We start from the raw sequence: 55,886 nt of genomic DNA, 5'->3' as shown, positions 1-55,886 counted from the left end.
ATCGAGCACATAGTCACCATAGCCCAGCGACCTATAAAGCCGTTGCGCTGTTGCATTGCCTTCCAGCACTTCAAGCGTCAGCTTGGCGCAGCCGCGTTCGCGGGCGACGGTTTCGGCCTCGGCCATCAGGGCGCGCGCCAGGCCCTGCCCACGAAACGCCGGGGCGACCACGACATCGTGGATGTTGAGCAGGGGCCGCGCAGCAAAGGTCGAAAACCCGGCAAAGGCATTGAGCAGGCCTGCCGGTTGTCCATTGGCAAAAGCCAGAATCGACACGGCACCCGGCGTGGCCGCCAAACGCTCGATCAGTACCGAAGTCACTTCGAGAGGCAGGGCATCACCACCGCCCATGATATCGCGTGCATAGGTCTGCATCAGAGCGACAATGGCCTTGGCATGGACTGGGTTGAGGTAATCGGCGCGAATGATCTCAGTCATAAACATTCCATAGCAAAAGGCCGAAGCGTGGGCTCCGGCCTTTGAAACTTGCTCCCGGTTTCGGGTGCAGGGCCTGAGGCCCTGCTTACTGACAGGCGAGGCATTCCTCGTAGTCGGTCTTGCCCGCAGCGGCCATCGACACTGCGGCAGCCTTGCCTTCAGAACCGGCGAAGGCGGCGCGCTGTACCGACTTGGAGCGCAGATAATAGAGCGACTTGACGCCCTGTTCCCACGCCGTCCAGTGCAGCATGTGCAGGTCCCACTTATCGACATCACCCGGCAGGAAGATGTTGAGCGATTGCGATTGGCAGATTTCCGGCGCGCGGTCGGCAGCCAGTTCAACCACCCAGCGCTGGTCGATTTCGAAGGCGGTCTTGAAGATGGCCTTTTCGTCTTCGCTGAGGGCGTCGATGTGTTGCACCGAGCCTTCGTGCTCGACGATGGAGTCCCAGGTTTCCGGCGTGTCGAGGCCCTTTTCGGCCAGCAGGGTACGCAGGAAGGGGTTTTTCACCGCAAACGAGCCCGACAGGGTCTTGTGGGTATAGATATTGGCCGGGATCGGCTCGATGCCCGCCGAGGTACCGCCGCAGATGATCGAGATCGAGGCGGTCGGGGCGATAGCCAGCTTGTGCGAGAAGCGTTCCATCACGCCGCGTTCTTCCGCGTCGAGGCAGGGCCCGCGCTCCTGAGCCAGCTTGACCGAGGCCTTGTCGGCTTCGCGGCGCAGGTGCTTGAACAGGCGCATGTTCCACGATTTGGCCATGGCCGACTCGAAGGCCACGCCCTGCGATTGCAGGAAGGAGTGGAAGCCCATCAGGCCGAGGCCGACCGAGCGTTCGCGCTGGGCCGAATAGACGGCGGCGGACATGGCGTCCGGGGCCGACTGGATGAAGTCTTCCAGCACGTTGTCGAGGAAGCGCATGATGTCTTCGATGAAACGTGGTTCGTCTCGCCATTCGAGGAAGGTTTCGGCATTGACCGAAGACAGGCAGCACACGGCGGTGCGCTCATGCCCCAGATGGTCCTTACCCGTGTGCAGCATGATTTCGGCGCACAGGTTCGATTGCTTGACCTTAAGGCCCAGCTCACGCTGGTGCGGCGCCATGGAACGGTTCACCGTGTCGGCGAAGATCAGGTAAGGCTCACCCGTCTGCATACGGATTTCGAGGATCTTCTGCCACAGCGCGCGCGCGTCCACATAGCGGATGATTTCGTTATTCTTGGGCGAACGCAGGCCGAACTGCGCGCCGTCGCGCACGGCTTCCATGAACTCATCGGTGATCGAGATACCGTGGTGCAGGTTGAGCGCCTTACGGTTGAAGTCGCCCGACGGCTTGCGGATTTCGAGGAATTCTTCGATTTCCGGATGGAAGATGTCGATATAGACGGCGGCCGAACCCCGGCGCAGAGAGCCTTGCGAAATGGCCAGCGTCAGGGAGTCCATCACGCGGATAAAGGGGATGATACCAGAGGTTTGGCCCGCGCCCTTCACCTTTTCACCGATGGAGCGCACGCCGCCCCAGTAGGTGCCGATGCCGCCGCCATTTGAGGCCAGCGCCACGTTTTCGTTCCACACGCTGACAATGCCTTCGAGCGAATCGGGCACGGCGTTGAGGAAGCACGAGATGGGCAGTCCGCGCTTGGCCCCGCCGTTCGACAGCACCGGCGTCGCCGGCATGAACCACAGGTTCGAAATGTAGTTATAGATGCGCTGGGCGTGTTCGGAGTCGTCGGCATAGGCCGTGGCGACGCGCGCGAACATGTCCTGATACGATTCGTCGGCCAGCAGATAACGGTCGTCGAGCGTCTTCTTGCCGAAGTCGGTGAGCTTGTCGTCCTTGGACGGATCGGTCACGACCGTCTTGATCAGCTTGAACTCCGGACGCTCCTTGGGACGCACCTTGAGCGTACCCTTAACAGACGCCGCACCCTGAACCTTCGCCGCCGCATCATTTGCCGACATCGTCACACTCACCTGGTATGCCTGAGAAAACCGCTCCGCCCCCGGAGCACCGAAGGTCAGACCCAAGACAACTAGATATAGTGTCGAAGACCGCCATCAGCCCCTATATGGGGCCATAATCGGATCGCATCGTCAACGGCCAAGTCGCCGCACAGGCGAAGTTTTTCGTTAACAAAATCCTAAAAAAAACATTATGCCAAGCGGCTCAAGGGGTTGGGCCCCGAAGACGAAAATACCCCAAAAAAAGAGTCCTGTTAGAGAATCGTCGAGGGGGTTTCGGAGAGGTAGCGGTCAACCCGATTCTGACGATCAACCAGCACGACTCTGGGGATAATCGGCGCGTCGGTCAGCTCGAAACCCATGATGATGATCTGCTCGGATTCGTTGATCAGATGCGCAGCCGCGCCGTTCATGGCGATCTTGCCCGACCCGCGCTCACCGGTAATGACATAGGTTTCCAGTCGGGCCCCGGAGGTGTTGGAAACGACCAGCACGCGCTCGCCTTCCCACAGGCCGACGGCATCCATCAGGTCCTCGTCTATGGTGATCGAACCGATATAGGCCAGATTGGCCTCGGTGACGTAGGCGTTATGGATCTTGGAACGCAGCAACTGGCGCATGGTGAGCTTTCGAAAAGGATGGGCCACGAAAAACACGAAAAGACACGAAAGCTGCGGCGATGATTGGCGCGAGGCGCCTGATAGCGTTGGTGCCGGAAACCGATCAGAAGGCCTTCGGGCACAAACCCTGTGAGCGCTCGACGTTCGTGTCTTGTCGTGTTTTTCGTGGCTAATATCTTTTACGCGCCCGAAAGTCAGCCGTTTTCTGGCTTATCATATCAGACGCCATTCGCGCACACGCACGGCGGCGCAGGCGGGGGTGCCGTCCTTGCCGCGACCGGGCAGCAGGGCTTCGGGCACGCCGCCGGCGCGGGCCGCAGCCTTCAGGGTGTCGGGCATATCGTGAATGTCGATCTTGGCGCGGCGCGTCCATTCGCTGCCGTGGTCCCCCGCCGAGGTGCCGATGGCGATATAGACAAAGCGGCGCTCAGGGCCTTCGCGACGCACGAACGGCCCCAGCCAGCGACCGTCTTCGCTGAGGCGCAGCGGCACATCGAACGACAGCGGCCCGTCTCCCGCCGTTTGCGGATCAACCGGGTGGCTGTCCTTGTCCTGAAGGCTATAGGCTACGCCCGGAACGGGGTCAGCGATGGTCAGACGCAGGGTTACCGACGCGTCGGCCATCTCAGTCGGCCCAGAGGTCCGTCACATCGCCCTTGCGGTTCAGCATATGCACCGCGCGCTTGATGACATTGAGCAGGTTTTCGATGCGTTCGGGCTGATCATACGTCAGGGCGGCCCGGTGCAGACCGTCCAGCGCAAAGCGAGCCAGATCGCGGCTGGCCTGAAACCGCGCATCGACACCGGCGGTGATGAAGCCGGGCGTAGCACGTCCCATCGCACCTCGGTCGAAAGCCTCCTGCGCCGGGCGGATCGCCTTGGCCACGTCCTCGTCCTGACGCGCCGCGCGTTCCAGGGCCAGAAAGGCGGCAAACGGCACCGAACTGAGCAGACGCCAGTAGGCGTCAATCGCACCGTCCAGCGCGTCCTGACCGGGTTTCAGCTTCCCCGCTTCGGCCTCGAAAGCGGCTTCACGGGCGGCGTGGATATGCCAGGCGGCGGCTTCGACCAGCGCTTCACGGGTCGGAAAGTGGTAGAGCATGGCCCCACGCGTCAGACCGCAGGCTTCGGCGATGGCGGCATTGCCGGCACGGTCATAGCCCAGTTCTGCGAACAGCCGCATAGCGGTGTCGAGAATCTGAACCCGCGTGCGGCGGGATTTGGGCGTGTCTTTCGGTCGATCGCTCATACGCTGCCTTCCAGCCTCCGCGCGCTTGCCTCCCGTTGTGTGTTCTGTACGGGCGCGGACACTACTCACATTCGGGTCTTTCGTCGCAATTGACAAGGCGCTGGAGCTTTTGACGCGACGGGGTTCCATACCGGTAATTATACGCGCCTTTTTGTGCATCGCAACATCTGCGGCATGACAAAAGGCGCAGTGAACCGCGAAAATATAGCCCGGCTCGCCTGTGCCGCCCTGCCGGAGGGCCGAAAATCCCCCTGGCGGTGTTTTGCCGGACCGCGCGGGCCCGGCCCAAAAGCCTTTGCGCGTTTCTGCACAGCGCTCACGCGACTGTCGCAGGCGTGAAACAAAATCGTGCTTCACAGACCGCTCTTTGCCCTCTACACAGGGGAGCAGGACAACAGACGGAAACGATTGTGCGTATCTTACTGGCGACCGATGCATGGGACCCTCAGGTCAATGGCGTGGTCACGACGATGAAGCGGGTCATCGCCGAATGCGAAAAGCTCGGCCATGAGTTCAAGATCGTGGACTATAACCAGTTCAAGTCGGTATCGTGGCCCGACTATCCGGAGGTCAAGCTGGCTCTGGGCTGCTACGAAGACGTGCGTGAAATCATCCAGGACTATGAGCCGGATGCCGTGCATATCGCCACCGAAGCCTTTGTGGGTCTGGCGGCGCGTCGGGTGTGCATGGAATGGAAGATGCCCTTCACCACCTCCTACCACACCAAGTTTCCGGAATATGTGTCGGCGCGCCTGCCCATCCCCCTGAGCTGGGGCTATGGCTATATGCGCTGGTTCCACAAGCCGTCGGGCCGGGTAATGGTGGCGACGCCGACCCTGCAAAAAGACCTTGAGGCGCGCGGCTTCAAGAACATTTCGCCGTGGACGCGCGGCGTCGATACCGAGATGTTCCGCCCGGGCCTTGAGCCGATCTTCGGCGACCTGCCCCGCCCAATCATGACCTATATCGGTCGCGTGGCCATTGAGAAAAACCTCGAAGCCTTCCTGTCGCTTGACCTGCCCGGCACCAAGGTGGTGGTCGGCAAGGGACCGCAGCTCGAGGAACTGAGGGAAAAATATCCGGACGCGGTGTTTACGGGCGCGCGTTTCGGCGAGGAACTGGCGCGCTCCTACGCCGATTCCGACGTTTTCGTCTTTCCGTCTCTGACCGACACCTTCGGCCTTGTTATCCTCGAAGCCATGGCCACGGGCACCCCGGTCGCCGCCTTCCCGGCGCACGGGCCCATTGACCTGATCCCCGGCACGGGCGCAGGCGTCATCGACGAAGACCTCAGCGTCGCCATTACCGAGGCGCTGAAGCTGGATCGCGCCCATGTGCGCCGTCATGCCGAAAAGTTTTCGTGGCGGGCCTGTGCGGAGGAATTTATCCGCAACCTCGAACCCTATCCCGAAGCCGAGAAGAAAAAGCTGTGGGCGCGGCTACGCGCCCTGCCGCGTCGCCTGCGCAGGGCGGCGTAAACGGATGGCCCGCAGAACACTCACGGCGATGTTCTGCGCTTCCGTTATCGCTTCATCGGCGGGGGCCGCCCCGGTAAGCGTTCCTCTGTGGCCAAACTCCGCCCATATGGGCAACCCCAGAGCCAGGGGCCCCGAACAGGCGGGCAAGGGCAAGTCGCTGGTCGGTGGACGGCCGTGGACGCAGATCAGCAATGTGTCGCAGCCCAGCCTGACGATCTATCCCGCACAGGGCGAACCGACGGGCGCGACCGTTGTGGTCCTGCCGGGCGGCGGGTATCGTGTGCTGGCTATGGACCTCGAAGGAACCGAGGTGTGCGACTGGCTGACACCCAGGGGCATTACCTGCGTGGTGTTGAAATACCGGGTTCCGGCATCCGGACCGTGGTGGAATCCCGACTGCAATTGCCGTGAAAACCCGAAGGTATGGATGGCGCTTCAGGACGCGCAGCGGGCGCTGCGCCTGTTGCGTCAGGGGGCGGAGACCTATGGTATAGACCCCAACCGTATCGGCGTGCTGGGCTTTTCGGCTGGTGGGCACCTGGCGGCAGCCGTCAGCACGCGCACCGAAGCCGCCTATTCGCCCGTAGATTCCGCGGACACGCAAAGCCTGCGCCCGGATTTCGCGGTGGTTCTATACCCCGGACATCTGTGGCATGAACCCGACCTGACCCTTGAGCCGGACATCAGGGTCACGCCCGGTACACCACCGACCTTTCTTCTGCATGCCGAAGACGATCCCGTGGACGATGTGCGCCATTCCCTCGTTTACGAAGCGGCACTTAAAGAGGCGGGTATACCCGTCGAGATGCACCTCTATGCCAGGGGCGGCCATGCGTTCGGACTTCGCCCCACCGGCCTGCCGATTTCCGAATGGCCGCAACGCCTCGAGATATGGTTGGCGAGGATCGGGGTAATAGGGACGCAGACGCCCAAATAACAACGGCCCTCCCTGGGGGGCAGGCCAGCGCGGAACGCAGGTTGAGCACAAATTTCAGGAAAACCCGACCTGCCCCATCACGGACACCGAAATAACAACGGCCCTCCCTGGGGGGCAGGGAGGGCCGCGCATGCCGCCGGATTCGAGGGGGGGGGGATGATCCCGGCGACGAACTGAGTGACGACGACTCAATTACGTGAGCCGCTATCGTTAAAGCCTAAATAGCCCTTATTTTGAAAAAGGGAAGAGGCTGAGTAAAAAAAATTCGTGATCTATGACGCCGATCTTTGGTTAATGGCATGTTGATACCGCTAAGCAAACGATTAACCAGAGTTATTCTCAAAAATCGGCGTCATTTACTCAGGGTTTACGCAAACAGCTTGGCCCAGTTGCGCTTCTCACGCGACTTCCACGCGCCACGGTGGTAGGCGTCGGAGCCGATGAGCGGCACGACGGTTGTGGCTTCGGCAAAGACCATCTGTTCGTAGGTGGTCGAAACCTTACCCCACGAAGCGGCTTCCTTCAGCGTCGAGGAGGAACAGGCACCGTCACGCACATCGGCGACGGTGATCTGCACCGCGTACTTGTGCATATCAGCTTCGACGCCGAGGATTTCGGCGCAGACAACCGTGTCCTGAGCAAAGTTCTTCGGCACGCCGCCGCCGACCATAAACAGGCCCGTGGTGCCCGCCGCAATCTTGATGTCGGTCAGTTCGCGGAAGTCAGCAATGGCGTCGAGCATCAGATAGGGCTTACCCGCAGCCGCGCGTTCCTTCTGGTGCTTAACGAGGCCGAAACCGGCAGACGAGTCCACGAAGGCCGGGCAGAAGATCGGCACGCCATGCTCATAGGCGGTCTGGATCAGCGAGCCCTCCTTCTTGGCATTGCCTTCCGACAGCCACTTGCCCATTTCCCAGATGAATTCGCGCGAGGAATAGCCGCGCGGCTCGAGGCGATTGGCGATCTCAAGGATGGTGTGATCGCAGGCCTGAAGCTCTTCTTCGTCGATATAGGTGTCGTAGATGCGGTCGATATAATTGTCGCGCAGAACGTTATCGTCCACCGGACCGGCGGCCTGATAGTGCTTAAAGCCGAGCGCTTCGAAGAAGTCCATATCCACAATCGAGGCACCGGTGGCGACCACGGCGTCGATCATGCCGAACTTCACCATGTCGCGATAGACGTGCATACAGCCACCGGCCGAGGTCGAACCGGCGAGGATCAGCCACGGCGAGCAGTCCTTGTCTTCCAGCGCCATGTTGAAGATGTCGGCGGCGCGGGCGGTATCACGGCTTGAGAAGCTCATCTTGCGCATCGAGTCGATGATCGGGCGCGCGTCATAAGACGTGATATCGACGTGCTCCACAGTGTTCTGGAGCAGGGCGGCCTTTTGGTTGGATTGGGGGGTAGTTGCGTTCATCTCTTGGTCCTTTTGGAGATAAGAAGGTGGACGCCCGTCATGCACTCTTTGTCCCCCAGACGGAGCGATGGGGAGAGAAGCTGAAAAAACTCGCGGCCCCTATAGGACATAGGGGGCGCCTTGGCAAATCAAGGTTTGATTAAACGACGCGGTCAACTATCCGTCACTGTCACCGTAAAGACGTCGTCGGGCATGGTTGATTTCTTCCGCCGTCACTTTCGATGGCGAGGGTTCCTGTGCCCAACGTTTATACTTACGACACCTGAGCCAGAGGATCCCCGCGAGAAAGATAAAAGCGAGTAAGAAAATTAAGGCTAACTGCAAATCGCTGGCCGAAAACCCCTGAAACGCCCAGTTGCGAAATGCCATGAGCGAAAGGAAAGCGCAAAAGAGAGCGCCTATTCCGACATGAAGGAAACCAACCCAGAAGAAAAAACGGAAAACGTCCTTCTCAGCCTGTCCCTCTTCCATCCAATTACTTCGACCGCTTCTTGCCGCGCTTGCCGCCCTTGGGGCGGTTGAGGCGCACGACCTTGTTCTCTTCGACGCTGTCGAAAAGGCTGCGCGGCACGTTCAGCGAGCGCGGGCCCAGACCGAACAGCGAGGCCATCGGCGCGTCATCGAGGAAGACGGTTTCGGTCTGACCATAGCCGTTGAACCCGGTCGTCATGGCCACGCCATAGGCCCCCAGCATCCCGATTTCGACGTAATCGCCCTCATCCACATCCGCCGGAAGCCAGAACGGCCCCGGCATGTGGTCGATGGAGTCGCAAGTCGGGCCATAGAAACGAAACGGCTTCAGTTCCGGTTGCTCGTCACCATCCTCGGCGCGGTGCAGGCGCACCGGGAAGGGCCACTTGGCGTGGGTGGCGTCGAACAGGTTGCCATAGGCCCCGTCGTTCAGATAAAGGGCATCGCCCTTGCGCAGCTCGACGCGGGCGAGGATCGAGGTCGATTCCGCCACCAGCGAACGCCCCGGCTCGGCCCACAGTTCCGTCGCCTCATGCACCTTCATTTCATCAAAGGCGCGATGGATCACGTCCATATATTCGGGCAGGGACGGCGGCACCATGCCCGGATAGACCGACGGGAAGCCGCCACCGACATCGACAATATCGGCAAGCACGCCGGCGCGGACCAGCGCGCGCGATGCCGCCGACATGGCTGCCGCATAGGCGGTCGGGCGCATACATTGCGAGCCGACGTGGAAGGAGACACCCATGCGGTCCTGCGTCGCCTGACGCGCCGCCAGCAAGAGTGCTGGCGCCTCATAGGGCTGAGCGCCGAACTTGTTGGTCAGGGGCAGGTTCGAGCCTTCGCCCGACGTCGCCAGACGCACGATCAGATTGAGGTCCTTCGCGCCACCCGTGGCGTCGAGGATCTTCTGCAATTCTTCGTGGGTATCAAGGCTGAAGGTCTTTACACCGAAATCGGAATAGGCTTCGGCGATGTCCCGACGCGACTTGACCGGGTGCATGAAGGCCAGACGCGCTTCAGGCGCAAGGCCGCGCACCAGCTTGACTTCATTGATCGAGGCCACGTCGAACGAACCGATCCCGGCGTCGAGCAGGGTTTCGATGACCCACGAAGAAGGGTTCGCCTTGACCGCGTAGAAGACATCGCCTTTGAAGTGGCGCTGGAACCATTGCGCTGCGACGGAAACAGGCTCACGTCGCACAAGGGCGACGGGCTTTTCCGGTGACTGCTCGCGGACCAGGTCCAGGGCCGATTGGAAGTTTGCCACTGCCAATACCCCGTAAAGTTAAGTTAAACCCAGACCGGCGTTAGCAGCGTTTCAACGACGCCCAGCCCGTCGAGAGTGTTCTCTAGGGGCCCCAGGGCGCCGACCTGTGTGTCGGGGTCCGCCGGAAGCGCGCTATATCGGGCATTTTATCCTGACTGTAAAGGCGTTTTTTGTGACAATGGCCCCCGCTTTTAAATTTGAAAGTCCGTTGGCGGCATTAAGGAAACCGAAACCAAAACGCTGTTCTTTTGGGGGTGGGTCAGCCTGTTCCGGATCGCGTCATGTCTTTCGCCGCCATCAGTATTCGTACCAAACTTTTTGTCATGACCGGCGTGTTCATGGTGCCCATCGTGCTGATGAGCTACCTGTTTGTGCAGCAATCCCTGAAAGACATCCATTTCGGTCAGAAAGAGGTTCAGGGCGTCGAGGCGATGCGCATCGTATGGCCCGTCCTGACCGGCGCAACCGCACAGCTTTCGGGCGAGACGGCCCCGATGGCGACCCTCGATGCGCAACACCCCGCGCTGAAGACGCTTGCGGCGGCTGAGGCTGACGCCCTCTCCAGGGCCCCCGGCGCTGATGCGGCTCTGGCCCTCCTGACGACGCTCAGCGACCGTTCCAATCTGACGCTCGATCCCGATATCGACAGCTATTATGTGATGGACGCCGTAGCCTTCAAAGCCCCGGACGCCCTGAACCGTATTTCCGTCGTGTTGCGCGACATGTCGGCCTATCAGGCCAAGGCCAGTCTGACCACCGAGGAGACGACCGGTCTGGTCGTGGGCCTGGGGCAGTTCAGCGCGGCCTGGCAGGGACAGATCACCTCGCTCGACAAAGCGATTGCCGCCAACAGCGGCCTCTCCCCGGCGCTCAAGGCCAAGCGTGACGCCTATCAGGCGGCAGCGCAGGCCGTAGAAGCCGAGGCGCTCGGCCTTGCGCACCAGATGCAGACTCAGGGCAATGCCGCAGGGGTCGATCTGACGCCACTCCTCAGCGCTAAAACCGCCTATGCCAGGGTGAGCGACGATCTGTGGCAGGCTTCGGCCCAGCAGTTGAACGCGCTGCTTCAGAAACGGATCGGCGGCTTTTCTACGACCCTCTATACCCTTCTGGCCGTAACGGTTGCAGCGGCTCTGGTGGCGGTCTTCATGGCGCTGGGTCTGGCCCATTCCATTCTGAAAGCCATTAACGGGCTGGATCAGAATATCAGGCATTTGGCGGACAAGGATCTCAACGCCAGTCTGCCCGAAGCCACACGCCGGGACGAAATCGGTCAGGTCGGTCGCGCGCTGGAGTTCTTCCGCCGGCGCACTATCGAAAAAATCGCCGATGCCGCCAATGATGTGAAACGTAACGAACTGATTATCAGGGAAAAGGATCGCATCAACACCCTTTCCCAACGCATCCGTAATGCCATTACGGACGTCATGGATGCTGTCCAGACCCTGTCCTCATCGGTCGGGGACTCGACCGGTGAGTTCAGTCTGACGGCCAAGACGACGCGCGAGGAGTTGACGGCGGCGATTGACCGGCTGAGCGCCTCGGCGCGCGATGTGGACAGCGTATCGGCGGGCATGGCCGAGGTCTCGCAAAGCTTCGGAGAGATCGCCCGTCGCACGGATGAGAGCGCCGAGATGACGGACCGCGTCTCCGGCGAACTGGAACGCTCGCGCGAGATGGCGCAGGCCCTGACACAGGCCGTTGAGCGTATCGGCGAGGTCTCACGCCTTATTCAGGGCATTGCCTCCCAGACCAATTTGCTGGCGCTTAACGCCACTATCGAAGCCGCGCGCGCCGGAGAGGCCGGGAAGGGCTTTGCCGTTGTGGCTGGTGAGGTCAAATCTCTGGCCAATCAGACGGGCCGTGCCACCGCCGAAATCGAAGCCCAGATCGAGGACGTGCGTCAGGCGGCCGAAAGCATGGTCGGTTCTGTGTCACAAATTACTGGTATCATCGCTTCCGTAGCGCAGACTTCGCGCACGGTCGCCGACGCGGTTAAGACCCAAAGTCAGGCGGCCGACGCCATCCGTCACAATCTGGAGCGCGCGGCATTGGGCAATCGTGAGGCCGAGCGCATCATCAACCTCTTGCCCGAAGTCACGCGCCGGACCGAACGCACCGCCGACGACATGCAGGCTATTTCTCAGGACATGGCGGGCGCTTCACGCGACATGCAAACGGAACTGGCTGCCCTTCTCGATGAACTAGTGGATAAGCGGGTGGCGGCGCGCTACGCTTCAACAGAGACGGTCGATATTGAAGTGAAGGGACGAACCGTCCGCAACCTGCGTCTTTATGACATCAGCGAAACAGGGGCGCGTATCGGCATCACATCGGGCCTTAAACCCGGTGAAAATCTGGCGATCCGTCTAGTCGATGCCGAGGTGGATGCGACCATTATCTGGGTCGGCGAGGATTCCTTCGGCGTCCATATGCTCAACGACTTCCGCTTCACCCAGCATCAGGTGATGCAACTGGCGGCGTAGAGACTGCGACCTTTCGCGTCACTCTGCGGCCGATGGTTGCCAAAGCCCCCAAATTTCGGCAAGACTCTGACGTTCATCTTTGTTAACGCCAAAACGGTCAGGGACCGACAGCGCAGGGGGGAACGGGGCGCACCCGTGAACGCATATGCCGAGCCTGGTCGAAGTTCAGTCACTGTCGAAAAGCTTTGCGCTTCGGGCGCAGAGCCCTGACGCGGCGCGGACATTCAAGGCGCTTGATGAGGTCTCTTTCACCATGACCCGTCCTGAACGCATTGGCCTGATCGGGCCCTCGGGATCGGGCAAGTCGACCCTGTTGCGTAGCCTGTCTGGCCTTATCCTTGGGGACGCCGGATCGGGCCCTGTCACCGTGCTGGGACGAACGGTTCAGACGGATGGGCGGCTGGGGGCTGATGTACGGGCCGCGCGCGCCGATCTCGGCATGGTGGCGCAGCAATTCAATCTTGTCGGACGGCTCAGCCTGTTCACTAATGCGGCGCTGGGGCTTCTGGGGCGCATCCCCCCCATACGTGGACTGTTCGGTCTGTGGACCCCCGAAGAAAAACAACGCGTAATGCGGGCGCTCGATACGGTGGGCATAGCTGACAAGGCGTCGCAGCGCGCCAAGACCCTGTCCGGCGGACAGCAGCAGCGGGGGGCGATTGCGCGGGCCATCGTGCAGGATGCGCGCCTTATCCTCGCCGACGAACCGGTCGCCTCGCTGGACCCGGTGACGGCGCGCAAGGTGATGGAGCTTCTCGTTCATCTCAACGAAGACCGTGGCGTCGGGGTCATCGTCACCTTACATCAGGTGGACTATGCTATGAAATATTGCGACCGTATTCTGGCCCTCAAGGACGGCAAGATCGTATATGACGGTCCTGCCGATGGCCTGAACCCGGACCGCCTGAGCGAAATCTATGGCCCTGAGATCGAGCAGGCCTATTGGAGAGACCCGTCATGACCCTGTCGCGCAAGGATATGCTGAGAGGTTTGTCGGCTTCGGCGATCGCCCTGCCCTTTCTGACGTCGGGCTGTGGTAAGGTCGATCAGACCAGAGGCCCACGCACGGAAATCAGCTTCTCCATCCTCTCCACCGAAAACGCGCAGAATCAGGAACCCCTGTGGCGGCCGTTTCTGGCCGACATGGAAAAGCAGACCGGGCTGAAGGTAAAACCCTTCTTCGGCTCCAACTACACGGCGCTGATCGAGGCCATGCGCTTCAATCAGGTACAGGTCGGCTGGTTTTCCAATGCCTCCGGCCTTGAGGCCGTGCGGCGAGCCGATGGCGAGGTCTTTGCGCGCTCATCCGACCCGTCGGGCGTCGATGGCTATCAGAGCGTTATCATCGCCCGCGCCGATTCCTCGCTGACCGCCGAAGATTTGCTGAAATGCGATGGCAAGCGTAGCTTTGGCCTTGGGGATGTGAAATCGACCTCCGGAACGCTGGCGCCGATGACCTACTTCTTCCTGCCGCACAAGGTCGATCCGGCCAAGTGCTTCAAGAGCGTGCGTTCAGGCAGTCACGAGGCCAATTTTCAGGCCGTGGCCAACGGCATGGTCGATGCGGCCACCAACAACAATGCCTCGCTCGAGCGAATGGCCGAAGTATCTCCGGAAAAGCTGAAGCAGATCAAGATCATCTGGACCTCTCCAACCCTACCCGAAGACCCCATTATCTATCGCAAGGATCTCGACCCGGCGACCAAGGAAAAGATACGCTCCTTTTTCCTGTCCTACGGCACCGGCACAGACGCCGAAGGCCAGCGTCAGCTCAAGATACTGAACAACCTGATCTTTGGCGTGTTCAAGCCGGCGGACAATTCGCACCTTCTGCCCGTGCGCGAAATGGAGGCGGCCGAAGCGTTGATGAAGGCGCGCAACGGCGGCGATGCCGCCGCTATCCGCAAGGCTGAGTCCGACCTTCAGGCGATTTCTCGCGAAGCCGCCGCTCAGAGAGCCGCCCCGCAGGCCCTGCCGGATGCCCTGACCGATAAACGGCCCGACGCGCAATAATGGCCGAAACCGCTTCGCTCGACGCGCTGCGCCCGCCGCGGACGTCCTTACGGGACAAACTGCTGACCTGGGGGCTGTGGCTGGGGTTCGGCCTTTTACTGGCTCTCAGTTTCAAGGGCGCTCAGATCGGCGATCTGCCGCTTCTGGGTCGTAACTGGGGAAATACAAGCACCTATTTGCGCGACTATCTGCATCCTGATTTTTCAGACCGGACAACCATCGCCTACTATGTTCGCGAAATGTGGGTGACGATACAGGTCGCCATCTGGGGTACGGTGCTGTCGATAGGGCTGGCCATCCCCTTTTCGCTCTTGTGTGCCACCAATATCGCCCCGGCGTGGATCAGCTTCCCCGTCAGGCGCGCGATGGATATGCTGCGCGCCGTCAACGAGTTGGTGCTTGGCACCGCCTTTCTGGTGGCCGTGGGGCCAGGGCCGCTGGCCGGGGTGCTGGCACTGGCCCTGCACAATACGGGGGTGCTGGCCAAGCTGTTTTCGGAGGCGGTCGAAGCCGTCGATCAGCCGCCCATCGAAGGCGTGCGGGCCACAGGCGGTACCCGCCTTCAGGAAATCGTCTGGGGTGTGCTGCCTCAGGTCGGGCCCTTGTGGACCTCCTTCGCGCTTTACCGCTTCGAATCGAGTGCACGTTCGGCCACGGTGCTGGGGCTGATCGGGGCTGGGGGGATCGGGCAGGTGCTGTTCGACAATATCAACAGCTTCAACTATGCCCGCGTCTCGGCCATCGCCCTGATCATCATTGCCGCCGTCATTCTGATCGACATGACGTCCGCCGCCCTGCGTAAGCGACTGGTCTGAGAGCACCCGTCCGCCGTAAAAGGCGCAAACAGGAGTTCGACTATGGCGCGTTATCTGATCATTGCAGCAGGGTCCGGCATCGGACAGAGCCTTGTACAGCATCTGCGGCAAGGCGGGCACGAGGTGATGACCGCCGCCCGCAGCGACCGCACGATCGCCCCGGATTACCTGCTGGATGCCTCGGATTTCGATGCGGTGGACGCCGTGTTTGCCAAGGCTGGCAAGTTAGACGGGGCGGTCAATCTGGCCGGGTCGCTGCTGCTGAAATCCGCAGGCCTGACTAGCCGCAGCCAGTACGACGCCACCATCACGGCCTCGCTCACCACGGCCTTTGCCACGGTGCGCGCCGCCGCCCGGCACATGACCGAAGGCGGCTCCGTAGTGTTGCTGTCGTCAGCCGCCGCGCTCGAAGGGCTGGCCAATCACGAGGCCATTGCCGCCGCCAAGGCGGGGGTCATTGGCCTGACGCGTTCGGCGGCAGCCTCCTATGCGGGGCAAAACCTGCGTATCAACGCCATCGCCCCCGGTCTGGTCGAAACGCCGCTGACGGCGGGGCTGGTCGGATCGGATGCGGGACGTCGCGTGTCTGAGTCGATGCACGCCCTCGGGCGGCTGGGAAAGCCCGAAGACGTCGCGCGCGCCATTGCCTTCCTGCTCGATCCGCAAAACGACTGGATTACCGGGCAGGTGTTGGGGGTGGACGGGGGCTTAAGCCGCGTGCGCCCCAAGCTGAAAGTGTAAAAGGCTTAATCGGCATTAACCATTTAAATACCTGAATCACGGCATAAAGGCGGTATGAGCACTATCCCGCCTTCCCTGTCCCAGATGCTTCTCGGTCGCGCCGCTACACCGGCTGCCCCGCAGAAACCGGCCGCCGACGCCGCCGCGCGTTTCAACGACGCCCTGTCGGCTCAGAAGGCTTTTTTCCGTCAGGCGACGGGTCAGGCTGCGTCCATCGACCAGCCCGCACCGAAACCGGCAGGCGTTACGCCAGCCACCTTCAAGGCCGCCGAGATCGCTCAGGGCACCAAACCCGAAGACATGCAGATGCTGCGTCCAGGCAGCCTGCTGAATATCCGGATTTAGTACGAATTATGAGATCGGGGCTTCTAACACCCCCGCCACCGCATCTCGCCCGCGGTTCGGGCACCCCCCCTCCCCGGCGCGTCGGGGAGGTATGATCAGGCGTCCTGCTTTTCCGAGGCAATGCCTTCGTTCAGCGCGGGAAAAGGCAGCGGCTCCTTGTGCTTTTTACCGGCCTTCTTGCCCTTCTTTTTCTTGTCAGCTTTCTTATCGCCCTTCACCTTGCGCGGCGCCTCTTCGGCATCCTCTTCGCGCACAGCGGCGATACGGCGCAGCAGCTTAAGGAAGCTGTCGCGCTTGGGCGGGGACAGCAGGGACAAGATGCGCTCATCCGCCGCCTCGACCTTGGGCCGAATTTCAGTCAGGGCCGCACGACCTTCGTCTGACAGGCGGACCAGATTGGCGCGGGCATCAGTGGCCGAACGTTCACGCGCAAGAAGCCCCTTGGCAATCAGCCGCGCCACCATGTCGGCCAACGTAGAACGGTCAATACCTGTGGCCTTGACCAGATCGGTCTGGGTCAGGCCCTCAGACGAGTCGGCGGCCAGAAGCAGGGCGTATTGTCGCTGCGTCAGGGCACTATCGCCGGTTTCCTCGGTATAGATATCGAGGGCGATTTGCAGCACCCGATGGAGAAGATGCGACGGCGAATTTTCCAGCAAGTCCGAACCCTCGAAATGATTACGCTTGTGCTTTTTCATGCGCCGTCCCCATGCTGAACGACGCTATTTAAGCACCACTATACTACAAAATTACGACAAATCCATCCGCATACTGACGGAGTGTCCTCAGGAGGCGGACGGCTTCGTTTCCGGCAGCATATTCTTCATCAGGAAAGGGGTCAGTATCAGTGTAAAGACAATGGGTCCGCCAAAGAGTGACGCCATCTTCCACGTCACCCACACACTATCCGACTGCGTGCGCCAGACAATCTCATTGGCCAGCGCCATTACGGCATAAAAGCCGACATAGAGCCAGGTCAGCTTGGGCCAGGCCTCTTCCTTGAGCTTCAGCGTGTCTTTGATCAGGCTCTTGAGCGGATATTTTTTCATCAGCGCCGCAATCGCCAGAATGCCGCCGATCAGCAGGTTGATCACGGTCACCTTGACTTTGATAAAAACGGGATCGTGAAAGAAGATGGTCATGAGACCCATGGGAATCGCGAACAGGGTCGCCACCAGCGGAATCCACGCCACGCGCTTCTCGATAATATAGGCGGCGATCAACGCCAGCACCGAAACGACGATCAGCACACCCGTCGCCCAGATCATCGGCGCGGTGGCGTCCGTCCCACCGACCTTCAGCGCACGGAAGATGAAGAAGCTCAGGCCGAAACCGACCACCGGGCCGAAGTCAATGGCCGTTTTGGTCCAGTTGGTTGCCGCCGGTTCCGGGGCGTCGGGCACGATCGCTTCGGGCAGGGCCTCGGCCTGAGCCTCGGTGATTTCGATGCGCGGTTCAGGCTTGGGGGTAGACATTTTACTCTCCAAGGGGTTCAAGCCCGACCATCGAGCGGGCAAAAGCATTGGCGCGGAACGGTTGCAGGTCGTCGATATCTTCCCCCACGCCGATCAGCTTGATCGGCGCGTCAGAGGCCTTGGCGATCGGGACAAGGATGCCGCCACGCGCCGTGCCGTCCAGCTTGGTCATGACAAGGCCCGACACAAAGGCCTGACGCCCGAATATCTGTTCCTGACTGAGCGCGTTGCGGCCCACCGTGGCATCGAGCACCAGAAGCGTCTCGTGCGGGGCATCCGCATCGACCTTCTTAATGACGCGGACGATCTTCAACAGCTCATCCATCAGTTGCTGCTTGTTCTGAAGGCGACCCGCCGTGTCGATCAGAACGACATCATAGCCCTCTTCCTTGGCGCGCAGCGTGGCGTCGTAGGCCAGACCGGCCGCATCGGCCCCGGTTTTGCGACCCATAAAGTCAGCCTTCGCGCGTTCGGCCCATACCTTGAGCTGCTCGACGGCAGCGGCGCGGAAAGTATCTCCCGCCACGATCAGCACCTTCGCGCCCTTCGCCGTCAGTGAGGCGGCGATCTTGCCAAGAGTCGTCGTCTTGCCCGACCCGTTCACTCCGACAAACAGCACGATGTAGGGCTTGGGGCCCGACAGCGGGTCAAAGCTGTCCTCGCGGCCTTTCAGTTCCTCGGCAATGGCCTCGGCCAACGCCTCCTTAACGGCGTGGTCATCGGTCGAAGCGAATTTTTTGGCGGCCATCTTGCCCGCGATGGAGGCAGCGATATGGGGACCGAAATCGCTTTCGATCAGCATGTCCTCCAGCGCCTCGACGGCGGCAGCGTCCAGCGTTTTGTTGGCGACGAAGACGCTCGTCACCTGCTCGGTCAGTTGCTGAGAGGTCTTCGACAGGCCCTGCGTCAGGCGCGAAAACCAGCCGGGTTTTTTCTCGGTCATCAGTATCTCCCCCTCGCCCGGTGGCGGGAGAGGGTCGGGGTGAGGGGCTATTTCAGCATAGCCCGCGCGCGTTTTCCGTCATGGCCGGTAATACGCAAAGAGGCAATACCCCCGACATTTACTTTCTCTGGCGCGTCAGCGTCAAAAAGCACCTCGGTAAAGTCCGCCGCGCGGGCAAAGCCGGGCTTTTCGACAACTGCCGAGACCTCGCGCCCCACCTGCTTATCGAGATGTCGCGTCAGGGCCTCCGCCGCCTTAGCGCGCAGACGCGCGGCGCGCTCCTTGATCAGGGCGCGTGGCAGTTGCGGAATTTTCGCCGCCGGGGTCTGCGGGCGCGGGCTGTAGGGGAAGACGTGCAGGAAGGCTAGGTCGCACTCATCGACCAGAGCCAGCGAATTGGCGAAGTGCGCTTCGCTTTCGGTCGGAAACCCCGCAATCATATCGGCCCCGAAGGCCACGTCCGGGCGCAATGCGCGCACCTGCTGCACCAGTTTGATGGCGTCATCGCGCAGGTGGCGACGCTTCATGCGCTTGAGGATCAGGTCATCGCCGTGCTGCAAGGACAGGTGCAGATAGGGGGCCAGACGCTCTTCTTCGGCAAACAGGCGCAGCAGGGTGTCGTCGATTTCCGCCGCATCAATAGACGACAGACGCAGACGGTTAAGGTCGGGCACGTGCTTGAGAATACGCGCCACCAAATGCCCCAGTTGCGGCTGACCCGGCAGATCATTGCCCCAGGACGTGAGATCGACCCCCGTCAGAACCACCTCATTATAGCCTTCAGCGACCAGCCGCGAAATCTGCCCCACAACATCACCCGCCGCCGCAGAGCGTGAATTACCACGCCCGTAGGGGATGATGCAGAAGGTGCAGCGGTGATCGCAGCCGTTCTGGACCTCGACATAGGCGCGGGCGCGGTCCTTCAACCCGTCAATCAGATGACCAGCGGTTTCACGCACCGAAAAGATGTCGTTGACCGCAATGCGCGCTGAGTCGGGCGTCAGCGCGTAGGCCCCAGCCTTGGCTTTGTTGCCATTGCCGATAATGAAATCAACTTCTCCCATAGTGGCGAAAGTGTCAGGATCGGTTTGAGCCGCGCAGCCGGTAACGATTAGGCGCGCGTCCGGGTTTTCCTTGCGCGCGCGGCGGATGGCCTGACGTGCCTGACGCACGGCCTCGCCCGTCACGGCGCAGGTGTTGAAAATGATAGCTCCGTCGAGCCCGTCTTCAGCGGCGACCTTGCGAATCTGTTCTGACTCGTAGGAATTGAGACGGCAGCCGAAGGTCACCACCTCGACACCCGATGTCAGGCCCGTGGGTGTGGCAGGCGGTTCTGCAGGAACCTCTTCGTTGAGATGGGCATGACCGTCAGCCATTGAGCTGGCCTTCGAATTCGACCTCGACCGGCCCTGTCATAATGACGTGGTCGTCCGCTTGCCGCCACAGTATATGCAGCGGACCTCCATCCATAATAACCGTGGCGTGGCGGTCGCTCAGGCCGCGTCGCGCGCAGGCGACCAGGGTGGCGCACGCCCCGGTGCCGCAGGCTTTGGTAATACCGGCCCCGCGTTCCCAAACCCGCATACGGATGGTGTTGCGGTCGATAACTTGCGCAAACTCAACATTCACCCCTTCCGGAAATAAGGGATGGTTTTCGATCAAGCTGCCCGTGCGTTCGACATCGACCGCCGCCACGTCTTCAACAAAGAAGACCACGTGCGGATTGCCCATCGAGACGGCGCACGGCGTGTGATAAAGCGGCGCGTCGATTGGCCCGACCTGAAGCTCCAGCCGTTCGGTATTCATTTCTTCCGACAACGGAATCTGCGTCCAGTCGAGGCGCGGCTCGCCCATATCAACGCTCGCCATGCCGGTTGCCGCATCGCGCTCCAGCACCTTCGCTGTCGTCGCGCCCCCCAAGGTGTCGATGTGAAGGTCCGCACCGGGGGTTTCGCGGTCAAGGTACCAGCTCACGCAACGCAAGGCATTGCCACACGTTTCAACCGTGCCGCCGTCGGAATTCCACACGCGCATGAAAGCGTTACCCGATGCCGAGCCCTCGATGGCGATAAGCTGATCGAAGCCGATGCCGGACGCACGATCCCCCCACGCCTTCACCTGAGTGGCTGAGGGGCTAAAAGGGGTCTGGCGGGCATCGACGACCACGAAATCGTTGCCGAGGCCGTTCATCTTGAGAAAAGGGCGCGTCATGTGTCAGACGGCTCGCGGTTGGCCCAAAACCGGACATCCACTTTCGGGCGCGAGCCTTTGGCCGCTATATAGTCCCAAAGCCCGTTAAAATGTAGGCTTTTGTGGAAATTCTTGCTAACCGGGAGGCATCCAACAAAAAAATCGAGGAGCCTCCCCCATGCCCAAAGCCTATATCATCGCACAGGCCAAGGTCACCGACCCGGAATCCTACGCCAGATACGGCGCTGGGACGAAAGCGCCCGCCGAAGCCTTCAACATGACGCCGCTGGCGCGCGGGGGCCGCTCGCAGGTGCTGGAAGGTGAAGGTTTCCCGCGCGTGGTGATCCTTGAGTTCCCGTCTTATGAGGCCGCACTGGGCTATTACAACTCGCCGGAATATCAGGCCGCCCGCGAACACCGCCTGAACGCGGCTGAATTCAACATGGTCGTCGTCGAAGGCGTGGAATAGCCCATCCTGCGACGCTCTGTCGCAAAATGCGACACAAAAAATAAGCCAATAATATCAACATATTTTATCCGAATCGGTGCGCCGCCCCTGCGATAGGGTGACGGCGCACCGTTTCGCGTAACGCCGTGAACCTTTGTTTATAATCTGAGGCACAGGATACGCCCAAAAGCGATCTGATCAGGGAAGTGCCTCATGTTTTTCAGGAAGACGACTGCCGCCACGGTCCGTGCCCCTGAGCCGATTTTCGAAGCGGCCCCGCCACCCCAGTCCATGCCGCCCTCTGAGACCATCCGCATCTTACGCAGCGACAGCCGCCTCGGCCAGATCACCCCCGAACAGTTCCGCTTCGGGGCACGGCCCGCTGCTCTGGTACTGGCCTTTGTGTCGCCGCACATCGCCTTTGAAGAGGTCTGCCGCCGCCTCAAAAGCCTTGCCGGTGACGCACCGCTGATCGTTTCCACCTCCGCCGGTGAACTGTGTGCCCAGAACGGCGAAGCCCCCTACTGTCCCGCAGGCAATGGCTGGGACAATGTGGTCATTCAGGTCTTTTCGCCGGACCTGATTGCCGGGGTCAGCCTCCACAGCGTGCCGCTCTACTGCGATGACATCCGCAAAGGACAGGCCACCCTGTCGCGCGCCGAACGGGTGGACAAGATCGCCGAGGCCCTGAACCGTTTGCCACCCACCACGCCGATCAGCGCGCAGGAGACCTTCGCCCTGACCTTTGTGGACGGCGCCTCGCTTTCCGAAAGTTATTTCATGGAGGCCGTCTATAAGAGCGGGCGCTTCCCCTGCCTGTTTGTCGGGGGGTCGGCCGGCGGCAAGATGGACTTTCAGAAAACATGCCTGTTTGACGGGCAGCGCGTGCTGGAAAACCACGCGGTCTTTGCCCTGGTCCGCATGGCCCCCGGCAAGCGCTACGGCGTGCTGAAAAGTCAGAATTTCCGCAAGATCGGACCGGCCTTCGTCGTGGTCGATGCCGACCCCAACAAGCGCACGGTGAGCGCCATCTACGATTCACAGCGCAATCAGGTGGTGCCCTTTGTTGACGCCCTGTGCCAAGCTCTGCGCATCAAACCGTCAGAATTGGAAAAGACCCTAGAAGGCCGCGCTTTCGGTATCGAAATCGACGGCGAGCTGTTCGTGCGCTCAGTGGCGCGGATCGACTTCGAGAGCGGCAGTGTGACCTTCTATTGCGATGTCGGATCGGGTGACGAGCTGATTCTGCTGGAAACCACGGATTTTGTCGAGCAGACGCGCAAGGATGTAGCTCAGTTCCTGCGTGGCAAACCCAAGCCCGTCGGGGCGCTTCTCAATGACTGCATACTGCGTCGGGTGACCAATGACAACCGCCTCAGCCAGACAGGTGGCATATGGCCCGCCCCCGTGGCCGGGTTTTCGACCTTCGGCGAACTGTTCGGCATCAATATCAACCAGACCCTCAGTGCGATCGTCTTTTTCGACGTGGGACAGGCCGCCTATCAGGATGAGTTTATCGACAACTTCCCGATCCACTACGCGCGCTTTGTCAACTATTTCGCCCGTTGCAAGCTCAACCGCGCCGAAATTCTCAACAGGCTGCGCACCGGGGTTATCGACACCATCGCCCAACACGTCGGGCTGACCGGCAAGATCGAGTCCGCCCTTACCGAGATCGGAGACGTGGGCAAGGTCATGGACGGTATCAAGCACGCGATGGACAGCGACCGTCGCGCCGTCGCCGCTCAGGATAATCACACCGAACAATTGTCGCAGGAGTTCAGTACACTGAACACCGCCCTGTCAAACCTGCGTCAGGTCCTGTCTGTCATCGACTCCATCACCTCGCAGACCAATCTGCTGGCGCTTAACGCCACGATCGAAGCGGCGCGCGCTGGTGAGGCCGGACGCGGCTTTTCGGTGGTGGCAGGGGAGGTCAAGAAGCTGGCCAGCGATACGAAGTCAGCCCTGACCCACACGCAGTCGGCTATCGGCGGCATCGAGGCTTCGCTTCAGCAATTGGGCGGTATCATCGAAGCAACGCGTACGCAGTTCGGCGAGGAAAGCCAGCGCTATCGCGACACGGTCGCCCATATCGAGGACATCTTCGCCCAGAGCGGCCATATCGAACGCACCCTGGGTGGGCTCAACCACGTCGTCGAGGAACATCACGAGGGCATGTCCGAGGTCAGCCGCTCGATCGACTTTCTGCGCAATCTCGATCAGCGCGCGCGAGCCTGAGAAAAAAACCCCGCCGGAGTAATCCGGCGGGGTTTTGTATTCCATTCTCAAAACGGTTTAGTGGACCGTTTCGATATATTCCTCGGCGCGTTCGGCCAGGATGGTTATGCCTTCGGCATTGACATCCGCGAAGCCGCCGATGACCTGAAACATGCGCTTCTGGTCGCCGTTGAGGATGGTCACCGTACCTTCGGTCAGGGTCGTCATCAGCGGCGCGTGGCCCGCGAGAACGCCGAATTCACCTTCAGAACCCGGTGCGATGACCTGATCGACGTCACCGGCAAAGAGTTCCTTTTCCGGGGTCACCAGCGAAACGTGAAGTTTGTCAGCCATATCCGGCGTCCCTTAATCAGTGGGCCGCCGTAGCGGCTCACCCTTTACCCAAATGAGAAAATTTTCGACGGGCCGGCCCTGGAAAATTTTCACCTTGTTGATCCCACTTGAAAGTCGGCGGGCGAGGCCCGTGACTTTCAAGTGAAGTGCTTAGGCTTCCGCCGCCAGACGTTCGGCCTTGGCGATGGCTTCTTCGATGCCGCCGACCATGTAGAAGGCCGCTTCCGGCAGGTGGTCGTAGTCACCGTTGCACAGACCCTTGAAGCCCTTGATGGTGTCTTCGATCTTCATGAGAACCCCAGGAGTACCCGTGAAGATTTCAGCCACGTGGAAGGGCTGCGACAGGAAGCGCTGGATCTTGCGGGCGCGGGCCACGATCAGCTTGTCTTCTTCTGACAGTTCGTCCATGCCGAGGATGGCGATGATGTCCTTCAGAGCCTTGTACTGTTGCAGGATTTCCTGAACGCGCGTGGCAACCTGATAGTGCTCTTCACCGACGATGCGCGGATCGAGGATACGCGAGGTCGAGTCAAGCGGGTCAACGGCCGGATAGATGCCCTGTTCGGCGATCGAACGCGACAGAACGGTCGTAGCGTCGAGGTGGGCGAACGAGGTGGCGGGCGCCGGGTCGGTCAGGTCGTCGGCGGGCACGTACACGGCCTGAACCGAGGTGATCGAGCCCTTCTTGGTCGAGGTAATACGCTCTTGCAGCTTGCCCATTTCGGTGGCGAGCGTCGGCTGATAGCCCACGGCCGACGGAATACGGCCCAGCAGAGCCGACACTTCCGAACCGGCCTGCGTGAAGCGGAAGATGTTGTCCACGAAGAACAGCACGTCCTTGCCTTCCTGATCGCGGAAGTACTCGGCCTGAGCCAGACCGGTCAGGGCGACGCGGGCACGCGCGCCGGGAGGCTCGTTCATCTGACCATAGACGAGGGTGCAGCGCGAGTTACCGCCGCCGCCGTGCTCGTTCACCTTCGACTCGATCATTTCGTGATAGAGGTCGTTGCCTTCGCGGGTACGTTCACCAACGCCGGCGAACACCGAATAACCGCCGTAGGCCTTGGCGATGTTGTTGATCAGTTCCTGAATGGTCACCGTCTTGCCGACGCCAGCACCGCCGAACAGACCGATCTTGCCGCCCTTGGCGTACGGGCAGATCAGGTCGATGACCTTGATGCCGGTGACGAGGATTTCAGCCGCCGTGGCCTGATCTTCGAAGGCCGGGGCGTCGGCGTGGATCGGGTTGAAATAGGTGGTTTCGATCGGACCGGCTTCGTCGATCGGCTCACCGATGACGTTCATGATGCGGCCAAGCGTCGCCGGGCCGACCGGCACGGTGATCGGGGCACCGAGGTCAGTGACTTCCTGACCGCGAACCAAACCTTCGGTGGCGTCCATGGCGATGGTGCGCACGGCGTTTTCGCCGAGGTGCTGGGCGACTTCGAGCACCAGACGCGCGCCCGAGGCGGTGTTGGTGGTTTCAAGCGCGTTCAGGATGGCCGGCAGGTTGCCGTCGAACTCGACATCGACGACGGCGCCGATGACCTGAGAGATGCGGCCCTTACCGGCCGTAATTTGCTGATGAGCGGTCATGGGAGTGTCCTTAGAGAGCTTCGGCACCGGCGATGATCTCGATCAGTTCGGTCGTGATCTGGGCCTGACGTTTACGGTTGTATTGAAGATTGAGCGCGTTGATCATCTCGCCCGCATTGCGCGTCGCATTGTCCATGGCGCTCATCTGGGAGGCATAGAAGCCCGCATTGTTTTCCAGAAGCGATGACAGGATCTGTACCGTCAGATTGCGCGGCAGCAGGGTTTCGAGGATCTCTTCTTCCGACGGCTCGTAGCTATAGACCGCGCCACCGGAGGTGTCTTCGGAAGAGGCTTCGATCTGAGCCGGGATCAGTTGCTTCGCCGCCGGGACCTGAGAGATCACCGACTTGAACTGGCTGTAGAAAAGGGTCACGACATCGGCGCGGCCTTCGTCGAATTCCTTGAAGATGGCTTCGGCGATGGGCTGAACCGTCGTGAGGTCCAAAGCCTTGCCCAACTCGAAGCTTTCGACGAACGACTCGCCGAACAGACGCTTGAGCTGATCACGGCCCTTACGGCCCACGGTAATCACGCGCACCGTCTTGCCTTCGGCCAGCAGCGCGCGGATGTGGTCACGCGCGGCGCGGGCAATGGCCGAGTTGAAGCCACCGGCCAGACCGCGGTCAGCGGTCGCTACGACCACGAGGTGCTTTTGCGTCGAACCCGTACCGGCCAGAAGCAGCGGCGCGGCGTCGCCCGACACACCCTTGGCGAGGTTGGCGATAACCGAGGCCATGCGCTTGGCATACGGGCGCGCGTTTTCCGCCGCATCCTGAGCCCGCTTGAGCTTGGCGGCGGCGACCATTTGCATGGCCTTGGTGATCTTCTGCGTGGCTTTCACGCTTCCGATCTGATTGCGCATGTCCTTAAGACTTGCCATGAAAAGATTCCCTCAAAACAAAATCTTCGATTTTATTTTGGTTCATATCGGCGGATCAAATCTTAGGGCGGCCCTGCGATTTGATCCGACTTTTTAAGTCATGGCCTGAGATAAATTCAGGCCATATTCTCAGGCGAAGTTGGCGGCGTAGTCGGCCACGATGGCCTTCAACTGCTCTTCCAGCTCCGGCGTCAGGGCCTTCTTCTCGCGGATGGCGGTCAGAAGATCGACGTGCTTGCCGCGCAGAAGCGACAGGAACTCACGCTCGAAGCGACCCACATCGCCCACCGCGACCTTGTCGAGGTAACCGCGGGTACCTGCATAGATCACCGCCACCTGCTCTTCGACCTTCAGTGGCGAATATTGCGGCTGCTTCAGAAGCTCGGTCAGGCGCGCACCGCGGGCCAGCAGGCGCTGGGTCGCGGCGTCGAGGTCCGAGCCGAACTTGGCGAAGGCTGCCATTTCGCGATACTGGGCCAGGTCGCCCTTGATCGAGCCGGCGACTTGCTTCATCGCCTTGATCTGAGCGGCCGAGCCGACGCGCGACACCGACAGACCAACGTTCACGGCCGGACGGATGCCCTGATAAAAGAGGTCGGTTTCGAGGAAGATTTGACCGTCGGTGATCGAGATCACGTTGGTCGGGATGTAGGCCGACACGTCGTTGGCCTGGGTCTCGATGATCGGCAGGGCCGTCAGCGAACCGGCGCCGTTTTCGTCGTTCAGCTTCGCGGCGCGTTCCAGCAGGCGCGAGTGCAGATAGAAGACGTCGCCCGGATAGGCTTCGCGGCCCGGCGGACGGCGCAGCAGCAGCGACATCTGGCGATAGGCAACGGCTTGCTTCGACAGATCGTCATAGATGATCAGGCCATGCATACCGTTGTCGCGGAAGAACTCGCCCATGGCGCAACCGGCGAACGGCGCGAGATATTGCAGCGGGGCCGGTTCCGACGCGGTGGCGGCGACGATGATGGTGTAGTCGAGCGCGCCGTTTTCTTCCAGCGACTTGACGATCTGGGCGACGGTCGAGCGCTTCTGGCCGATGACGACGTAGATGCAGTAAAGCTTGGCCGACTCGTCGGTACCGGCGTTGGCAGCCTTCTGGTTCAGGATGGCGTCGATGGCGACGGCAGTCTTACCAGTCTGACGGTCGCCGATGATCAGCTCGCGCTGGCCACGGCCAACGGGGATCAGGGTGTCGATCGCCTTGATGCCGGTCTGCACGGGCTCGTGCACCGACTTGCGGGGGATGATGCCGGGGGCCTTGACGTCCACGCGGCGGAATTCTGTCGCTTCGATCGGACCCTTGCCATCGATCGGCTCACCCAGCGGGTTGACGACGCGGCCCAGAAGGCCCTTGCCGACCGGCACCTGCACGATTTCGCCAAGGCGACGGACTTCATCGCCTTCGCGCACTTCGCGGTCTTCGCCGAAGATAACGACGCCGACATTGTCCTTTTCGAGGTTCAGGGCCATGCCCTTCACGCCCGCCTTGGGGAAGGAGACCATTTCACCGGCCTGAACCTGATCCAGGCCGTGCACGCGGGCGATACCGTCACCGACCGACAGAACCGAACCGACGTCCGAAACGTCGGCTTCTTCGCCGAAACCGGCAATCTGAGCTTTGAGGATGGCCGAAATCTCGGCAGCACGAATGTCCATTGGCATGCTCTTTTTGGCGTCTTACGCCCGCTTGAGGGCAAATTTGAGGGAGTCGAGTTTGGTTTTAAGCGAAGCGTCGAACAGGCGCGAGCCGACGCGAACCTTGAGGCCGCCCAGCAGCGACGGATCGACCGTCTGGCTAAGGACAGGGTCTTGACCGAGCGCGGTACGCAGCGCGGCCTGAAGACCGGTCACCTGCTCATCGGTCAGGGCCGTGGCGGAAGTGACGACCGCCGAGACGATACCCTTCTTGGCATCGTATAGGCGGGTGAAGGCGGTGATGAGGCCGAAGACCTGATCTAAACGGCCATTGTGCGCCATAAGACCCAGCGCCTTGAGCGTCAGGGCGTTCGGCGTGGCCGTGTTGAGAACGGCGGTCAGGCCCTTCAGCTTATCTTCGGATTTGAAGGCATGGGAGGTAACGAGACGGCGCAGATCCTTGCTTTCGATCAGCAGCGCCTTCAGGGTCTTAAGGTCCGCCTGTACCGCATCGAGGTGACCGGCGGTGTCCGCCAGTTCGAATACGGCCTTGGCGTAACGCTCACCGACCTCTGTCTCTCTAAAAATATCGCTCACGATAACTTCCAGCCAAAGAAATAAGTGGAATGGGCTTTTCCGGGAGCCGGCGGGGCGCACTAAAATCACAGGCGCGCAAAAGCGACCGGCCTTTCAAGCCGCGCGCCTCTTAGCATGGGGTCTGACCCACCGCAACTAACCAAAAAGCATTTTTCACTTTTCTGTGACCATGCGCCCTTCACAGGTCGTGTCGCCTTTTTTCAGCCACAAGGCTGTTTAGCGGCAAAAAATGCAGATGGTATCGCGCGCAATCGATTTCGCGGTTATGCGAAACATTGTCGGCTTACGCCATAGCGTCTATTGAGGTCGTCTGTCCCTTCCCTTTCCGAGAAAGCCCTTATGGACCTTATGGCCCTTTTGTCCGACCCCGCCGTCTGGGCGGCCCTTATCACCCTGATCGTGATGGAGGTGGTGCTCGGCATCGACAATCTCGTCTTTATCTCCATCCTCTCCAATAAACTGCCGGAACAGGACCGTCAGAAAACCCGCCGTATCGGTATCGGGCTGGCGCTCATCATGCGTCTGGGCCTGCTTTTGACCATCGGCTGGATCATCGGCCTGAAAGCTGAGGTGTTCAACCTGGGGCTGGTCGGCCCGCTGGGCGAACACGGTGAGCCGATGTTTGAGACGTCTTTCTCGTGGAAGGACATGATCCTGATCGCCGGGGGCCTGTTCCTGGTGTGGAAGGCGACCAAGGAAATCCACCATACGGTCGATCCCGCCCCCACCCACGACGTGATGGACGCAAAGAACGCCACGATCAACAACGCCGGGGCCGCCATCGTGCAGATTATCCTGCTTGATCTGGTCTTCTCGGTCGATTCTATCCTGACGGCGGTCGGCATGACTGAACACGTGCCGGTGATGATGGTCGCCGTAGTGGTGGCGGTTCTGGTCATGCTGCTGGCCTCGGACCCGCTGGCAAACTTTATCGAAAAGAATCCCACCGTGGTCATGCTGGCACTGGGCTTCCTGCTGATGATCGGTACCGTGCTGATCGCCGAAGGCTTCGGCGTCCATGTGCCCAAGGGCTATATCTATGCCGCCATGGCCTTCTCGGCGATGGTCGAAGGCCTCAACATGCTGTCGCGCGGTGCACAGAAGAAAAAGGCCGCGCAATCGCCCGATCCGCATATCTGATAGCGAAGGCAATCGAAAGCAAACGATGCCCCCGGCCCGCCACCGGGGGCGTTTTGCGTCTTCAATACTCGGTTAAGCCTGTTGCGTTAAGCTAACCGCGTTAGCAGAAGGCTCAACAGATGACTATTGGCACCCTTGGCATCAGCGGTCAGAACACCGCGTCCGCCACCCTGAGTGACCTGAACGACCGGCTGAAACTGGCTAGGGCCCAGAAGGCCGAGGCGCAGAAGACAGCCGCCGATACTCTGAACGAGATGCCTAAAAAAACGCGCGACGATGCGCGAGCGCGCGCCAAGGCCAAGGTGATGCAACTGGTCGAGCGGCTGAAGATCATCAAGGAACTGGGCAAGAGCGACCCGAAAATCATGGCCAAGATGCTGGCCAATCTGATGAAGGAGCTGAAGGCCGCGGTGAAGGACTATGCCAAGGCCGGTGGCAATGACATGGATGTGAGCGGTTTCAGCGCGGCCCAAAGCGCGGCCAGCCAGCCCGTCCCCAACTCAGACACAGAAACACAACCGGCGGAGCCTGCCGAAGAGGCCGGTTTCACAGACGACACGGACTCCGTGTCGGAGGATAAAGCGGCAGAGGCTAAGCCCACCGCTGAAACGAATGCCCTAGGCGAAGCAACCGCTCCCTATATCCCGACCGCTGCCGACATAAAGGGTGCCGCCGAAGCCTATGTGAAGACCGAGCGTCAGCGCGCTGAGGGCGAGCTGATGGAGGTCAACGACTTCATGAAGCAGGTGCGCGGTCTGGTGAAGGTGGTGAAGGACCTGTTTGAAACGGCCAAAATCAAACTGGCCTTTCAGAAGGTAGACAAGGACACGGTCGAAGCCTTCAAATCCTCGGGTAAGGATATGGAAGAGATCGACAAGGTTCTTCTGGACCTCAACAAGGGTCTGGATGACGAACGCGCCGTCTATGGTCCCCGCGCCGCTATTTATGCCTGATACCAAGCGTCATTGAAAATGACCCTTGGTATGCGTTTCGAGAGTTTCTCATATCGCTGACACATATAAGAAATTCTCGAGTTTTTAACGGCCGGATGCCGTTAGCATCTTCGGCCGTTGGTATAATTAAAGGAAGCTATACGGCTCGATATCGGTCACTACGCGCACGGCATTAGGGGCTTTCAGGCTTTTCAGCCAGGCGTTCATAAAGCCCTGAAGGTCGCGGTTGCGGTCGGCCCGTACGAGAAAGCGTTTGCGCCACATACCGCGCACAAGGCTCAGCGGCGCATCAGCAGGCCCATAAACGTCGATGCCTTCGGTATTGGGAATAGCCAGCGCCAGTTCGCGCGCATAGCGGTTAAGCAGGCCATTGTCCTTGGCCGACAGGATGACCGCCCCCAGCCGGCCAAAGGGCGGGAACTGCGCAATATCGCGGCTCATCTGCTCGTAGGCGTAGAAGGCCTCGCGGTCCTGCGCCTGTAAAGCCTGCATCACCGGGTGCTCCGGCGTGTAGGTTTGCAGTAGCGCGCGTCCCGGCTTGGTCGCCCGGCCCGCACGCCCCGTGGCCTGCGCCAGAAGCTGAAACGTCCGTTCCGCCGCGCGCAGATCGCCACCCTTCAGGCCCAGATCGGCATCGACAATGCCGACCAGAGTGAGATTGAGGAAGTTGTGACCCTTGGCGGCGGCCTGCGTGGCGATTAGAATGTCGATTTCATGATTTTCCACCAGTTTGATCAGAGCTGCCGACGAGTCGGCATCCGGCGTGGTGTCCGAGGAGAAGATTTCGGCCCGCGCTTGCGGGAAGCGTTCGTGCACCTCCTCAAGGATGCGCTCAACCCCCGGCCCGATGGCAGTCAGGCTGTCGAGCGCGCCACAATGTGGGCAGCGGTCGGGCTTTTTCATCGAAAAGCCGGTCAGGTGACAGACCAGCCGCCCCGTCGATTTGTGTTCGACCAGCCAGGAATCCGTCTTGGGCGAGGTCATGCGCTCCCCGCACGCCCGGCACAGAACCAGAGGCGCGTACCCGCGACGATTGAGGAACAACAGCACCTGTTCGCGCCGTTGTAGGGTGGCCAGTATCTCCCCCACCAACAGGTCGGACAGCCAGAAACCCTTTTCCGGCGGGTGCGTCTTCATGTCAATCAGCGCAATATCCGGCAGTTGCGCGGTGCCGTGGCGGCTTTCCAGCCGCACCCACTGATAGCGGCCCTTCTGCGCATTGGTCAGGGTTTCCAGCGACGGGGTCGCCGAAGCCAGCACCACCATGAAGCCGTCTCGATGAGCACGCATGACCGCCAGATCGCGGGCCTGATAGCGCACACCCTCTTCCTGTTTGTAGGAGCCGTCGTGTTCTTCGTCGATAACGATAAGTTTGAGATTCGTATAGGGCAGGAACAGGGCCGACCGTGCGCCTACGATCAGGCGCGCCTCGCCTGAGGCCACGCCATCCCAGATGCGCCGGCGCTGCGACGCCGACACCGCCGAATGCCACTGCACCGGCGGCACGCCAAAGCGGCTTTGCAAACGCCCCATCACCGCCGTGGTCAGGGCGATTTCCGGCAGAAGAACCAGTACCTGAGCCGTTGGATCATCGCGCAGGGCCCGCGCCACGCTTTCCAGATAAACCTCGGTCTTGCCCGAACCCGTAACGCCATCGAGCAGAACCGGCGCGAAGCCCTGACGCTCCCATTCGTTTTGTAGCAGGCGGTCAGCCGCCCCCTGATCGGCATTGAGGCTGGGCGTCTTATGATCCGGGTCGGGGGCGGCGAAACCTTCGCGGCTCAGTTCGACCTTTTCCAGCCAACCCTTCTTTTCAAGCGTCTGCACCACGCCCGGCGTCACCCCCGCCGCCTGCGCCAGTTCCGCCGCGGTCAGGGGGAGAACGGCCAGTTCCAGCACGCGCGCTTGCTTGGCGGTCGGTTTGAGCGCTTCGACCTCACGCCGCACATAGCCGTGACGCGCTTGCGCCTTTGGGGTTTTGAGCGCCTGCAGGCAGCCTTTGAGGAAGGTGCCCGGTGCCGTCAGGGTCCAGGCGGCCGCCCACAGCCAGAAACGCAGGCTCGCCTCCGGCACGCGCGGGTCGTCGATGCGCGCGGCAACGGGTTTCAGCTTGGCGGCTTCGGCGCTGTGGTACAGTTCGACCACCACGCCGCGCACTTTGGCGTGGCCCAGAGGCACCCACACGTGATCGCCGACACTGAGGTCAAGATCGTCTGGAATGAGGTAGTCGAGCGCCGTGTCCATCGGGGCCAGCACCACGACCTTTGCCCGCCGGGTTGCCACGGCGGGGGCTTCGATCAGGCTGTCGGGGGGACTGTCCATAAGATTTTAAGCGTTAACCATAGAATTGACTCATCCCCACGCCTTTTTTATGCCATCACTTGTGTCAACGCCAAGTTTAACCGGCCGTTTACCACACCCGATAGCCCACATGTCCTCAGATTTTCGCGACCCGACGACGACCGAGCGCCTCGCCGCCCTGATGGATTATCAGACCCTGCGCGGTCTCCTGCCGGACTTTGTGCAGGAACTGAAGCAGGATCGCGAGCTGCTGGACAAGTTGGGGCTTCAGCCCAAGACGCGCAACCTTATTGACTTTGGCCCGGCCGCTCTCTCGCGGCTGGAGGCCAAGGCCATACGCGATTTCGACATGCGCCGCCAGATCGAGGCGACGGCCCGCGCCAATTTCGACGCTCAGGGCCAAGCGCACGCCATGGCCCTGTCACTGATGGAGGCGCGCAACCATTCCGATCTGGCCCGCCGCCTCAACGACGAGGTACGCAATCGTTTCGGTCTTGTCTGCGCCACCATAGCGCTGGAAGACACAGCTCCCATTCCGCTGGGCTGGATGACACTCGATTACGGCGGCGTGGACTATATTATCGGTGAAACCGGTCTGTCGCTGCTGGGGCCGGATGGGGTGTGCCGGGCTCTGTTCGGAGACGAGGTTCGCCGCATCAAATCCGCCGCGGTCATCCGCACCGCCATGTGGCGCGAAGGGCGCCCCGGCGCAGTCGCTTTCGGCTCTGCCGATTGGGAAGGTTTCAGCCCGGACATGGGGGCTGAACTGGTCGCCTTTATCGCCCGTGTGGTTGAGCGCGTCGCCGAACGCTGGCCGGTATTGTCTTAAGCCCTTGGTCAGAGATTAACCTTAAACTTACGGGCATGACTATCGACGATGCCCGTTTGCAATGGCTTCAGTATCTCAAAGCGCAAAAGCGCGTCTCGCCGCGCACGCTTGAGGCCTATGGCCACGCCTTTGCCCTCTATATCGGCCATCTGCGCAAAGCGTTAGGCGCTGACATCGACCTGACCGACCTGGCGCATCTGACTTCTGCCGATATTCGCGGCTGGATGGCCTATCTGCGTGGCAAGGATGAGCCCCTGTCGGCGCGGTCTCTGGCGCAGCATTTGTCGGCCATCAAGTCGTTTCACAGCTATCTTGATCTGCATCTGGGCTATGCCAATGCGCAGGTGGCACTCACTCAGGGGCCGCGTCTGAAGGCCAGCCTGCCCCGACCGCTGAATGAGGATCAGGCACAAGGTCTGCTGACCGAGATCGAGCTGGATGCTGACAGGTCCGAATGGGAGGCGGCGCGCGATCGGGCCGTGCTGCTGCTGCTCTATGGCTGCGGTCTGCGCATCTCCGAAGCCCTGTCGCTGACGGTCAAGGACACACCGCTGGGGGAGACACTACGCATTATCGGTAAAGGCAATAAGACGCGGCTGGTGCCCGTTCTGGAGGCTGTGCGTGAGGCGGTGGAGACCTACACACGCCTTCAGCCCTTTACGCTGACATCAGAAGAGGCGCTGTTTCGCGCTGTGCGCGGCGGGCCGCTCAGTCCGCGCCATGTGCAACTGAGCGTGCAGCATCTGCGCTCACGTCTGGGTCTGTCGGATCGCGCTACTCCGCACGCCCTCAGACATTCGTTCGCCACGCACCTGCTGGGCTCAGGCGCAGACCTGCGCGCGATTCAGGAACTGCTGGGCCATGCGTCTTTATCCACGACGCAAAAATACACGCAGGTCGATGCCGAACGCCTGCTAAGCGCCTACGCGGCGGCGCACCCGAAGGGCTGAAACCTGTTTCGGGGCGTGGGGTCCGTGACCCCACAAGCCTTTATTTAAACAAAAAAGCCCCTTCGGTTTTCCCGAAGAGGCTTTTTTGTTTGAAGGGTAAGGCTTGGGGCCGCAGGCCCCAAACCCCCTGCCAGGTATCAGGCCTGCATCGTCCAGCCCTCGACACCCATAGCCGCCTGACGCACGGCTTCCGAACGGGTCGGGTGCGGGTGACAGATGCGCGCGAGGTCTTCCGAAGCGCCCCCAAAAGCCATAAGTACACAGGCTTCGCCGATCATTTCACCGGCCTGAGGACCCATGATGTGCACGCCATAGACACGGTCGGTCTTGGCATCCGCCAGTAACTTCACAAAGCCATCGGTCTCGTGATTGATCTTGGCGCGGCTGTTGGCCATGAACGGGAACTTGCCGACCTTATACTGAACGCCCGCCGCCTTGAGCTGGTCTTCGGTTTTGCCGACCCAGGCCACTTCCGGGAAGGTATAAACAACCGACGGGACCAGATCATAATCGACGTGACCGGCCTTACCGGCGATCAGCTCGATGGCCGCGACAGCGTCTTCTTCGGCCTTGTGCGCCAGCATCGGGCCGGTGATCACGTCACCAATCGCCCACACGCCCGGTGCCGCGGTCTTGAAGTGGTTGGTCGGGATGAAGCCGCGCTGATCAGTGGTGATCCCAACAGTTTCGAGGCCCAGGCCCTGCGTGAACGGACGGCGACCAATGGCGACCAGCACCACATCGGCTTCGAGGGTTTCGGGGTTGCCCCCCTTGGCCGCTTCCAGCGATAGGGTGACGCCAGTCGCGCCCGTCTTGGCGGCGGTTACCTTGGTGCCCAGCTTGAAGGTGAAGCCCTGCTTGGCCAAAATCTTCTGGAAGCCAGTGGCGACTTCGGTATCCATGCCCGGCGTGATGCGGTCTAGGAATTCCACGACCGTCACCTTGGCACCGAGGCGACGCCACACCGACCCGAGTTCGAGGCCGATAATGCCTGCGCCAACAACGACGAGGTGCTTCGGCACCGTCGGCAGCGACAGGGCGCCGGTGGAGTCCACGATCTGCTTCTGATCGACAGTAACACCCGGCAGCGGCGTCGGCTCTGAGCCCGTGGCAATGACGATGTTTTTGGTGGTCAGGTGCTGGACCGAACCGTCCTGCGCGGTGACCGACACCTTGCCCTGACCTTCGATCTTGCCGAAGCCGACGAAGTAAGTGACCTTGTTCTTCTTCATCAGGAATTCGATGCCCTTGGTCAGAGCGGTCACGCTGTCCTGCTTGGCCTTCATCATCTGGACGAGGTTGAGCGTCGGAGCGGGAACTTCGATGCCGATGGTCTTGAATTCGTGGTGAGCGGCTTCGAACAGTTCCGAAGCGTGCAACAACGCCTTAGACGGCATACAACCGACATTAAGGCACGTCCCGCCCAGAACACCGCGCGATTCAACGATGGCGGTCTTCAGACCCAGTTGACCGGCGCGGATAGCGGCATTGTAGCCGCCGGGGCCGCCCCCGATGATGACGACGTCGAAGCTTTGGTCCTGAGACATGGCGTTGGCCCTTAAGTTTAGCGCATAAGACTTCCTGCCCTGCCGTAAAATTCCACGCGGCAGGGGTCAAGCCCTATGTGGGTATTTTGAGATGAAACGCTAGTTTTCGTAAGCCAGATGGCGCTTCGGCAACGGACGACCGCGCGCCATCAGAATGATGAAGCCCAGCACCATGGCCACCAGAGTGAGGGTATAGCGCGGGTCCCAGCCAGAGAGGATCTCAAGGATACGGTCAAATAGGCCCGACCCGGCCTCTCCTTTGGTCAGGAAGGTCAGCACCACATCGGCCACAAAGGCCGCACCATAGGCCAGTGCTGCGCGCACATTGCCCTTGGCAAACAGAAACGCCGCGATGAGATAAAAGACGATCACCCCGCCCCACAGCCAGATGACCGGCTTGTTGTCGGACTGGATGGCTGCTACGGCGGTTTCGCCCTGAATGGAATCGGCAGGCACCGGCGCAATGTCAGCACCGTAGGAGTCGTCTGCACTCAGAATGCTGGCGCCCCCGACATGGGTGTCATCATCGGCCTGCCGCATGGAGACCTGCGGTTCATAGCTCGGGGTCAGGGCCGACTTGATGACCGGAAAAGCGATCCAGCCGACATAGGCCACAACGATCAGGGCGATAAACCAACGCACGTACTTCATCGACAGGCGCTCCGCATAACAGGGTTAACGCTGTTTTAACCTATGCGGCGTGTCTTGCCTACGGCTTATTCGCGTCTGAGGCGCTGCCGTTATCGCCAATCGCGGCGGCGGCCAGAGTCGGATCGGCTTTCAGCCTTTCCAGAGCGCCCATATTGCGGTCGGCATAGGTCAGAACCTGAGTGTAGAAGTCCCGCGACCCGCAGGCCTGCGGGCCCTGACGATTGGCGTCCTTATAGAGCGCCAGAGCGGTGTCATAGTTTTGCTTGTACGCTGCCGGCGACAGATGCGGCGCTTCCGATGCGGGGATGGCCAGCACACGTTTCATGCGCTGCGCCGTGCGGGCATAGATGACGCAGGATTGCGACGCATAAACCATATAGCGGTTCAGTACCTTATCGCCTTTCAGCGTATAATCTTCCTTACTGAACGGATTGTCCACGCCACCGCCTCCGGTGAAAAAGGCGGCGCCGCCGCTGCCCGACATGCCATCCATGCCCGGTAGGGGAATATCGCGCATCATGGCGACCGTTTGAGGCCGACCCAGTTCGCGCGCCACCATAATCCAGAAGTCGGGTTGACCAAGCAGGGCCTCTTCGCGACCGTCCAGTTTGATATTGTCCGACTTGCGGATGTACATGTTCAGGAAGTCCTGAAACACGGACTGAATGCGAGACTTTTGCAGGCCGCTGAGCCTGACCGGTTCGCGGCCCATTTCGAGTGCCAGTCCATAAGACAACACGTATTCCGGCTTCAGTTCCGTCGCCTTATCGGCCATCTCCGCCATATCACCCGTCATGGCACGCTGAATATGCGGCCAGGCTTTGCGGGAAGCGGCCGAATTGAACGTGCCGGCCTTGCTGCTGGCAGCCTGGGCCGGCAGTGACACAAGAAGGCAAACAGCGGTTATGGCGGTCACTGCCGCGCGAAATGGAACTGACATGGAAGGTCCCCCTGACAGGAATAATTATATTTGTTTTATTAAAGCACGGTTGCCTATCCGGTTCAATTGGGTGGCGTATCGACCGTCCAGAGTTTGTCAGACGCCCCCAACTGATAGCCGTAATAGAAGACGCGGCGCATAGAGTCTTTCTCGAACGCCAAAAGGCCGCCTTCGATAAATTCATCCGGCAGGGCGACTTCGGACACATCCATCTGGCTGCGCTGGGCAAAAGCATAGAGGCTGATCAAGGTCCCGCGCGCCTGCGCCTTGGTCAGGGTGTCGAGCGAGCGGCCCATGATTTCCAGCGCATTGTAAGGGGTGATGGCGGGCTGCGGCGTGATCTTGCCATTGATGATGACATAGATATGCCCGCCACTGATCAACCCTTTGGGCACGGTCCAGTTCATCATGGACTCAGGCAGGATGAAGAAGGGCAGGGTGACGCCACCATCGACGTGCATTTCCTGAAACGGACGCGGACCTGTGGGGACGCTTTGCCCGCCCGGCACCGGTTCGACCGTGATCATCACGGGCGCGAAGGCGGCCGGGACCGAAGACGAGGCAACCAGCACCTGACGGATCAGGTCGATGGCGTCGCGCATCTTGCGCGGTGAGCCGTCGCGGACGGCAATGGCCGAGATTTCCCCCAGATCCCACAGCACGCCCGTCTGGGCATCTAGATTGGTCGTGCCGACCAGCAAGCGCCGCCCTTTAAGGTGTTCGCGGGCGATATCGCGCACCATGGTCTCATCGACATAGGTGCTGACCAGCGCGTAAAGAGCCTTGGAATCGAGCACACCCGGCGTGAATAGCGACAACAGGCCGCGCGATTTGGTCAGGCTGTCGGCCACGCCGCTGGTATAGGCGTCTTTCAGCTTCTCATCATAGGCGGGGCCGAGATAGGCGAAGGGCGCGATCAGAGCCCCCGTTGAAACCCCTGTCACCATGCGAAACTGCGGGCGGTCCCCGCGCTTGCTCCAGCCCGCCAGAACCCCAGCCCCGAAGGCCCCGTCTGCGCCACCCCCGGACAGGGCCAGAACGTCAAAGCGCTGCATCCCGTTCAGTTGCATGTCCTTGCGCGCATCGGCTTCGAGACGAGCTGGAATGTTGGGATCAGTGGCCGAAAAGCGCACATTGGGAAAACCCACTGGCTGATAGTCCGCAGCGCGCGGGTACTCCGTCTCGGTGCGCTGAAGCGTCAGACAGCCGCTCAGACTAAAGGCCATAACGATCAGGACAAGACGTTTCAGCATCAGGCTCCCCTGCGGATAAACTGCGGATCTAGACAAAAGAAAAGCCGCTCCGTTGAACGGAACGGCTTTCCAATAAGTCACGTCACGACGCGAAACTACACATCGAGGACGAAACGTTGCGGGTCTTCGAGGCCTTCCTTAACGCGGACGAGGAAGGTCACGGCTTCCTTGCCATCTACGATGCGGTGGTCGTAGGACAGGGCCAGGTACATCATCGGGCGGGCGACGATCTGACCGTTGACAACCATCGGGCGTTCCTTGATGGCGTGCATCCCCAGAATGCCGACCTGCGGCATGTTGAGGATCGGCGTAGACATCAGCGAGCCATAGATGCCGCCATTGGTGATCGTGAAGGTGCCACCTTGCAGCTGATCCAGCGACAGGGTGCCGTCACGCGCCTGCTTGCCCAGCGCGGCGATCCCCTTTTCGATACCGGCCAGCGACAGGTCATCGACGTCACGCAGGACCGGCACGACCAGACCCTTTTCCGTACCCACTGCGACGCCCAGGTCGTAGTGGTTCTTGTAGATGATGTCCGTGCCTTCGATTTCGGCGTTGAGCGCCGGGATGTCCTTCAGGGCGGCGACGACGGCCTTGGCGAAGAAGGACATGAAGCCCAGTTTCACGCCGTGGCGCTTTTCGAAGACGTCCTTGTAGGCGTTGCGCAGGCCCATCACGGTGGACATGTCCACTTCGTTGAAGGTAGTGAGCTGAGCCGCGGTGTTTTGCGACTCCTTCAGGCGACGGGCAATGGTCTGACGCAGGCGGGTCATCTTGACGCGCTCTTCACGCGGGCCGACTTCGCGCGGGGCGACCGGGGCGGAGGGAGCCGCGGCAACTGGGGCCACAGCGACCGCAGCGGGGGTGGACAGGGCCGCCAGGGCGTCACCCTTGGTGATGCGGCCGTCCTTGCCCGTACCCGCAATACCGGCCGTGTTCAGGCCGGTTTCAGAAACGATGCGCTGAACGGCAGGCGACAGGTGCTCAGAGGCCTTTTGCGGAGCGGCAGCGGGGGCAGCCGCCGGAGCCGGAGCGGCAGCAGGGGCAGCGGCCACAGAACCGGCCGAAGCGCCCGCAGCGATACGGGCAATGACCTGACCCGGCGTGACGGTCGCGCCGTCTGCGGCGACGATTTCAGCGATGACACCGTCGGCCGGAGAGGCCACTTCGACGGCGACCTTATCGGTTTCAATCTCGACGAGGATTTCGTCCTTCTTCACCGCTTCGCCGACCTTCTTAGCCCAGCGCGAGATGGCGCCTTCGGCGACCGACTCGCCCATCACCGGGGTCTTGACGTCGAGCAGGGCCGCGCCCGCCGCCGCAGGGGCAGCCGCCGGAGCCGCAGCGGGGGCCGGAGACGCAGCAGGCGCAGCCGCCGGCGTGGAGGCGACAGCCGCACCGGCAGCGCCGATACGGCCCAGCACGGCACCAGGGGTGACGGTATCGCCTTCACCGGCGAGTATTTCGGTCAGGGTGCCGTCAGAAGGGGCGGCCACTTCGAGCGAAACCTTGTCGGTTTCCAGCTCGACGAGGATTTCGTCCTTCTTCACGGCGTCGCCGGGCTTCTTGGTCCACTTGGCAATGGTGGCCTCGGAAACGGACTCGCCGAGGACGGGGGTAAGGATGTCGGCCATGGGTATAGGCTCCGATTTATCTTTTAAATTCAGGATGAAGGGCGCGCACGCGGATGGGCGCGCCCCATGTAGGGACAGGATCAGGCAAACGCTTCGTTCAGGAAGGTTTCCAGCTCTTTCAGGTGGCGGCTCATGACACCGGCAGCGGTCGAGGCCGAGGCCGGGCGACCGACATAGCGGGCGCGCTTGGCCTTGATCTTCAGCTTGTCGAGCGTCAGTTCAAGCCACGGATCGACGAACGACCAGCCGCCCATATTCTTCGGCTCTTCCTGACACCACACCAGTTCGGCGTTCTTGAAGCGGCCCAGCTCGGTCAGCAGGGACTTCATCGGCCACGGATAGAACTGCTCCAGACGCATCAGATAGACGTCCTTGATGCCCTTCTTTTCGCGCTCATCCAGCAGGTCGTAATAGACCTTACCGGAACAGAGCACGACGCGACGGATCTTGTCGTCGGCCACCAGCTTGACACCCGCCACGTCCGGACGGCGCTCGGCGTCGTCGTGCAGCACGCGGTGGAAGGACGAACCTTCCGAGATGTCGGTCAGGGTCGAAACCGCCTTCTTGTGACGCAGAAGCGACTTCGGCGTCATGATGATCAGCGGCTTGCGGAACGGACGGTGGATCTGACGGCGCAGGATGTGGAAGTAGTTCGCCGGCGTCGTGCAGTTGGCGACCTGCATATTGTCTTCGGCGCACAGTTGCAGGAAGCGCTCCAGGCGCGCCGACGAGTGTTCGGGGCCCTGACCTTCGTAACCGTGCGGCAGCAGCATGACGAGGCCCGACATGCGCAGCCACTTGCGTTCGCCCGACGAGATGAACTGGTCGATGACGACCTGAGCCCCGTTGACGAAATCGCCGAACTGACCTTCCCACATCACAAGCGTGTTGGGATCGGCCAGTGAGTAGCCGTATTCGAAGCCCAGCACCGCCTCTTCCGACAGGGCCGAGTCGATCACTTCGTAAGCGCCCTGACCTTCGCGCAGATGGTTGAGCGGAAAGTAACGCTCTTCGGTGCGCTGGTCAATAAAGGCCGAGTGGCGTTGCGAGAAGGTACCGCGGATCGAGTCCTGACCTGACAGGCGCACGTCGAAGCCTTCGTCGAGCAGCGACCCGAAGGCCAGATGCTCAGCCAGCGCCCAGTCGATATTTTCCCCGCTGTCGATCGCCTGACGGCGGCCTTCGATCACGCGGCGCAGCGTCTTGTGCGCCTCGATCTCGTTGGGAATGGTGGTGATCTTGCGACCGATCTCTTCCAGCTTGGCGCGCGGCACCGAGGTGAAGCCGCGACGCTCATCATCTTCGGGCAGGCCGAGGCCCGACCACTTGCCATCCAGCCAGTCGGCCTTGGTCGCCTTGTATTCCTTACCCGCCTCGAACTCAGCGTTGAGGAAGGCGTCGAATTCGGCGATCCAGCCGTCGATTTCGGCCTGCGTGGCCACGCCTTCGGCGATCAGGCGCTGACCGTACAGTTCGCGCGTGGACGGATGGTCCTTAATCTTGGCGTACATGATCGGCTGCGTGAACGTCGGATCATCGCCTTCGTTGTGACCGAAGCGGCGATAGCAGAACATGTCGATGACCACGTCCTTGGCAAACTTCTGCCGGAACTCGGTGGCGACCTTGGCGCAATAGACCACGGCTTCGGGATCATCGCCGTTACAGTGCAGGATCGGCGCCTGCGCGCCCAGCGCCTGATCCGACGGATAGGGCGAGGAGCGCGAAAAGCGGGGCGCGGTCGTAAAGCCGATCTGGTTGTTGACGATGATGTGCAGCGTGCCGCCGGTCTTGTACCCCTTCAGCCCCATCAGGGCGAAGCACTCGGCCACCACGCCCTGACCCGCAAAGGCGGCATCGCCGTGCAGGATCAGCGGGATGGTCTGGCTGCGGTCGAGCTGACCGTCGCCCTTGGCCTTGATGTGCGCCGCCTGCTTGGCGCGGGCCTTGCCCAGCACCACCGGGTTGACGATTTCAAGGTGCGACGGGTTGGCCGTCAGCGACAGGTGGACATTGTTGCCGTCAAAGGCGCGGTCCGAAGACGCACCCATGTGGTATTTCACGTCGCCGGTCGAGTCGATGTCGAGCGGCACGGTCGAACCGCCCTGGAATTCGTGGAACAGGGCGCGATAGGGCTTACCCATAACGGCCGTCAGCACATTGAGGCGGCCACGGTGCGGCATCCCCAAAATGAGATCCTTCACGCCCAGATTGCCACCGCGCTTGATAATCTGTTCCATGGCCGGGATCAGGGCTTCGCCGCCGTCGAGGCCAAAGCGCTTGGTGCCGGGGAAGCGGCGATGCAGGAAGCGTTCGAGACCTTCGGTCTCGATCAGCTTCTTGAGGATGGCGATCTTGCCTTCCTTGGTGAAGGTGATTTCCTTGTCGCGGCCTTCGATGCGCTCCTGAATCCACGCCTTTTCCGCCGTGTCATAGATATGCATGTACTGCACGCCGACATTGGCGCAGTAGGTGCGGCGCAGGATCTGGATGATTTCTTTCAAAGTCGCCGTTTCCAGACCAAGCACGCCGTCGATGAAGATCGGGCGGTCCATGTCGGCGGCGCTAAAGCCCCAGTGCTCCGGCAGCAGTTCCGGATTCTCGCCCTTCGGCTCCAGACCCAGCGGGTCGAGATTGGCCTGAAGGTGGCCACGGATGCGATAGGCCCGGATCAGCATGAGGGCCCGCACGGAGTCCCGTGCGGCGTTTTGCAGGTCGGCTGCAGAGGCCGGCGCGGCCTTACCGGCGGCGGCATCCTTGGCGTTCTTTTCGGCGATGCCCTTGGCGGCCTTGGCTTCGACGGCGGGCCAGAACCCGTCCAGTGCCGAGGTCAGCTCATCGCGCTTTTCCACAACCGGGCGCGCCCAGCCACCCACCGAGGCGTTTTGCGCCACATTGGTCGGGTTGTCCATGAGCTGATCGAAGAAGGCCCGCCAGGCCGGGGTCACAGAGCTGGGGTCTTTAGCCCACTGCTCCTGAATCTGTTCGATGAACAGGGCGTTGCCGCCATAAAGGAACGAGGTTTCCGCGAAAACCTGGTTCAGCCGACCGGAATCGTCCGCCATTTTATACCTTGCGAGACGGCCAACTACGACACCGTCTCCCTTTCGTACTTTGGGTTGAGGCGGCCAATAACGACACCGCCTGACAGGAAGGTCTATACTCTCTTTGAGAGGTGTTGAGAACCTCTTAAGCCGGAAAAATCGTATACGATTTTTGGGCAAAATGTTAGCGCTCACATTATGCGTCCACAGCGCGGCGGCGGCAACAAAAAAGCGCGTAACCCGCAGGCTACGCGCTTTTCGTGACGAGTATGTGGCGGTCGGCCTCCCTCCTGATTTCAGGAAGAAGCTTAAACGACTACCCCTTCAGCACGCTGAGCAGGGTTTCGCCGAGCGCTGCCGGAGACGGAGACACCTTGATGCCCGCCGCTTCCATGGCCGCGATCTTGTCTTCCGCGCCGCCCTTGCCGCCGGAGATGATGGCACCGGCGTGGCCCATGCGGCGGCCCGGAGGCGCCGTGCGGCCCGCGATGAAGCCCGCCATCGGCTTTTTGCGGCCGCGCTTGGCTTCGTCGATCAGGAACTGAGCGGCGTCTTCTTCGGCCGAGCCGCCGATTTCACCGATCATGATGATCGACTTGGTTTCGTCGTCCGCCAGGAACATTTCCAGCACGTCGATGAACTCGGTGCCTTTGACCGGGTCGCCACCGATGCCGACGGCGGTCGTCTGACCCAGACCGGCATTGGTCGTCTGGAACACGGCTTCATAGGTGAGCGTGCCCGAACGCGAGACGACGCCGACCGAGCCCTTGGAGAAGATGTTGCCCGGCATGATGCCGATCTTGCACTCGTTCGGGGTCAGGACGCCGGGGCAGTTTGGCCCGATCAGGCGCGACTTGGAACCCGACAGGGCGCGCTTCACCTTCACCATGTCCAGCACCGGAATGCCTTCGGTGATGCAGACGATCAGCGGGATTTCGGCTTCGATGGCCTCTAAGATGGCGTCAGCCGCGAAGGGCGGCGGCACGTAGATGGCCGAAGCATCGGCACCCGTGCGTTCCTTGGCTTCGGCGACGGAGTCGAACACCGGCAGGCCGATATGGGTGGTGCCGCCCTTGCCGGGGGTCACGCCGCCAACGACCTTGGTGCCGTAGGCGATGGCCTGTTCGGAGTGGAAGGTGCCTTGCGCGCCGGTGAAGCCCTGCGTGATGACCTTGGTTTGCGAATTGATCAGTACAGACATTGCTCTAACCTTAGCCCTTCACAGCCTTGACGATCTTGGCGGCCGCATCGGCCAGATCGTCGGCGGCGATAACGTTCAGGCCGCTTTCGTTGATGATTTTCTTGCCGAGTTCGACATTGGTGCCTTCGAGGCGCACCACCAGAGGCACCTTCAGGCCGACTTCCTTCACCGCAGCGATAACGCCTTCGGCGATGATGTCACAGCGCATGATGCCACCAAAGATGTTGACCAGAATGCCCTTCACGTTCGGGTCCGAGGTGATGATCTTGAAGGCCGCGGTGACCTTTTCCTTGTTGGCGCCCCCGCCGACATCGAGGAAGTTGGCCGGTTCCGCACCATAGAGCTTGATGATGTCAAGCGTAGCCATGGCCAGACCGGCGCCGTTGACCATGCAGCCGATTTCGCCGTCAAGGGCGATATAGGAGAGGTCGAACTTCGAGGCTTCGATTTCCTTCGAATCTTCTTCGCTCAGGTCGCGCAGGGCCTGAATGTCCGGATGACGGAACAGCGAATTGGAATCGAACGACACCTTGGCGTCCAGAACCAGAAGCTGGTCGTCGCCGGTGATGATCAGCGGGTTGATTTCCAGCATGTCCATGTCCTTGGCGTTGAACGCCGCGTACAGTTGCTGAAGGAGCTTGAAGCCCTGCTTGGCCAGATCGCCCTTCAGACCCAGAGCGTGCGCCAGGGTACGACCGTGGGTCGGGAACACGCCGGTCGCCGGGTCGATGGTGAAGGAGTGGATCTTTTCCGGAGTCGAATGGGCGACTTCTTCGATATCCATGCCGCCTTCGGTCGAGGCGACCACCGACACGCGCGAAGTGACGCGATCGACGAGGAGCGACAGATACAGCTCCTTTTTGATGTCCGCGCCTTCTTCGATGTACAGTCGGTTGACCTGCTTGCCCGCCGGACCCGTCTGATGGGTCACGAGCACGCGGCCCAGCATTTCATCGGCATTGGCTTCGACGTCGGCCGGCGACTTGACGACGCGCACGCCGCCCTTGGCGTCGGGGCCAAGGCCTTCGAAGCGGCCCTTACCGCGGCCACCGGCGTGGATTTGTGACTTAACGACCCACACCTTGGTGGAATCGTCCTTCAGGTTCTTGGCGGCCTCAAGGGCTTCCTTGGGCGAGAAGGCGGGATAGCCGCGCGGAACGGCGACGCCGAACTCCTTGAGTACGGCCTTGGCTTGATGCTCGTGAATGTTCATGGAACCGGTCTTGTCAAATGGATGCCGGCCCGTGTTAGCGGTACCAGCGAGGAAATACAAGCCATGCGGCGCACGGCTCGGCGACCTTTGGGGCACGGACGTCTCGCCCGCACCGACGGGCAGGGGTTATAAAGACCCGTCCGGCGTTGTGCAACCGCAAGATCGCCGATTTTTGCCGCTGCGGAGGGCCGCTCAGTCGGAAATCGGGCTCGTTTTCCAGTCTGACTTAAGGGTAAGCGCTGTCAAAAGAAAGCAGCCCGCCCCAAGGCCGTAGAAGACCAGCCCGCCCGTTGCAGCCATTTTCAACGCATTTGCCGCATAATTATATGATAAATAATCCGAAATTATCCCCATAATCCAGGAGCCGAAGCCGAGGCCGATCAGGTTGGTGACAAACAAAAACACCGCCGAGGCCAGCGCACGATCCGGCGCTTCGACTACATGATGCAGACTTGCCAGCACGGGCCCCATCCACACAAGCCCCAGCGCCTGCGCGAGGATCAGGAGGACGAACCCAGCCCCCGTGTCAAAGGCGAAGCCCGGCATCATGAGCACCACCCCATAGGCCGGGATACACAAAAGATAGGCCGCCGCAGGCACCAGCACAAAAGCGCGCAGCGACTTTGCGCCTAAACGATCCGCGACAAACCCGCCGCTCAGAATACCGATGGCGCCCCCGATCAGGACGATCAGGCCGAAGCTGACAGAGGCCGACACCAACGTCGCCTTGAACGAGCGCATAAAGACCGACGGTAGCCAGAACATCAGGCCATAGCCAATCACGGACGAGAGCGAAGCGCCCAGTGAAATCAGCCAAAGGGAGCGATTGCGCATCAGGCGACGCAGTTGGTCCAGCGCAGGAACTCTATCGGTCTGCGTCTGAACGTCATGACGGCGCGTGCCGAAGAAGAACAGCGGCGCAAACACGACACCCGCCAAACCAATGGTGACGAAGGCGTGCCGCCAGTCAAAGGTCGCCGCCAGAAGCCCGCCGAACATGATGCCGAGACCCGACCCTAATGGCACGCCCAGCGAAAAGACGGCCATGGCTCTGGCGCGGTGGGCGGGCGGATAGAGGTCGCTAATCAGGCTTTGGGACGGGGCGACGCCGCCCGCTTCCCCCACACCTACGCCAAACCGCCCCAGCGCCAGGGTGAACCAGGAGGTGGCCAGACCACAGGCCGCTGTCGCCGCGCTCCACACCAAAAGGGCGGCTGTGATCAGCCGGACCCTTCCCAGCTTCTGCGCCATAAGCGCGGCAGGGATACCGAGAACCGTATAGACGAAGGCAAAGGCAAAACCGCCCAGCCAGCCCAGATGCGCATCGGTGAGATTCAGTTCGGCCTTGATCGGCTGCGCGAGGATAGACAGGATCTGACGGTCCACAAAGTTGAAGACATAGACGACCAGCAACAATACCAGACAGGCGTGAGTCCGCCATCCCAGTCGGATCGGGGCCCGTTTCGTCGGATCGGTCATGCTGCTGGGTCCCGCCAAGATTACGAAACCAAACCTAGCACGTCGTTTTGAAAATCAGAAACGCTTAAGCCGGGTTATGCCGGTTATCCGAAAAAGACGTGCCACAGCAAGCGGCCCGGCATGAAGGCAAAAAGGCCCGCAACGACCAGTCCGCCCATAAACAGGCTCGTCGCCATCGTGCGGTGGCGTTTGATGTTTTTCGTGCGCGCCGCATAGAGGATCATCGGCGCGACCACCACCGTCCAGCCCGACAGGATATGGATAAAACTGAACATACCGTGGTTGAGGCCGCGCAGCCAGAAGCTGGAAATCGCCGCCGTCAGCATCAGGGCCAGCCAAATATAGCCCAGCAGACGGTGCGGTGCGCGCCCTTTTGGCCCCAGCAACTGATAGAGGCCGATGAAAAAGGCCGTTATCGCCGCGCTTAGATGGATTTGCGTAGCCAGTGACGACTCGGCAATGGCGCGAAGGTTCGGGGCGTGCACATGAGCCCGTTCAAGGACGCGGCTCATACCGCTGAGGTCACCGCCCGAGGCAAGGACCGTGATAAGGATAAGGCCGCCGGTCAGGATCAGACCGCTGATAAATTTCCAGACAAACGCGTAGGCGGAACGGGGTTTCGTGGGGGCGTGTGGCGCGGACATGAGGCATTCCATCAAAATTGTCTTGTGCGGGAGGACCGCTTTACGGCAATTAGACAGGGCTTATCTGAGACGGGGAGACGGATGCGCGAACAGAAGGCATCCATGCGTGAAACGAAGACACCTGCGGTTCACGCTTCGCCAATGACACAACCCGCCTGGTCAGAAACGGCCTCTGGCGTCGGGCGCATTCTGGCGGCCGCGCTCGGCATGGCCCTCTTCCTCAGCCTGATTAATGCCTTTGGCACGGATGTCATTCCGTTTGTGATGCGCTTTGTCTATTGGTCAGCCCTGATGCTGGCGGGGTCGCTGGTAGCGGTGGGGGTTGATCGCGTCGGCTTGAAGGTCGTACGTCATCGCCTGCATCTGGAAGGGCGGCCGTGGCTGTACGGCATCGTCCTGACGGCACTTCTGACGCCCTCTATCTCGCTGGTCGTGTGGGCCATCACGCCTTTGTTTGGGCATATGCGCTGGGATATTGCCCTATATGCCCGCTTCCTCGCTCCGGTTGGCATCATCTCCGCCGCCATGACAACGCTCAATGTGCTGATCAACCGCGAACCGCAGCAAAGCCACGCTTTTTCGGCACCACCGACCGCATCGTCCGCAGACGGCACCGACGCGGCGCGCGTCGCCTTTCGTGAGCGCTTACCCTTCAAGCATCAGAAGGCCGACATCTACGCCCTGTCGGCAGAAGACCATTATCTGCGGGTTCACACCAGCGCCGGTAACACGCTGATCCTGATGCGTCTCTATGATGCCATCCGCGAATTGGAAGGGATCGAAGGCTCTCAAACGCACCGTTCGTGGTGGGTGGCACGCGACGCCATCGAAGACATCCGCCGGCAGGACGGGCGCGTCAGCCTCACACTGCGCGGCGATATCGAGGCACCCGTCAGCCGCTCTTATCAGAAGGTGCTGAAGGCCGACGGATGGATATAGAGCGGAATGATTTCCACTGGCTTCATTCCGCTCAAGCCGCCATTGAGGCGGCCGCCAAGACGGCGGAGCCCGCACCCGGCGCGGGAGCGTAAACAAAATCTGGATCATTATGTTTCTACAAGAAATCATAAGACCCAGACTTCTACTGTCTGTTCAGCCACGCTTCCAGCATGTCGAGCAAGGCCTGGGTGCCGGCTTCCCGGCCGGCAATGTGGTCGCAGCCGCCAATGAAGGCCAGTTGTTCGGTCAGGTCCAACCGTGAGCCGGTGGCCGTAGCGGTGAATTCCAGCGTCAGCAGCGAAGCGGTGAGCAGGGTGTCCCCCACGTGCATGGTGAAGCTGGAAATAATGCGCGCCACCCTGCCTTGTGGCCCGTCTTCGGGCGGCAAAATATCGTGAAAGAAGGCCGACATGATGTGGCGCGGCTGCCCCTTGGGGCCGCCGCTGCTGCGCTCATGCCCGCCGACGCGGAAATCAAGCTCATGCGGGTCGCGTTCCCAGTCCGGCGGGCCGGTGAACCACTGGGACTTGGCCACTGGGTCCGACCACGCCCTGAAGACGGTTTCGACCGGAAAGGTAAGGTCGCGCGTCAGGCGCATGGTGTGCGGGGTCATTGAACGGGTCATGAGCGTCCTCTTATTTGGCCTTTAGCGGCGGGCCAGAAAATTCGGCGTTAATGGCAATGCTGACCGTGTCACCGACGCCCATACTGCTGCCTGGTTCCGGTATGCCAAAGGCCATGCCGAAATCCGATCGCTTGATCTCCCCCCTGGCCGAAAAGCCGATACGGGCATGGGGGTCATAGGGTGCAAACCCAGCATAACCGCCGTTAAGCACCGCATCAAGCACCACGGGCTTGGTGACACCGCGCAGGGTCAGCTCGCCGTAAATCTTCGCCGAATAATCGCCGGTCTTTTCAATCTTGGTAGACACAAAGGTCATTTGCGGGTGCGTTGCTGCGTCGAACCACTGCGCCGACATCAGGCTGTCGTGGAAACCCTTGGGCGGGGTGGGCAGGTCAAGCGATTTGACATCGACCGTGGCCTTGAGTTTGGCCGCTTCCGGATGTGCCGGGTCTATTTCCAGCGTCGCCTCGAAGCGGTCAAAACCCGCCATATAGGTCGAAAAGCCGAGATGGCTGACCATGAAGGTCAGGCTGGCGTGGGAGGCATCGAGTGTATAGAGGCCCGCCGGGAAATCTTTGGACACCGGAGTGGCGGGGGCGGGTTTGGGCGCCGAAGCGTCGGGTGTTGTCTCCGCCGGCGGCTGCGAACAGGCCGACAGTCCGGCGCTCATCACCAAAAGACCGAAAGTAAAAGGTAGAAGGCGCATGGGTCACCTATGCGTTTAAGGATTGCGCGAGGGTTTCGAGCTGATCGGTGGCAATACCCCAGCCCTCATGAAAGCCCATCTGTTCATGTTGTTTGCGGGTCTCGACCGACCAGTGCAGGGCCTTGGCGACATAGCGCGTATGGCCTTCGGGCGTGTCTTCCAGCATGATGATGGCGGTCATAAACGGGGCTTCCGACGGCTCCCACGCCTTTACGTAGGCGTCGGTCAGGACCAGCTTTTCGTTTTCGATCACTTCGAGATAGACGCCGCGATTGGGAACGATCTCGCCATTGGGTCCGTGCATGACGAAGGCATTGCTGCCGCCCGTGCGCACGTCCAGTTCGACCTGATCAATATACCACGGCTTGGGGCAGAACCATTCCGCCAAGAGCATTGGGTCGGTCCAGCAGCGCCAGACAAGCGCACGCGGAGCCTTCAGCACGCGTTCCAGCACCAGTTCACGCTCGGATATCGGGGTATCGGGTTGCGGGGTCATTTTCGTTTCCTTTGAGATTCAGACACAGCTCCGCCCTCCCCTTCCGGGTCGCGGAGAGGCGGCGCAGACCATTGTTTTGTGAGTTTTCTTATTGTGGGGTGTTGGCAGCGACGAAGGCTTCGTCAGCGACCGTGTTGATCATCCACGGCTGACCATACTTGTCGATAAACATGCCGAACAGGGGCGACCAGAAGGTGGGCGCAAGCGGCATGTTTACCATTCTGGCATCCTGAGAGAGGCCGTCCCAGATGCGCTTCGTTTCTTGGACGGTATGGGGCTGAATGGACACACAGAAACCAGACGGTTTGGATGGGCCGTATTCCGGCGGGCAGTCCGCGCCTTGAATGATCCCTTCGCCCGTGTTCAGCGTGGCGTGCATAACCCAGTCCTTTAAGGCCGGATCAACGGGCATGTCGGGCGCGGCGGAAAACGGGAAGGTCATCAGTTCGCCGCCAAGCACAGACTGATAAAACGCGAAGGCTTCGGCGCATTGGCCATTGAAACTCAGATAGACATCAATACGCACGGCAGTTTCTCCTCTGTGGGGTTTATCGGTTTTCCGTCAGCGCTTTGAGACGTGACAGACCTTTTTCGAAATCCGCTCCGATCATCTTGTCCATATTGAAGATCAGACCGAACAGACGCGAGACAAAGGGCGATGGGCCATACATGGCCCAGGTCACCACGGTGCCGCTGTCCTGTGCTTGCAGGGTGAATTCTGCGGTATTGGTGGCGCGGATGGGTTTGATGAAGTCGAGCTGGATGACCAGCTTGCTCGGCACACGGGCTTCGGTGATGGTCATGCGGCCTACACCGGCCTTGGCATTATCCGACGCCCATTCATAGACGGAGCCCGTGCCGGCCGCCGGGCCGCTGTAGGTCCGGCGCAGCACCGGGTCGATGTCTTCCCACGGCGACCATGTCTGCCAGCGGCGCAGGTCCTCCAGTTCGGCATAGATAGCCTCCGGCGACGCCGCGATGGTCGCGGTGCGCTGAAGCCGGAAGTGGTTGGGCCGTGAGGCTGCGACCAGCAACACCCCGGCAATGGCAAGGCCGATCAGGCCCAGAATAAATGTCAGCATTTGCTCCCCCTCAAATTTTCCCGGTTTTCAGATAGGTCTCCAGACGCAGAAAGTTCTGTTCATTGGCCTGCGGAATGAAGGTCTTGAGCAGTTCCTCCTGTTCGGAGGGTGCAAAATCCATGCGCCAGATCATGTCAGTATGATCGCCGTCCGAGACATATTCGACCGTCATACGGAACTGATGCGTCGGCTGAAGGTGATCCAAGACGATGCGCTGGTTCTCAACGATCTCGACAAAGCGCTTGTGATTGTCGTGATCGCGCCCATCCGGCCCGTGCATGATAATGCGGAACTCCCCGCCTTCGCGAAACTCAAACACCGGGATGGTGTTGGTAAAGCCGTCCGGTCCCCACCACTGTTTGAGGTGCTGCGGATCGGCAAACCGCGCAAACAGGGCCTCCGGGGACGCGGCATAGCGATGCGACGTGACGATCTCAAACCCGGGGGGTTGCTCCGACATCAAAGTCTCCAAACGTTCAAAGGCATCGGCCCAGCCGACGGCAAAGCCCTGTTCAATTGCCGCCGCCTTGAGCTCCGGCGAAAGGAGGCGCGCGTGCAGGGTGAGCCGGGTCCCCTCCCCCTCTTCCTTGAAGGTTATAGTCACGCGCGATTCAGGCGGCAGACCGGAACCGCACGGATGCACGTGCGGCCTCCCCTCATAGACCAGGCGTTCCGGCGCTACGACTTCAACAAAGATGCCTTCGCAGGGGCAGGGCGTACCGTCCGGAGCGGCCATGCCAAGGCGGAAACGGCCGCCGGGGCGAACATCCATCTCACAGGTGTCGTTGTGGAAACCGTGCGGACCCCACCATTGGCGCACATGCTCCGGCTTGGTCCACATCTCCCAGACCAGAGCACGGGGCGCCTTGAAGGTGCGAAACATCACGATGTCGATGTCACTGGGGAAGCTGACCTCGAAACCTGACTGCATGTCCGACGAGCGGGGGGATAGGGTGATCATGTGCGGTCATCCTTCTGGGTATCGGATTTGTCAGTCACCACCGGCGGCGCAGGCGGATCGGCAGCGGCCTGAAGCTGGGTCAGATAGGCCTCCAGCCGGTCAAGCCGCGCCTCCCACATGGCGCGATATTTGGCAAGCCACATATCGACCTCCTTCAGCGGTTCCGGTTCCAGCCGGCAGGGCCGCCACTGCTTTTCGCGACCCCGGCTGATCAGACCGGCCTTTTCCAGCACTTTCAGATGCTTGGACACCGCCGGCAGGCTCATATCGAACGGTTCCGCCAGATCATTGACCGTCGTTTCGCCCAGCGACAGCCGCGCCAGAATGGCCCGGCGCGTCGGATCGGCCAGAGCATTGAGGGTCACAGACAGGTGGTCGGGAGACGCAGGCATACACTTAACCGAAACGTTAAATAACTTATCGGTTAAGTACGCGCGTTAAAGCGATGAGTCAAGCCCCATAGGCAAAGAGCTGCACGCCCTCGGTCTTCAGCCAGCGACGGGCCGCGCGGTAATCGCCATAGAGCCCTTCGACCTCGGCCCAGAAGCGATCGGAATGGTCGGGATGGCGCAGGTGCGCGGCTTCGTGGGCGCAGACATAGGCAAAGACCGGTTCCGGCGCGAGGATCAGCCGCCAGCTCAGGCGGATGGCCTTGCGCCCCGGCGTGCACGATCCCCAGCGGCCCTTGGCGTCGAACAGCGACACCTTCACGTCGGCATAGCCGAGCCGTTGCGCATAGATCTCCGTATGGGTCTGGGCAAATTCCAGCGCCTCTTTGCGCAAAAAGCGCTCGATGCGGCGGTGGAAGGCCTCGCCCTCGCCGCCCGCGGTCAGAACGCCGCCCACCATGCGCGCGGCGGCCGCATTGCCTGAGTGAACCAGACGCAGTTGCGCCCCAAGATAGGGAATATCGCTGTCGGGCGTGAAGAACAGCCTGTCGGGCCGCGCCGCCTGATGTTCGATGATCCACTGGGCGCGGCTGAGGGCAAAATCGACGGCCTGAGCCAGATCCCGCGGGCGCGGCGCGGTCACCACCGCCTCGCCCGTCTTGTTGTCGATGCGCAAAGAGATACGTCGCGCGCGGGCATTGACCTTCAGGTGCAGGCGGAAGTCACCGCAGTCGATGACCTGACCTGCCTCATAGGCCGGTTTTGCCCGCTTGAGCCCCAACACCTAAAGCGCGGCCTCGCTGCGGGCGATGAAGTCGCGGATGCGCGGATAGATTTCCTGACGGAAACGGCGGCCATTGAACACGCCATAGTGGCCGGCCCCCGGCTGCACATAAAGCTCTCGCATATCCTGCGGGATGTTCTTGCACATCTCATGGGCGGCCTGAGTCTGACCCACGCCGGAAATGTCGTCCTTCTCGCCCTCGACCGTCATCAGGGCGATATCGGTCACGGCCCCAAGGCGGACCGGGCGGCCATGATGGATCAGCTCCCCCTTGGGCAGGGCGAACTTCTGGAACACCAGATCGATGGTCTGAAGGTAGAATTCTTCGGTCAGGTCGAGCACGGACAAGTACTCGTCATAAAATTCGAGGTGCTTTTCGATACCGTCGCCGTCATCATCGACCAGCGAGTTGAAATAGGCCCAATGGGCGTCTTTGTGCCGCTCCTCGTTCATGCTCATAAAGGAATAAAGCTGCACGAAGCCCGGATAGACGCGACGGCCTACGCCCGGATAGGGCGGCGGCACGGTGTGGACCATGTTCGACTTGAACCAGGTGAACGGCTTTTCCTGCGCCAGATCATTGGTCACGGTCGGATTATAGCGGGCGTCAATTGGCGAGCCCATAAAGGTCATGGAGGCCGGACGCAGCGGATCCTTGTCTTCCGACATCAGGCAGGCGGCAGCCAGCACCGGCGGCCCCGGCTGACAGACGGCGACAACGTGCGCGCGCGCGCCGATGGCCCGCAGCATGTCGCGCACATGGTCGATGAAGCTGTAGAAGTCGAAACGCCCTTCCAGCACCGGTACCTGACGCGCATTAACCCAGTCGGTAACATAGACGTCGTGATCGAGCAGAAATTCCTGCACCGTACCGCGCAGCAAGGTGGCGTAGTGGCCGGACAGCGGTGCCACGACCAGCACGGCGGGGGCGGGCTTTTTCACCCCGGCGCGGCGCAGATCGGTCGGGTCGCGCTGAAAACGGATCAGCTTGCACCACGGCGAAGCCCAGTCCTCAACCACCTGAATCCGCACCGGCGTGCCGTTGATTTTGACACTGTCGAGACGCCAGTCGGGCTTGCCATAGCGGCGGGTGACCGTGCTGAACAACTCAGCCGAGGCGTACATCTTGCGCCCGAATTCGGTTTCGGCAATCGGATTGGCCTTATTGCCCCAGAAGTCGCGGCTGGCCTGCGCCACGGCGCGCCAGGGACCAGCGGAATAATAGGCCATCTCATGCAGCAGGTACAGCATCGCAAAAACTCGTGTCGTCTGTCGTGAGGACAAGGCTAACATAAGGATGCTGCCAAGAGGTTACGAGTCCTCTCTTCGCATCTGCGAAACAAAAAGCCGTGAAGGTGTGACGTTGCGATGTCAGGCTTGGGTTTTTGGGTGGGGGGAGTTAGTCTCCGTCTAATAGAAGGAGACAACAGGATGGACAATCCAACCCACCCCAAGGTGGACGCCTTTATGCAGCGTGCCGAGCGCTGGCGGACGGAGTTTGAAGCCTTGCGCGCCATCCTGCGTCAGGCCCCGCT

54 protein-coding genes and 1 pseudogene (2 of these 55 running past the window's edge) are annotated in these 55,886 nt (G+C 61.0%); 16 read left to right on the top strand and 39 right to left on the bottom strand.

Annotation, left to right across the window (positions count from 1 at the left end; genetic code table 11):
- From AACH73_RS01305 to AACH73_RS01285, 5 genes are all read right to left on the bottom strand, one after another.
- Positions 1–438, bottom strand: the 5' portion of a protein-coding gene (locus AACH73_RS01305) for a GNAT family N-acetyltransferase (protein ID WP_272739926.1). 42 nt of this gene lie to the left of the window's left edge; the window shows 438 of its 480 coding nt (coding positions 1–438); its start codon is at positions 436–438; the stop codon falls past the left edge of the window.
- A gap of 85 nt (positions 439–523) precedes the next feature.
- The gene (locus AACH73_RS01300; RefSeq protein WP_272739925.1) at positions 524–2,401 is read right to left on the bottom strand and encodes a ribonucleoside-diphosphate reductase subunit alpha; all 1,878 of its coding nucleotides are present in this window, start codon (positions 2,399–2,401) and stop codon (positions 524–526) included.
- A 254-nt stretch (positions 2,402–2,655) separates the two neighbouring features.
- Positions 2,656–3,021: an aspartate 1-decarboxylase gene (gene panD, locus AACH73_RS01295; RefSeq protein WP_126421834.1), complete on the bottom strand. Its 366-nt coding sequence runs from the start codon at positions 3,019–3,021 to the stop codon at positions 2,656–2,658.
- 213 nt (positions 3,022–3,234) lie between these two features.
- Entirely contained in the window at positions 3,235–3,645 is a 411-nt protein-coding gene (locus AACH73_RS01290; protein WP_338735164.1) for a DUF5990 family protein, read from the bottom strand.
- 1 nt (position 3,646) lies between these two features.
- Positions 3,647–4,270 (bottom strand): TetR/AcrR family transcriptional regulator, encoded by a 624-nt coding sequence (locus tag AACH73_RS01285; protein ID WP_272739923.1) that lies wholly within the window; start codon positions 4,268–4,270, stop codon positions 3,647–3,649.
- 410 nt (positions 4,271–4,680) lie between these two features.
- Between AACH73_RS01285 and AACH73_RS01280 the strand changes: the two genes are divergently transcribed.
- Together AACH73_RS01280 and AACH73_RS01275 are read left to right on the top strand one after the other, a co-directional pair.
- Positions 4,681–5,748, top strand: a complete 1,068-nt coding sequence (locus tag AACH73_RS01280) for a glycosyltransferase family 1 protein (protein WP_272739922.1) — start codon at positions 4,681–4,683, stop codon at positions 5,746–5,748.
- 4 nt (positions 5,749–5,752) lie between these two features.
- Positions 5,753–6,685 (top strand): alpha/beta hydrolase, encoded by a 933-nt coding sequence (locus tag AACH73_RS01275; RefSeq protein ID WP_338735163.1) that lies wholly within the window; start codon positions 5,753–5,755, stop codon positions 6,683–6,685.
- Positions 6,686–7,052: 367 nt separating this feature from the next.
- On the opposite strand, the gene AACH73_RS01270 is transcribed toward AACH73_RS01275, so the two are convergent.
- From AACH73_RS01270 to AACH73_RS01260, 3 genes are all read right to left on the bottom strand, one after another.
- Positions 7,053–8,105, bottom strand: a complete 1,053-nt coding sequence (locus AACH73_RS01270; RefSeq protein WP_272739920.1) for a deoxyhypusine synthase — start codon at positions 8,103–8,105, stop codon at positions 7,053–7,055.
- 156 nt (positions 8,106–8,261) lie between these two features.
- Positions 8,262–8,576, bottom strand: a complete 315-nt coding sequence (locus tag AACH73_RS01265; protein ID WP_338735162.1) for a hypothetical protein — start codon at positions 8,574–8,576, stop codon at positions 8,262–8,264.
- A 4-nt stretch (positions 8,577–8,580) separates the two neighbouring features.
- Complete coding sequence (locus AACH73_RS01260) at positions 8,581–9,849, bottom strand: type III PLP-dependent enzyme (RefSeq protein ID WP_338735161.1); 1,269 nt, start codon at positions 9,847–9,849, stop codon at positions 8,581–8,583.
- Positions 9,850–10,130: 281 nt separating this feature from the next.
- On the opposite strand from AACH73_RS01260, the gene AACH73_RS01255 reads away from it, so the two are divergent.
- The 6 genes from AACH73_RS01255 (at position 10,131) to AACH73_RS01230 (ending at position 16,249) form a co-directional block, all read left to right on the top strand.
- Positions 10,131–12,335, top strand: a complete 2,205-nt coding sequence (locus AACH73_RS01255) for a methyl-accepting chemotaxis protein (RefSeq protein ID WP_338735160.1) — start codon at positions 10,131–10,133, stop codon at positions 12,333–12,335.
- Between the two features lie 145 nt (positions 12,336–12,480).
- A complete protein-coding gene (locus AACH73_RS01250; RefSeq protein ID WP_338735159.1) occupies positions 12,481–13,296 on the top strand; it encodes a phosphonate ABC transporter ATP-binding protein in 816 nt (271 codons plus the stop codon).
- Positions 13,293–14,348, top strand: coding sequence for a phosphate/phosphite/phosphonate ABC transporter substrate-binding protein (gene phnD, locus AACH73_RS01245; RefSeq protein WP_338735158.1), 1,056 nt, complete (start codon positions 13,293–13,295; stop codon positions 14,346–14,348). The genes AACH73_RS01250 and phnD overlap by 4 nt, the downstream gene beginning before the upstream one ends.
- Entirely contained in the window at positions 14,348–15,163 is an 816-nt protein-coding gene (gene phnE, locus AACH73_RS01240; RefSeq protein ID WP_272739915.1) for a phosphonate ABC transporter, permease protein PhnE, read from the top strand. Before phnD ends, phnE begins: the two co-directional genes overlap by 1 nt.
- Positions 15,164–15,205: 42 nt before the next feature.
- Complete coding sequence (locus AACH73_RS01235) at positions 15,206–15,904, top strand: SDR family oxidoreductase (protein ID WP_272739914.1); 699 nt, start codon at positions 15,206–15,208, stop codon at positions 15,902–15,904.
- A gap of 54 nt (positions 15,905–15,958) precedes the next feature.
- The gene (locus AACH73_RS01230; RefSeq protein WP_272739913.1) at positions 15,959–16,249 is read left to right on the top strand and encodes a hypothetical protein; all 291 of its coding nucleotides are present in this window, start codon (positions 15,959–15,961) and stop codon (positions 16,247–16,249) included.
- A gap of 95 nt (positions 16,250–16,344) precedes the next feature.
- Here the strand turns inward: AACH73_RS01230 and AACH73_RS01225 are convergent, their stop codons facing one another.
- From AACH73_RS01225 to dapF, 5 genes are all read right to left on the bottom strand, one after another.
- Positions 16,345–16,947 carry a MarR family transcriptional regulator gene (locus AACH73_RS01225; RefSeq protein ID WP_272739912.1) on the bottom strand — a complete coding sequence of 201 codons (603 nt, stop codon included), beginning with the start codon at positions 16,945–16,947 and terminating at the stop codon, positions 16,345–16,347.
- A gap of 87 nt (positions 16,948–17,034) precedes the next feature.
- Entirely contained in the window at positions 17,035–17,724 is a 690-nt protein-coding gene (locus AACH73_RS01220; protein ID WP_272739911.1) for a septation protein IspZ, read from the bottom strand.
- 1 nt (position 17,725) lies between these two features.
- Positions 17,726–18,667 carry a signal recognition particle-docking protein FtsY gene (gene ftsY / locus AACH73_RS01215; RefSeq protein WP_272739910.1) on the bottom strand — a complete coding sequence of 314 codons (942 nt, stop codon included), beginning with the start codon at positions 18,665–18,667 and terminating at the stop codon, positions 17,726–17,728.
- A gap of 47 nt (positions 18,668–18,714) precedes the next feature.
- Positions 18,715–20,043 carry a tRNA (N(6)-L-threonylcarbamoyladenosine(37)-C(2))-methylthiotransferase MtaB gene (gene mtaB, locus AACH73_RS01210; protein WP_272739909.1) on the bottom strand — a complete coding sequence of 443 codons (1,329 nt, stop codon included), beginning with the start codon at positions 20,041–20,043 and terminating at the stop codon, positions 18,715–18,717.
- Complete coding sequence (dapF, locus tag AACH73_RS01205) at positions 20,036–20,878, bottom strand: diaminopimelate epimerase (protein WP_272739908.1); 843 nt, start codon at positions 20,876–20,878, stop codon at positions 20,036–20,038. The genes mtaB and dapF overlap by 8 nt, the downstream gene beginning before the upstream one ends.
- A 157-nt stretch (positions 20,879–21,035) precedes the next feature.
- On the opposite strand from dapF, the gene AACH73_RS01200 reads away from it, so the two are divergent.
- Together AACH73_RS01200 and AACH73_RS01195 are read left to right on the top strand one after the other, a co-directional pair.
- Positions 21,036–21,326 (top strand): DUF1330 domain-containing protein, encoded by a 291-nt coding sequence (locus AACH73_RS01200; RefSeq protein ID WP_272739907.1) that lies wholly within the window; start codon positions 21,036–21,038, stop codon positions 21,324–21,326.
- Positions 21,327–21,518: 192 nt separating this feature from the next.
- A complete protein-coding gene (locus AACH73_RS01195; RefSeq protein ID WP_338735156.1) occupies positions 21,519–23,546 on the top strand; it encodes a methyl-accepting chemotaxis protein in 2,028 nt (675 codons plus the stop codon).
- Positions 23,547–23,603: 57 nt separating this feature from the next.
- Here AACH73_RS01195 and AACH73_RS01190 read toward each other — a convergent pair whose 3' ends face one another.
- From AACH73_RS01190 to AACH73_RS01170, 5 genes are all read right to left on the bottom strand, one after another.
- The gene (locus AACH73_RS01190; RefSeq protein ID WP_272739905.1) at positions 23,604–23,879 is read right to left on the bottom strand and encodes an ATP synthase F1 subunit epsilon; all 276 of its coding nucleotides are present in this window, start codon (positions 23,877–23,879) and stop codon (positions 23,604–23,606) included.
- Positions 23,880–24,029: 150 nt separating this feature from the next.
- Positions 24,030–25,475 (bottom strand): F0F1 ATP synthase subunit beta, encoded by a 1,446-nt coding sequence (atpD, locus tag AACH73_RS01185; protein WP_126421871.1) that lies wholly within the window; start codon positions 25,473–25,475, stop codon positions 24,030–24,032.
- Between the two features lie 10 nt (positions 25,476–25,485).
- The gene (locus AACH73_RS01180; protein ID WP_338735155.1) at positions 25,486–26,355 is read right to left on the bottom strand and encodes a F0F1 ATP synthase subunit gamma; all 870 of its coding nucleotides are present in this window, start codon (positions 26,353–26,355) and stop codon (positions 25,486–25,488) included.
- Positions 26,356–26,484: 129 nt separating this feature from the next.
- Complete coding sequence (atpA, locus tag AACH73_RS01175) at positions 26,485–28,017, bottom strand: F0F1 ATP synthase subunit alpha (RefSeq protein WP_126421875.1); 1,533 nt, start codon at positions 28,015–28,017, stop codon at positions 26,485–26,487.
- A 21-nt stretch (positions 28,018–28,038) separates the two neighbouring features.
- On the bottom strand, positions 28,039–28,593 hold the full coding sequence (locus AACH73_RS01170) for a F0F1 ATP synthase subunit delta (RefSeq protein ID WP_272739903.1): 555 nt from the start codon (positions 28,591–28,593) through the stop codon (positions 28,039–28,041).
- A gap of 339 nt (positions 28,594–28,932) precedes the next feature.
- On the opposite strand from AACH73_RS01170, the gene AACH73_RS01165 reads away from it, so the two are divergent.
- Positions 28,933–29,733 carry a TerC family protein gene (locus tag AACH73_RS01165; RefSeq protein ID WP_338735154.1) on the top strand — a complete coding sequence of 267 codons (801 nt, stop codon included), beginning with the start codon at positions 28,933–28,935 and terminating at the stop codon, positions 29,731–29,733.
- Between the two features lie 119 nt (positions 29,734–29,852).
- A complete protein-coding gene (locus AACH73_RS01160; protein ID WP_338735153.1) occupies positions 29,853–30,686 on the top strand; it encodes a hypothetical protein in 834 nt (277 codons plus the stop codon).
- 126 nt (positions 30,687–30,812) lie between these two features.
- Here AACH73_RS01160 and AACH73_RS01155 read toward each other — a convergent pair whose 3' ends face one another.
- The gene (locus AACH73_RS01155) at positions 30,813–33,008 is read right to left on the bottom strand and encodes a primosomal protein N' (protein WP_338735152.1); all 2,196 of its coding nucleotides are present in this window, start codon (positions 33,006–33,008) and stop codon (positions 30,813–30,815) included.
- A gap of 109 nt (positions 33,009–33,117) precedes the next feature.
- Here AACH73_RS01155 and AACH73_RS01150 point away from each other — a divergent pair, with 109 nt between their 5' ends.
- Both AACH73_RS01150 and AACH73_RS01145 read left to right on the top strand, forming a co-directional pair.
- Entirely contained in the window at positions 33,118–33,816 is a 699-nt protein-coding gene (locus AACH73_RS01150) for a DUF484 family protein (RefSeq protein ID WP_272739899.1), read from the top strand.
- Positions 33,817–33,851: 35 nt separating this feature from the next.
- The gene (locus tag AACH73_RS01145) at positions 33,852–34,766 is read left to right on the top strand and encodes a tyrosine recombinase XerC (protein WP_338735151.1); all 915 of its coding nucleotides are present in this window, start codon (positions 33,852–33,854) and stop codon (positions 34,764–34,766) included.
- A gap of 137 nt (positions 34,767–34,903) precedes the next feature.
- On the opposite strand, the gene lpdA is transcribed toward AACH73_RS01145, so the two are convergent.
- The 11 genes and pseudogenes from lpdA to AACH73_RS01090 form a co-directional block, all read right to left on the bottom strand.
- Positions 34,904–36,313 (bottom strand): dihydrolipoyl dehydrogenase, encoded by a 1,410-nt coding sequence (lpdA, locus tag AACH73_RS01140; RefSeq protein WP_338735150.1) that lies wholly within the window; start codon positions 36,311–36,313, stop codon positions 34,904–34,906.
- Positions 36,314–36,412: 99 nt separating this feature from the next.
- Positions 36,413–36,964 (bottom strand): hypothetical protein, encoded by a 552-nt coding sequence (locus AACH73_RS01135; protein ID WP_272739896.1) that lies wholly within the window; start codon positions 36,962–36,964, stop codon positions 36,413–36,415.
- Positions 36,965–37,022: 58 nt separating this feature from the next.
- Entirely contained in the window at positions 37,023–37,904 is an 882-nt protein-coding gene (locus AACH73_RS01130; protein ID WP_272739895.1) for a hypothetical protein, read from the bottom strand.
- Between the two features lie 62 nt (positions 37,905–37,966).
- A complete protein-coding gene (locus tag AACH73_RS01125) occupies positions 37,967–39,157 on the bottom strand; it encodes a patatin-like phospholipase family protein (RefSeq protein WP_272739894.1) in 1,191 nt (396 codons plus the stop codon).
- Between the two features lie 95 nt (positions 39,158–39,252).
- Positions 39,253–40,461, bottom strand: coding sequence for a 2-oxoglutarate dehydrogenase complex dihydrolipoyllysine-residue succinyltransferase (gene odhB, locus AACH73_RS01120; protein WP_338735736.1), 1,209 nt, complete (start codon positions 40,459–40,461; stop codon positions 39,253–39,255).
- A 117-nt stretch (positions 40,462–40,578) separates the two neighbouring features.
- Positions 40,579–40,791 (bottom strand): annotated as a pseudogene (locus tag AACH73_RS01115) (biotin/lipoyl-containing protein); the annotation flags it as partial.
- An 80-nt stretch (positions 40,792–40,871) separates the two neighbouring features.
- Positions 40,872–43,853 carry a 2-oxoglutarate dehydrogenase E1 component gene (locus tag AACH73_RS01110; protein ID WP_126421898.1) on the bottom strand — a complete coding sequence of 994 codons (2,982 nt, stop codon included), beginning with the start codon at positions 43,851–43,853 and terminating at the stop codon, positions 40,872–40,874.
- Positions 43,854–44,148: 295 nt separating this feature from the next.
- The gene (sucD, locus tag AACH73_RS01105) at positions 44,149–45,033 is read right to left on the bottom strand and encodes a succinate--CoA ligase subunit alpha (protein ID WP_013477770.1); all 885 of its coding nucleotides are present in this window, start codon (positions 45,031–45,033) and stop codon (positions 44,149–44,151) included.
- Positions 45,034–45,043: 10 nt separating this feature from the next.
- The gene (gene sucC, locus AACH73_RS01100) at positions 45,044–46,246 is read right to left on the bottom strand and encodes an ADP-forming succinate--CoA ligase subunit beta (protein ID WP_126421900.1); all 1,203 of its coding nucleotides are present in this window, start codon (positions 46,244–46,246) and stop codon (positions 45,044–45,046) included.
- Positions 46,247–46,438: 192 nt separating this feature from the next.
- Positions 46,439–47,725 carry an MFS transporter gene (locus tag AACH73_RS01095; protein ID WP_338735149.1) on the bottom strand — a complete coding sequence of 429 codons (1,287 nt, stop codon included), beginning with the start codon at positions 47,723–47,725 and terminating at the stop codon, positions 46,439–46,441.
- Positions 47,726–47,808: 83 nt separating this feature from the next.
- The gene (locus AACH73_RS01090; RefSeq protein WP_338735148.1) at positions 47,809–48,369 is read right to left on the bottom strand and encodes a DUF2306 domain-containing protein; all 561 of its coding nucleotides are present in this window, start codon (positions 48,367–48,369) and stop codon (positions 47,809–47,811) included.
- A gap of 102 nt (positions 48,370–48,471) precedes the next feature.
- Here AACH73_RS01090 and AACH73_RS01085 point away from each other — a divergent pair, with 102 nt between their 5' ends.
- Positions 48,472–49,308, top strand: a complete 837-nt coding sequence (locus AACH73_RS01085) for a LytTR family DNA-binding domain-containing protein (protein WP_338735147.1) — start codon at positions 48,472–48,474, stop codon at positions 49,306–49,308.
- 142 nt (positions 49,309–49,450) lie between these two features.
- Here AACH73_RS01085 and AACH73_RS01080 read toward each other — a convergent pair whose 3' ends face one another.
- From AACH73_RS01080 to phaZ, 9 genes are all read right to left on the bottom strand, one after another.
- Positions 49,451–49,933 (bottom strand): SRPBCC family protein, encoded by a 483-nt coding sequence (locus tag AACH73_RS01080; protein WP_338735146.1) that lies wholly within the window; start codon positions 49,931–49,933, stop codon positions 49,451–49,453.
- A 10-nt stretch (positions 49,934–49,943) separates the two neighbouring features.
- Positions 49,944–50,639, bottom strand: a complete 696-nt coding sequence (locus tag AACH73_RS01075; protein ID WP_338735145.1) for a YceI family protein — start codon at positions 50,637–50,639, stop codon at positions 49,944–49,946.
- Positions 50,640–50,646: 7 nt separating this feature from the next.
- Entirely contained in the window at positions 50,647–51,135 is a 489-nt protein-coding gene (locus AACH73_RS01070; RefSeq protein WP_272739888.1) for an SRPBCC family protein, read from the bottom strand.
- Between the two features lie 88 nt (positions 51,136–51,223).
- Positions 51,224–51,661 (bottom strand): VOC family protein, encoded by a 438-nt coding sequence (locus AACH73_RS01065; RefSeq protein ID WP_272739887.1) that lies wholly within the window; start codon positions 51,659–51,661, stop codon positions 51,224–51,226.
- A gap of 22 nt (positions 51,662–51,683) precedes the next feature.
- Positions 51,684–52,217: an SRPBCC family protein gene (locus AACH73_RS01060; protein ID WP_338735144.1), complete on the bottom strand. Its 534-nt coding sequence runs from the start codon at positions 52,215–52,217 to the stop codon at positions 51,684–51,686.
- Positions 52,218–52,227: 10 nt separating this feature from the next.
- Positions 52,228–53,178 (bottom strand): SRPBCC family protein, encoded by a 951-nt coding sequence (locus AACH73_RS01055; RefSeq protein ID WP_338735143.1) that lies wholly within the window; start codon positions 53,176–53,178, stop codon positions 52,228–52,230.
- Positions 53,175–53,570 (bottom strand): metalloregulator ArsR/SmtB family transcription factor, encoded by a 396-nt coding sequence (locus AACH73_RS01050; protein ID WP_272739884.1) that lies wholly within the window; start codon positions 53,568–53,570, stop codon positions 53,175–53,177. The genes AACH73_RS01055 and AACH73_RS01050 overlap by 4 nt, the downstream gene beginning before the upstream one ends.
- Positions 53,571–53,628: 58 nt before the next feature.
- Complete coding sequence (locus tag AACH73_RS01045; protein WP_272739883.1) at positions 53,629–54,351, bottom strand: SprT family zinc-dependent metalloprotease; 723 nt, start codon at positions 54,349–54,351, stop codon at positions 53,629–53,631.
- Positions 54,352–55,602, bottom strand: coding sequence for a polyhydroxyalkanoate depolymerase (phaZ, locus tag AACH73_RS01040; RefSeq protein ID WP_338735142.1), 1,251 nt, complete (start codon positions 55,600–55,602; stop codon positions 54,352–54,354).
- Between the two features lie 180 nt (positions 55,603–55,782).
- Between phaZ and AACH73_RS01035 the strand changes: the two genes are divergently transcribed.
- A protein-coding gene (locus AACH73_RS01035; protein ID WP_338735140.1) for a DUF1801 domain-containing protein crosses the window boundary here: on the top strand, positions 55,783–55,886 show its 5' end (the start). It continues 487 nt past the right edge of the window; 104 of the gene's 591 nt are visible here — the first part of the coding sequence; it begins with the start codon at positions 55,783–55,785; the stop codon falls past the right edge of the window.

Source organism: Asticcacaulis sp. DW145, assembly GCF_037101385.1.
Classification (GTDB): domain Bacteria; phylum Pseudomonadota; class Alphaproteobacteria; order Caulobacterales; family Caulobacteraceae; genus Asticcacaulis; species Asticcacaulis currens.
Note: the sequence above shows the minus strand (reverse complement) of the source record. Positions and strands in the feature narration are given on the sequence as shown.

What these genes read in the sequence shown, in the direction of transcription:
- ftsY (WP_272739910.1), bottom strand. Translation starts at nt 18,667, where the DNA reads ATGACCGAGAAAAAACCCGGCTGGTTTTCGCGCCTGACGCAGGGCCTG.
- AACH73_RS01200 (WP_272739907.1), top strand. Translation starts at nt 21,036, where the DNA reads ATGCCCAAAGCCTATATCATCGCACAGGCCAAGGTCACCGACCCGGAA.
- mtaB (WP_272739909.1), bottom strand. Translation starts at nt 20,043, where the DNA reads ATGGCTGACGGTCATGCCCATCTCAACGAAGAGGTTCCTGCAGAACCG.
- AACH73_RS01270 (WP_272739920.1), bottom strand. Translation starts at nt 8,105, where the DNA reads ATGAACGCAACTACCCCCCAATCCAACCAAAAGGCCGCCCTGCTCCAG.
- AACH73_RS01285 (WP_272739923.1), bottom strand. Translation starts at nt 4,270, where the DNA reads ATGAGCGATCGACCGAAAGACACGCCCAAATCCCGCCGCACGCGGGTT.
- phaZ (WP_338735142.1), bottom strand. Translation starts at nt 55,602, where the DNA reads ATGCTGTACCTGCTGCATGAGATGGCCTATTATTCCGCTGGTCCCTGG.
- AACH73_RS01290 (WP_338735164.1), bottom strand. Translation starts at nt 3,645, where the DNA reads ATGGCCGACGCGTCGGTAACCCTGCGTCTGACCATCGCTGACCCCGTT.
- AACH73_RS01055 (WP_338735143.1), bottom strand. Translation starts at nt 53,178, where the DNA reads ATGATCACCCTATCCCCCCGCTCGTCGGACATGCAGTCAGGTTTCGAG.
- AACH73_RS01195 (WP_338735156.1), top strand. Translation starts at nt 21,519, where the DNA reads ATGTTTTTCAGGAAGACGACTGCCGCCACGGTCCGTGCCCCTGAGCCG.
- AACH73_RS01110 (WP_126421898.1), bottom strand. Translation starts at nt 43,853, where the DNA reads ATGGCGGACGATTCCGGTCGGCTGAACCAGGTTTTCGCGGAAACCTCG.
- atpA (WP_126421875.1), bottom strand. Translation starts at nt 28,017, where the DNA reads ATGGACATTCGTGCTGCCGAGATTTCGGCCATCCTCAAAGCTCAGATT.
- dapF (WP_272739908.1), bottom strand. Translation starts at nt 20,878, where the DNA reads ATGACGCGCCCTTTTCTCAAGATGAACGGCCTCGGCAACGATTTCGTG.
- AACH73_RS01135 (WP_272739896.1), bottom strand. Translation starts at nt 36,964, where the DNA reads ATGAAGTACGTGCGTTGGTTTATCGCCCTGATCGTTGTGGCCTATGTC.
- AACH73_RS01300 (WP_272739925.1), bottom strand. Translation starts at nt 2,401, where the DNA reads ATGTCGGCAAATGATGCGGCGGCGAAGGTTCAGGGTGCGGCGTCTGTT.
- lpdA (WP_338735150.1), bottom strand. Translation starts at nt 36,313, where the DNA reads ATGTCTCAGGACCAAAGCTTCGACGTCGTCATCATCGGGGGCGGCCCC.
- AACH73_RS01075 (WP_338735145.1), bottom strand. Translation starts at nt 50,639, where the DNA reads ATGCGCCTTCTACCTTTTACTTTCGGTCTTTTGGTGATGAGCGCCGGA.
- AACH73_RS01080 (WP_338735146.1), bottom strand. Translation starts at nt 49,933, where the DNA reads ATGACCCGTTCAATGACCCCGCACACCATGCGCCTGACGCGCGACCTT.
- AACH73_RS01255 (WP_338735160.1), top strand. Translation starts at nt 10,131, where the DNA reads ATGTCTTTCGCCGCCATCAGTATTCGTACCAAACTTTTTGTCATGACC.
- sucD (WP_013477770.1), bottom strand. Translation starts at nt 45,033, where the DNA reads ATGTCTGTACTGATCAATTCGCAAACCAAGGTCATCACGCAGGGCTTC.
- AACH73_RS01180 (WP_338735155.1), bottom strand. Translation starts at nt 26,355, where the DNA reads ATGGCAAGTCTTAAGGACATGCGCAATCAGATCGGAAGCGTGAAAGCC.
- AACH73_RS01125 (WP_272739894.1), bottom strand. Translation starts at nt 39,157, where the DNA reads ATGCTGAAACGTCTTGTCCTGATCGTTATGGCCTTTAGTCTGAGCGGC.
- AACH73_RS01090 (WP_338735148.1), bottom strand. Translation starts at nt 48,369, where the DNA reads ATGTCCGCGCCACACGCCCCCACGAAACCCCGTTCCGCCTACGCGTTT.
- atpD (WP_126421871.1), bottom strand. Translation starts at nt 25,475, where the DNA reads ATGACCGCTCATCAGCAAATTACGGCCGGTAAGGGCCGCATCTCTCAG.
- AACH73_RS01070 (WP_272739888.1), bottom strand. Translation starts at nt 51,135, where the DNA reads ATGACCCCGCAACCCGATACCCCGATATCCGAGCGTGAACTGGTGCTG.
- AACH73_RS01275 (WP_338735163.1), top strand. Translation starts at nt 5,753, where the DNA reads ATGGCCCGCAGAACACTCACGGCGATGTTCTGCGCTTCCGTTATCGCT.
- AACH73_RS01085 (WP_338735147.1), top strand. Translation starts at nt 48,472, where the DNA reads ATGCGTGAAACGAAGACACCTGCGGTTCACGCTTCGCCAATGACACAA.
- sucC (WP_126421900.1), bottom strand. Translation starts at nt 46,246, where the DNA reads ATGAACATTCACGAGCATCAAGCCAAGGCCGTACTCAAGGAGTTCGGC.
- AACH73_RS01150 (WP_272739899.1), top strand. Translation starts at nt 33,118, where the DNA reads ATGTCCTCAGATTTTCGCGACCCGACGACGACCGAGCGCCTCGCCGCC.
- AACH73_RS01050 (WP_272739884.1), bottom strand. Translation starts at nt 53,570, where the DNA reads ATGCCTGCGTCTCCCGACCACCTGTCTGTGACCCTCAATGCTCTGGCC.
- AACH73_RS01130 (WP_272739895.1), bottom strand. Translation starts at nt 37,904, where the DNA reads ATGTCAGTTCCATTTCGCGCGGCAGTGACCGCCATAACCGCTGTTTGC.
- AACH73_RS01095 (WP_338735149.1), bottom strand. Translation starts at nt 47,725, where the DNA reads ATGACCGATCCGACGAAACGGGCCCCGATCCGACTGGGATGGCGGACT.
- AACH73_RS01190 (WP_272739905.1), bottom strand. Translation starts at nt 23,879, where the DNA reads ATGGCTGACAAACTTCACGTTTCGCTGGTGACCCCGGAAAAGGAACTC.
- AACH73_RS01265 (WP_338735162.1), bottom strand. Translation starts at nt 8,576, where the DNA reads ATGGAAGAGGGACAGGCTGAGAAGGACGTTTTCCGTTTTTTCTTCTGG.
- AACH73_RS01060 (WP_338735144.1), bottom strand. Translation starts at nt 52,217, where the DNA reads ATGCTGACATTTATTCTGGGCCTGATCGGCCTTGCCATTGCCGGGGTG.
- panD (WP_126421834.1), bottom strand. Translation starts at nt 3,021, where the DNA reads ATGCGCCAGTTGCTGCGTTCCAAGATCCATAACGCCTACGTCACCGAG.
- AACH73_RS01225 (WP_272739912.1), bottom strand. Translation starts at nt 16,947, where the DNA reads ATGAAAAAGCACAAGCGTAATCATTTCGAGGGTTCGGACTTGCTGGAA.
- AACH73_RS01160 (WP_338735153.1), top strand. Translation starts at nt 29,853, where the DNA reads ATGACTATTGGCACCCTTGGCATCAGCGGTCAGAACACCGCGTCCGCC.
- phnD (WP_338735158.1), top strand. Translation starts at nt 13,293, where the DNA reads ATGACCCTGTCGCGCAAGGATATGCTGAGAGGTTTGTCGGCTTCGGCG.
- AACH73_RS01230 (WP_272739913.1), top strand. Translation starts at nt 15,959, where the DNA reads ATGAGCACTATCCCGCCTTCCCTGTCCCAGATGCTTCTCGGTCGCGCC.
- phnE (WP_272739915.1), top strand. Translation starts at nt 14,348, where the DNA reads ATGGCCGAAACCGCTTCGCTCGACGCGCTGCGCCCGCCGCGGACGTCC.
- AACH73_RS01155 (WP_338735152.1), bottom strand. Translation starts at nt 33,008, where the DNA reads ATGGACAGTCCCCCCGACAGCCTGATCGAAGCCCCCGCCGTGGCAACC.
- AACH73_RS01165 (WP_338735154.1), top strand. Translation starts at nt 28,933, where the DNA reads ATGGACCTTATGGCCCTTTTGTCCGACCCCGCCGTCTGGGCGGCCCTT.
- AACH73_RS01250 (WP_338735159.1), top strand. Translation starts at nt 12,481, where the DNA reads ATGCCGAGCCTGGTCGAAGTTCAGTCACTGTCGAAAAGCTTTGCGCTT.
- AACH73_RS01145 (WP_338735151.1), top strand. Translation starts at nt 33,852, where the DNA reads ATGACTATCGACGATGCCCGTTTGCAATGGCTTCAGTATCTCAAAGCG.
- AACH73_RS01220 (WP_272739911.1), bottom strand. Translation starts at nt 17,724, where the DNA reads ATGTCTACCCCCAAGCCTGAACCGCGCATCGAAATCACCGAGGCTCAG.
- AACH73_RS01235 (WP_272739914.1), top strand. Translation starts at nt 15,206, where the DNA reads ATGGCGCGTTATCTGATCATTGCAGCAGGGTCCGGCATCGGACAGAGC.